The organism is Jannaschia faecimaris (genome assembly GCF_900107415.1).
GTDB classification, from domain to species: domain Bacteria; phylum Pseudomonadota; class Alphaproteobacteria; order Rhodobacterales; family Rhodobacteraceae; genus Jannaschia; species Jannaschia faecimaris.
The window spans coordinates 55999-113430 of record NZ_FNPX01000009.1 but is presented as its reverse complement, the minus strand read 5'-3'; the positions used below and the strand labels follow the sequence as shown (position 1 = coordinate 113430).

The following is a 57432-nucleotide window of genomic DNA, read 5'->3' as shown; positions in this document are numbered from 1 at the left end:
ATCGCCGTGGCCAGGTTCGTCTCGACGGCGGGCTGGGGTTCGCTTCGGGCGAAGGCAGACAGGTTCCGAATGATCCGCCCCATGCGACCCGCCAGGTCATTGATCCGGGTCAAGTTCGCGCCCGCCGCGTTGGTGTTGCCCCGGTTCAGAAACGTCGCCGCGTTTTGCGCAAAGCTTCGGATTGCCATCAGGGGCTGGTTCAGTTCGTGACTGATGCCCGCGGACAATTGGCCCAGAGCCGACAGCTTGCTGGCCTGCACCAACTCGGCCTGAGCACGCGTCAATGCGGCCTCGGCCTCGCGCCGTTCGCGAATTTCGTCGGTTAGGGCGGCCGTCCTTTCGGCGACGCGCACCTCCAGCAATTGGTTCGCACGGGCCAGCACACGCCGACGTTCCCAAAGGAACACCAACAATCCGCCCAGCACCAGAAGCGCGGCCCCCGCCGCCAACCCCCGCGCCTGCGCCAACTGCCGCGCAGGAGCGGTATCGAGCAGGATCTCGGCGGTCAGACCCAGCGTCGGCTGCGGCAGTTCGAGGTGCAGCGCATCGCGGGGGATGTAGCGGCCCGATTCCGTGCGCCGGATGTCCAACCCCCGGATCGGCGTGCGGATCTGCGGCGGTGGCCCACCCAAGAGTTCCTCCCGGTTCGAGACAACGACGTGGCCCGCGGTATCGGTAAAGTAGATGGCCTGCGGATCGCCCCGCCAGCCCCGCTCGAGGATGGCCAGATCACGCGTGACGGCCACCGCGCCCGACACCTTGCCCTGTGCATCGAAGGTCGGGGCCGCATGGGCGAAGACGCGCCCGCCGAACACCGGGCCCTGCGGCATCGGTCCCACGCCCAACGCGCCTTGCCGGGCCCGGTCCATCCAGACCGCGTCGGACAGATCCCCCCGTCGGCCCGAAGCGGAACCGATTACGGTGCCGGCCCCCTTGAGCAACAAGACGTCCGACGCACCTGATCGATCGGCAAACCCCTGCAATCGCGTAGCCGGGTAATCGAAAATGCCGGGCTGAGAGACGGCAGCCGCAATACCTGGGTCGGCGGCCAGCAGGACCGCCAGATCGCGGGAGCGTTGCAGTTCCAAACGCAGGCGATCCGCAGCCAGGCTCAGGTCGGAGCCGCCCTTGGCCTGAAGCGCGGTCAGCGCCGTGCCCAGTGTCGTCCACCAGACCCCCCCCGCCATGGCGAGGGCGGCGAAAAGCGTCAACAAGATCAGAAGTGCGCGATGCATATGGATCAGACTAAGCCCCAAGGGTCGCGGGGCCAAGCCTTGACGATGCCCCGATGCCACGCCACCGATGCGCGATGGAGCATTTCACCCAATCACCGACCGACGCGGCCTTCGTCCAAGACCCCTATGCGTTCTATGACCGCCTTCGCGCCGCTGGGCCCTTGGTGGTATGGGCAGACTACGACATGCCAGTAGCAGCATCGCACACTGTCGTCTCGGCCCTGCTCCGCGACCGGCGGTTCGGGCGAGAGGATCCGTTTCCACCGCCGCGCCCGGCGCATCAGGCGGGGTTTTGGGCGATCGAAGATCACTCCATGTTGGAGCTGGAGCCGCCGCGCCATACCACGCTGCGCGCGCAGGTAATGCGCGCCTTCACTTCGCGCCGTGTCACCGCTCTGGCCCCCGAAATCGAAGCCTTGTCGCATCAACTGATCGATGAATTTCCAGCAGGCGAATTCGACCTGCTGGACGCCTTCGCGCGCCCGCTGCCGGTGCGTGTCATCGCGCGCCTTCTGGGCGTACCTGAGGAAGACGCGCCATTGCTGCTCGCCTGGTCGAACGCGATGGTCGGAATGTACCAGGCCCGGCGTACTCGGGCCGACGAATTCGCCGCCGCGACGGCCGCGACCGAATTCACCACCTACCTGCACGACATCTTCAAACACCCCCAACCAGAAAGCCTGATCGAGCAACTCCTGATCGTCGCACAAGAGGGGAAGTTATCGCGAGCGGAGGTAACTGCGACCTGCGTGCTGCTTCTGAACGCAGGGCACGAGGCGACGGTGCATACTTTGGGCAACGGAATTGCGGGGCTGATCGGCATGGGACTTTGGGGCGCGCCGGTGACGCCCGACCTGGTGGAGGAAGTGCTTCGCCACGACCCTCCGCTGCACATGTTCACACGATACGCTTTGGCGGATGTGACGGTTCAGGGACACGATTTCCGGCGCGGTGACCGGGTCGGTTTATTGCTGGGTGCAGCGAATCGCGACCCCGCCGTCTATGCCGCGCCCGATCGTTTCGATCCGGCGCGCTTTCCCGACGCGCCGACATCCACGAGTTTCGGCGCGGGTCTGCATTTCTGCCTCGGCGCGCCGCTGGCACGGTTGGAACTGCTGCACGGGTTACGCGCCCTTGCCACCCGCTACCCGACCCTCAGGATGACCGTGCCGCCGCGATATGCCGCCATCTACCACTTTCACGGGCTGGAGCGATTGCACGTTCGCGCCGACTGAGGCGGAGACCTGCCGACGCGCGCCGCGTTACTGGACCCCGATGCGCTTTCGCGTGTTTGGATAGCAATGAAGGAGACACCGATGAAAACGCCCCTTGGGATCATCATGCTTGCGACGGCCGCCCTGACCCTCGCCCCCCTGCCCGCGCTGGCCGACGGCACGCGGGGCAATGGCAATAGTCAGAACCGCGTCGCCAATCCGTCGAACGGACATTGCCCACCCGGATTGGCCAAGAAAAACCCACCGTGCGTCCCGCCGGGGCAGGCCCGCCAGGCCGGATACCGTGTGGGCGACCGGCTCGACCGCGATTACGTGATCCTGTCGCGCGACCGTTACCGTCTGCCGCCCCTGCGCGATGGGGAAGCCTATGTACGCGTCGGCAATCAGGTCCTGCGCCTGGATCGGGACGAACGGATCATCTTGGATATCGTGGATCTGATTTTGAACTGAATGCACATCTGCGTTCAGCGTCCCTCCAGAAAATCGCGCGCCATGTCGGTCCAGCCGCGGGGCAACCCGTGGCCGCCGTCGTGCACCGCCAGCCGGACCGGTGCCCCGTCGCAAGATGCGGCCCAGTCGCGGATACGGTAGATATCCGTCATGGATATCTGATCGGGGTTGGACCGGCAGCCGTTTGCCACCTGCGCGCGATCCAGCGTTTCCCAGACCGAGCCTTGGTGCCAATCGCGGATTGCGCGCCCCTCGAACGGAACCTGACCGTCGGCGAAGCCGTGCACCTGCATCACCGGCAGGCCCCTCAGGCCCGCGCAATCCGTGGGATTGGGACGCCTGAGCGCCCCCGCGACCGAGACCATGCCCGCCAGATGCTCCCCCGCTTCGCAGGCCAGCAGCCATGCCATCGACCCGCCCGCCGAAAATCCGCTGGCGAACACACGGCTCCGATCCAACGGCAGGCGCGCGGCCACGTCATCCAGCACGGCCAGCGTAAAAGCCACGTCGTCGCGCCCCGCCCCGTCGCGCGCAGGATAGGAGCGGATATTCGATCCCTCGCGCAGCGCGCCGTTGGGCGCGATCAACAGATAACCGCTGTCTCCGAACGTGCCCTTCAACCCGCCCGACCGGAAAATCTGTGCCCCCGATCCGCGGTGCCCGTGGAAGAATATCAGCGCAGATAGCGGGCTTTCGCCGTCCCAACCCGTGGGCGGAACCAGATAATATGACCCGCCCGCAATCTCGCAGGCCGCATCGGGACCGCAGGGGATAGGCTGCGCGGCGACCGGGGCGGCCAGCAACAGGGCAAGGATCGTTAGTATCCGTCGCATGTGGGTCTCCATGTTTGGCGGGACGCTAGACTGCACGGACCAACCGGTCCAATGAAGATCGGGTCACTTTCGCGTGCGCAGAGCAACAGGCACAAGAGTGCCGCGTGTCAAGGTTCGCCGGGAAAGGTGCCCAGCCGTTCGATGAGGTAGCCGCCCGGATAGGTGGGCCTGGGTACGCTGGTAATCAGATGGGGACGCCGACGACGCGGCAACCAGCCCGCGATCCGGCCCCGCAGGCGCAATGCGAAGGGGACAAAACGCTGCATCCACTTTGGTGCTGGCTCCAATCCCATCGCCGCCAGCAAAGCAGGGTGCATCAGCGCACGCATCACGGGTCGGCCCAACGGCCAGAGCCTCCTTGGCAGATACATGCCCAGCATCAGGTCCATCGTGGCCCCCGCCACCTGCGCATTACTGTCGGCGTACCGGAAGTTCGCAGCCTCGTAGGCACGGTTGAACCGGTCGAACCCCCCGAAATCCTCGGGGATATCTGCAATCCCCATGCGCCCGCCCAGGTCGCGGTAATAGGCAACGATGGCGGCGCGCTCATCCTTCGTGACCTTGCGCCGACCAAAGCGGTCGATCCAGCGGACCGGTTCCAACACGAAGGTCGACAGAACATAGCGCATGTCGTCGTTCGAGATGCGATAGTTGGCGTGCATCGCGTTCATGCGAGCGAGCGCTGCCTGCCCGCGCGGACTGTCGAGACCGTTCTCAACCATCTCCGAGAGGATCAATTCGGTGTCATCGTACCGTTTGCGCGGCGCGCGTTCGAATTCGCCCGTCTTCGCCAGAAGCCCCGAAATCGACGGCACGGCATAGGTGCGGAACAGCGCAAATTCCAACGACCGCTCGATATCCCAGGCAAAATCCAGGGACGCGAGCCGGAATACCGTCTCCTCGTAGGTCGGGCGCACCGACCGGGTGCTCACTCCGCTGCGACCCTGCGCGCCGACAGAAGCGGCTTGAGGTAACGCCCCGTGTGGCTGCCTTCGATCTCGGCAATCTCCTCGGGGGTACCCACACCCACCAGCGTGCCACCACCGTCCCCCCCCTCGGGACCGATGTCGATCACGTGGTCGGCGGTTTTGACCACGTCGAGGTTATGTTCAATCACCACGACCGAATTTCCCTGATCCACCAATTCGTGCAACACTTCCAGCAACTTGCGTACGTCCTCGAAATGCAGGCCCGTCGTCGGCTCGTCCAGAATGTAGAGCGTGCGTCCCGTGCTGCGTTTTGACAGTTCTTTCGACAGCTTGACGCGCTGCGCCTCGCCGCCCGACAGGGTCGTCGCCTGCTGGCCCACCTTGATATAGCCCAGCCCCACCCGCATAAGCGCGTCCATCTTTTCGCGGATCGACGGGACCGCCTTGAAAAACTCCTGCGCGTCCTCGACCGTCATGTCGAGGACGTCGGCAATGCTCTTGCCCTTGAAGTGGATTTCCAGCGTCTCGCGATTGTAGCGCTTGCCCTTGCAAGTCTCGCATTCGACGTAGACGTCCGGCAGGAAGTGCATCTCGATCTTGATGACTCCGTCGCCCTGACAGGCTTCGCAGCGCCCACCCTTTACGTTGAAGCTGAAGCGGCCGGGCTTGTAGCCGCGGGTCTTGGACTCCGGCAGACCCGCGAACCAGTCGCGGATCGGCGTGAACGCCCCAACATAGGTCGCGGGGTTTGACCGCGGGGTACGCCCGATGGGCCGTTGGTCGATGTCGATCACCTTGTCGAGGTGCTCCAACCCCTTGACCGTCTCGCAGGGCGCAGGCGTCTGGCGCGCGCCGTTCAATTTCATCGAGGCCGTCTTGAACAGGGTCTCGATCGTCAGGGTCGACTTGCCGCCGCCCGACACACCCGTAATGGCGACGAATTTGCCCAGCGGATAATCGACCGTCAGCCCCTTGAGGTTGTTGCCAGTCGCCTTGACCACGGTGACCTTCTTCTTCGTGCCCTTGCGCCGCGTTGCGGGCACATCAATCATGCGACGTCCAGCCAGGTAGTCGCCGGTGATTGACGCGGGGTTCGCCTCCAACTCGGCGGGCGTGCCGTGGGCAACAACCGTGCCACCGTGGACGCCAGCGCCTGGCCCGATATCGTAGACGTAGTCGGCCTCCCGAATGGCTTCCTCGTCATGTTCGACCACGATGACGGTGTTGCCCTGATCGCGCAGGTTCTTGAGCGTGGTCAGCAAGCGGTCGTTGTCGCGCTGATGCAAACCGATGCTGGGCTCGTCCAGGACATAAAGCACGCCGGTCAGGCCGCTGCCGATCTGCGACGCGAGACGGATACGCTGACTCTCCCCGCCCGAAAGCGTACCCGCGTTCCGGCTCAGCGTCAGATATTGCAGGCCAACGTTGTTGAGGAACCCCAACCGTTCGCGGATTTCCTTGAGGATGGCGCGCGCGATTTCGTTGTTCTGCTTGCTAAGCGCCTTGGGCACATCGTCACACCACGCCAGCGCCTCGGCAATAGACATTTCAACGACTTGGCCGACGTGCTTCATGTCGATCTTGACGGCAAGAGCTTCGGGCCGAAGGCGGTATCCGCCGCAGGCCCCGCAGGGACGATTGTTCTGGTAACGCTCGAACTCCTCGCGCACCCAAGCGCTGTCGGTCTCGCGGTAACGGCGCTCCATGTTCGGAATGACGCCTTCGAAGACGCGGGAGACTTCGTAGATGCGCCCGCCCTCGTCATAGCGGAACTTGATCTTTTCGTCGCCCGAGCCGCGCAGGAACACCTGCTGGATCTTCTCGGGGAGATCCTTCCACGCCGCCTTCTGGTCAAAGCCATAGTGCTTGGCGATCGACTGAATCGTCTGGATGAAATACGGGCTCTTGCCTTTGCTCCAGGGGGAAATCGCCCCTTTCACCAGCGACAGAGTGACGTCAGGTACGACCAGCCGGTCGTCGAAGAAAAGCTCGTGCCCCAAACCGTCGCACTTGGGACAGGCCCCGAAGGGCGCGTTGAACGAAAACAGGCGCGGCTCGATCTCGGGGATGGTGAACCCGCTGACGGGACAGGCGAATTTCTCGGAGAACGTATGCCGCTCCGGGTCGCCTTCCTTGGGCGCGGTTTCAAGAATGGCGATGCCGTCGGCCAGATCCAGCGCGGTACGGAACGAATCCGCCAGCCGCGTCTCCAGCCCCTCGCGCACGACGATGCGGTCGACCACGACGTCGATGTCGTGGCGGAATTTCTTGTCCAGCTCGGGCGGGGTGTCCAGATCGTAGAATTCCCCATCGATCTTGACCCGCTGGAAACCCTGCTTGCGCAGTTCCAGCATTTCCTTGCGATATTCGCCTTTCCGGTCACGCACGATCGGGGCCAGCAGGTAACCGCGCGTCCCCTCCTCCATCGTCATGACACGGTCGACCATGTCCTGCACCTGCTGTGCGGTGATCGGTTTGCCGGTGGCGGGGGAATAGGGGGTACCCGCGCGTGCGAAAAGCAGGCGCATATAGTCGTAGATTTCCGTAACAGTGCCGACGGTCGAACGGGGGTTCTTCGACGTCGTCTTTTGTTCGATGGAAATCGCCGGTGACAGGCCCGAGATGTGATCCACGTCCGGCTTTTGCATCATGTCGAGGAATTGCCGCGCGTAAGCCGACAGCGATTCGACATAGCGGCGCTGCCCCTCGGCATAGATCGTATCGAAGGCCAGCGACGACTTGCCCGACCCCGACAAGCCCGTGATCACCACCAGTTGGTCGCGCGGGATGTCGACATCCACGCCCTTTAGATTGTGTTCCCGCGCGCCGCGGACTTCGATGTATTTCTGATCGGCCATATCGCCCCCGGACGGCTGCTCGGACTGGTGCAATGCCAAGACATAGGGAGGGGTCGCGGCGTTGCAATCGTTCACGTGGTCACGATGAACGATTCCGTGAAGAACATTTATGGAACGTCTAACACCTCGACTGCAGCGCGACCAGAGGCACGACGCCCGGACCAGAGCGACAATGCCAGCCCCAGAAGTGCGACCAGACCCATCAGCAAGGTCAGTCCCGGCATGCCGCCCGACGCAAAGACCAAAGCGAAGATCGGCGTGCCCGTAACGGTGCCAAGGTTGCCTAGCTGCGCAATCGCCCCCGTCGCGCGCGCCCGGTCGCCCGGTGCGATGTTCCATGCGGGGATCGCGGCGAAGCTGGCGCCGGGGATCAAGCCCATGAACACGAAGGACAGCTCCACCGTCAGCGGCAGGCCCAGCCCCGCGCCCAAGGCACCAATCGCCGTTCCCGCGTATCCGATCGCTACAACGTGGTGGGGTTCGAACCGGCGGCACAGCGCGCCCCCGGCGAGCGTCGAGGCGAGAGTGACCAGCGGCAAGACGGTGGCCAATATCGGGCGGCCCAACGCGTCTGGCAGAAAGGCAATCGCGGCAATGAACAGGAAGGTATAGCAAACAAAGCCCAAACCGGGTGCCATGTAGCGGATGGACCCGTAAATGGCACGATGGACAGCCACCGGGTCCAGCGAAACCCGTGCCCGCGGCAAGCGTGGCACCACGCGCCACATCACCGCGCCCAGCCCCAGCAGAAGCCCGCCATGCAGCGTGAACAAAAGTGGCAGCCCCCCGCGCCCCAGAATGCCCGGAAACACCTGCGCCGAAATTGCCAGAGATGCGCCGAAAAACACGGCCCAAAGGCCCATGACCAACGGGCGATCCCGGTCGCTGGCCGCGCCTGCCATCAGCGGCGGTCCGGCCACAACAAGTGCCAGATGCGCTACCCCCTCGACCGCACGGGACACCCCGAACAGCCAAAGCGGCGGCAACAACGCCTGCACCAAAGACATCGCGCCACCCAGAAACAGACCCACCAGAAACGTTCGCCCGATGCCGAACCCCGCGGCGATACCACCCGCCATCGGCCCCAACGTCAGCCCGATCAGACCGACCAGCGACACAAGGAAGGCCACCGCCGTCAGCGGCCGATCGAACGCCGTGGCGACCTGCGGCAGGGTAAGGGTGATCTTGCCGAACTGCGCGGCGGCCAGAAGACCCCCGCAGAAGATCAAGATCACGAGGAGCCAGTCGGTTCGTTTCGACATGCTAGTCCTTCAAATTGATCGGCATCCTGAATGTATCCCGACAATTATAGAAAAAATTATGCGCCCGTAACGCCTTAATGGCATTTTATTATAGTTTTTCTGGTTGCATCGGATCCGCGACTGCATGAACGAGTGCCCACGTTTAAATAATGAAATTACAATCAACTTTCGGTCGCTGTCGCTTCGTGGTCGCGGGTCCTGCAGCTGCACAAGATACTTTAGGCACAGCGAACATTGATTGGTCTGGAGCCTATATTTCCGGAACCATTGGCCGGGCAAATTACGGTGTCGAAACCGACATTTCTGGCCCAACATTAACTCTCTCTGAAAATGACCTCGGATATTCCATTTCTTTAGGTCATCAAGTCCAGACCGGCCGTGTGGTTGTAGGCGGAGAACTATCAATCTGGGATGTCGCCGGTGAAATCGAAGTAGCAGGCGTTGGATCGACCGAAATCGACCGCGGCCTCAGTGCTGCGGTCAAGCTCGGCTACGAGATGGGTGAATCCTTGATCTACGGAACAGCTGGCTATTCAAATGTTAAATTCAGCCTTAGCCGCCTCGGATCGGAAACCGAAGATGGCTACAATTTCGGTCTTGGCATAGACTTCAAAGCGACCGACCGGGTGACATATGGTGTCAATTATACCAGCCACAACTTCAGCCTCGAGTCGGGGGGTGGACCGAACGTAAGCGTCTTTTCCGATGTGGTTGGGTTCAGGATGTCCTATAGCTTTTGAGCCGCGAGGGGGCGGCGGTCACCGCCGCCCCTTTTTCGCGCTCAAAAGTGGATCGCGCGACCGTCGGCATCCAGAACGGACTCGTGCATCATCTCGGACAGGGTGGGATGCGGGAAGACGGTGTGGGCAAGGTCTTCCTCGGTCGTCTCCAACTGCCGGCCGATGATGTAGCCCTGGATCAGTTCAGTCACTTCCGCGCCGATCATGTGCGCGCCCAGAAGTTCCCCGGTCTTCTTGTCGAAGATCGTTTTAACAATGCCTTCCGGCTCTCCCAAGGCGATGGCCTTGCCGTTGCCGATGAAAGGGAAGCGTCCGACCTTGATGTCGTGGCCCGCCGCCTTTGCCTTCGCTTCGGTCAGGCCGACGCTCGCCACTTGGGGGTGGCAATAGGTGCAGCCGGCGATGCTCTCGGGCTTTACCGGGTGCGGGTGCATCCCCGCGATCAATTCGGCGACCATGACACCTTCGTGGCTGGCCTTGTGCGCCAGCCATGGCGCACCAGCGATGTCACCGATAGCGTACAGACCCTCGACCCCGGTCCGGCAATATTCGTCGGTCAACACATGGGTGCGATCGATCTTCACGCCCAACTCTTCCAAGCCCAGGCCCTCGACGTTGCCGACGATGCCCACGGCCGAGATCACGGTATCAAACTCGTGCTTCTCGGCCTTGCCGCCCACTTCGATAGTGGCGATGACCTTGGCCTTCTGGCGGTCCAGCGATTTGACGACCGCCTTCTCCATGATCTTCATCTTCTGCTTTTCGAACTGCTTCTTGGCGAACTTGGAAATCTCCTCGTCCTCTACTGGCAGGATGCGATCCATCACCTCGACCACGGTCGTCTCGGCCCCCAGAGTGTTGTAGAAGCTGGCGAATTCGATGCCGATGGCGCCCGACCCGATGACCAGCAGCTTTTTAGGCATGTGGGGCGGGACCAGCGCATGCTTGTAGCTCCAGACACGCTCCCCGTCGGCTTCGAGCCCCGGGAGATTACGGGCGCGGGCTCCGGTGGCAAGGACGATGTTCTTCGCCGTCAGCTCCTCGGTGCCCTTGTCGGTCTTGACGGAGACTTTGCCTTTCGCCGTGACCTTGGCCTCACCCATGATGGTCGTAACCTTGTTCTTCTTGAACAGGTGGCCGATCCCGCCAGCCAATTGTTTAGCCACCCCACGCGAGCGTTTGACCACCGCGTCGAGGTCGTAGTCGATGCCCGTTGCCGACAGGCCGAACTCCTTGGCGCGGTGCATCAGGTGGAACACCTCGGAGGATCGCAGCATCGCCTTGGTCGGCAGGCAGCCCCAGTTCAGGCAGATCCCGCCAAGGTGTTCGCGTTCGACGCAGGCGACCTTCAGCCCAAGTTGCGCGGCACGGATGGCAGCCACATAGCCGCCAGGGCCGGCACCGATCACGATCAGGTCGAAGTTCTGGGCCATGATGGGATACCTTTCGAGAGTCTCGGTCAGTTGTTCAACGTTGAACTATTCCATCCGAAGCTGCCTGAAAAGCGCAGGCCCTGCAATGCCGCCTTGCGACTGTTGCAGGACCCCGGCGTCAGCCACCCGCCGTGCCCAGTCGTGCGACTTGTGCCGACCACCGCTCAACCAGTCCGGGTTCGGGGTGACTGGCACCGGCGATCCACGTAAAACGGGTCGGCTTGATTCCAACGAAGGCGAAGACTTGGCCGCGCAGCTGTCGCAGCAAAGCGTTGCCATAGACGAAGCGCATGAACCACGACGGCGTATCCGACGTCACGATGACACGTGCGGTGCGCCCGACCAGAAGTGGGGCCGGCATTCCGATTTTCGATGTCACGCGCGGGTTGAAGGCCCGTCCCGGCACGAACGCACGGTCAATCAGCGCCTTCAGTCGCGACGGCATCCCGCCCCACCACATTGGCAGCGACAGGACGACATGCTCGGACCATTCGATATTGCCCATGACGGCCTCCAGATCGGGCTCCAACGGCTTCGACATGGGGTCATTCCCCTGCCCGAAGTCGGCCGAAAAGCTCAATTCGCTCAGGTGGGCGACCCGCACCTCATGCCCGGCGGCGCAGGCCTTTTCGGCATAGGTTTCGACGAAGCTGCGCGACAGGGATTTTTCCGCGGGATTTCCGTTGAGGATGAAGATGCGTTTGAGTGTCATTGTGTGCTCCATAAACTGACCACGGTCATATTATTTATTAATTGACCGTGGTCAATATATTAATTTGACCTGGGTCAATTTATGTGGCACCTCAGCCGAATGGCTCGGATGATGCAAAAACGGACGCTCGAAACACGGGCGCGCCTCGTCTCGGTGGCCGAGGATATGGTCGCTTCAAAGGCGTTCGAAGCCCTTCGGGTCGAAGACGTCGTGCAGGCGGCGGGCGTCGCCAAGGGCACCTTCTTCGCGCATTTTAAAGACAAGGACGCGCTGATGGATCGGCTTATCGGCGACCGTATGAATGCAGAACTGGACCGGGTTGATACCGACACAGCGCCGTCGGGTGTGACGGACATCGTGGACCGGATGTTGCCATTACTGACCTTCATGACCAGCGAGCGCTATGTCTTCGACGTGATCCTGCGCTATTCCGGTGCCGCCGCGCGCGAGGAGATCGGCGTGATCGCCGGCACCTTCGCCCGACAGATCGAGATCTTCGAGCGTTGGATCGCCGCCGGACCGTTTCGCCAAGACGTTTCGCCCGCCCTTCTGGCCGAGGGGGTGCAGGCCTTCGCCGTTCAGGTCATGGCGCTGAGGTTCTGCGCGCTGCACAGCGAAAACGGTCTTCGTGATCCGCTGATCGCTTATCTGAAGGCGTGGTTGCGCCCGTCGGTTCAGACCTCTGCCTGAAGCTTCCGCAGGACCGCACCATAGGCCCCCGCGTCAAGAAACGCGCGCTCCGCCGCCGAAGTCTTCCGCCCCAGAACCTCGTTTCGAAACGGAAAACGACCGAACTGACGGATAATTTCCCGGTGCGCCCGCGCATGGAGCAGCATCAGAGGAGCATCCATGCGCATCATGATCAGGCGAACGGCCTGTTCCTGGTCCTGCATGACCTCCGAATGCTCCAGCGGCAGATAGAAGAACTGCCGCGCCGAGCCTTCGATCTTCAGATCGAAACCCCGCCGGATTGCCGATTTCGTGACTGCCCGCGCCAGCCAGTCGGTCGAAAAGGCGCGCGCATGCCCCCGCATCATGTTGCGCGACATCTGGTCTGTCAGGATCAGCAGCGCCAACGACCCGCGGGCCGTCGCCCCCCAAGATCCATGCAGATGCTCAGCGGCCTCCCAGGTTTCGAAGAACCGGTCGCGCATCTGGTCGTCCAGCGCGTCATCCTTTTTGTACCAGTCGGCGGGCGTCAGCTCGGAGAACCAGAATCGGTTGACCTCATCCGCGGTGCGCAACGTCATGCGGCTTCCCCTTTTGCATCTGTGGTGCCCTCGACAGCTTGTTCCTCCCAGCCCTCGATTACCGAGTCCATGGTGACCGAAGTCGTCGCCATGGGAGAAAGCACGACATAGCTGCTTTGATCTTCGTCCATCGGCAGAACGCCACGCCGCATCATCCGCCACACGGCGTACACGGCCAACGCGACCATCAGCACGCCAAGAAAGATGAAGAACCCGGCCGGTCCCGCAAAGCCCATCAGCCAACCTGTGACCAGCGGGCCACCGACGGCACCTACCCCATTGACGAATAACAGCTGAGCCGAGGCCGAGGCCATATCCTCGGGTTGGAGGTAGTCGTTCGTGTAGGCCAGCAGGATCGCATAGAGTGGATTGGCCATCCCGCCGATGATGAACGCCGAGACATATAAGCCGTTCACACCACCTAACCCCGTCGCACCCAACGCGCAGGCCACTGCCCCCACGATGGCCCCGATCACCACCATCAGGCGGCGATCAAGCCGGTCCGACGCCCAACCGATCGGATATTGCAGCACCAGCCCGCCCAGATAGATGGCCGAGACGAACAGGGCGATCTGCACCGTGCTCAGGCTGGCCGCCGCGCCGAAAACACCCGCCATTCCGAACAGCGCCGAGAACACCGCCCCCAGAAGGAAAACACCAACAAAGCCCAGGGGCGACACGTGGTAGAGGTCCTTGAAGGACATCGGCTTCGCGCTCTCGAACGGTGGAACCGGCGTGGCCGAAAGCAGGATCGGCGCGAATGCCAGCGACACCAGCACCGAAACGATGATGAACAGCGTAAAATCGCTGGCATCGCCCAACGCGAACAGCGCTTGGGCCGCGACGATCCCGATCATCTGCGCAATGATGTAGAGCGACAGCGCCCGACCGCGTGTCGCGTTCGTCGTAGTGTTGTTCAGCCAGCTTTCGGAAACGATGTAGACGCCGCAGAAACAGAACCCCAACACCAGGCGCAGCGCGACCCAGGCAATCTCGTTGGTCAGCAGCGGATACAGAATCAGACCCGCCGAGGCGAGCGAGCCCAGGAAGGCAAAGACTCGCACGTGACCGACCTTGCGGATCAGCCGCGGCACCAACTGCGAGCCCAGCAGGAACCCCGCAAAATAGCTCGACATGATGATCGACATGGATCCGGTCGAGAATCCTTCGATACTCCCCCGTACGCCCAGCAGCGTACCCTGCATCCCGTTGCCGAGCATAAGCAGCATGATTCCGACCAGCAGGGCCCAGGAATTGCGAATGACAGAAAGCATATCGGGGGCCCTTCGGTCCGGGAGAATTTCGAATCGCGCCTACGCCCGATGGAACGATGCGTCCACCCCATTTGCGACACGGTCGATTCTGCCCGGAGGATCCTTGCGCACCACTAAGCGGCCACGGTCGATTTCGCGATTGGTGCCCCCTCACTCCGGCAGGAGTAAGGACGCGTCTCCATAGCTGAAGAAGCGGTATTTCCCGGCGATTGCATGCGCGTACATCCGCAGCATTCGGTCGCGTCCCATCATAGCGGAGACCAGCATCAGCAACGTCGATTGTGGGAGGTGGAAATTGGTAATCAGGCCGTCAGCGACACGGAATTCATAGCCCGGATAAATAAAGATTTCCGTATTTCCCCTGAATGGCGCGATCTGCCCGGCGACCGCGGCGCTTTCAATCAGGCGCAGGGCCGTCGTTCCAACCGGGATGACGCGCCCGCCGTTGGCCTGCGTTTGTGCGATGGCTGCGGCGGCCTCTGGCGTCACTTCGCCCCATTCGGCGTGCATCTTGTGCGTCGTCACGTCTTCCACTTTCACCGGCAGGAAGGTGCCGGCACCCACGTGCAGGGTCACTTCGGTGAAATCGACGCCCTGTGCGCGCAACTCCTCCAAGAGGGGTGCATCAAAATGCAGACTTGCGGTGGGTGCGGCAACGGCCCCGGAATGACGCGCCCAGACCGTTTGGTAGTCGTCGCGGTCTTGGGCATCGGGCGCGCGCTTGGCGGCGATATATGGCGGAAGAGGCATCTGCCCCGCCGCATCCAACAGCGCATGAACGTCTTCTGGCGCGCAGTCGAAGCGCAGGGCCACGTCCGTCGCGGTCCGGTCCACGATGATGGCACGATGACCTGCGTCCAGTTCGATCGTGTCCCCGATTTTAAGTTTGCGAAGCGGTTTGACCAGTGCCCGCCAGCTGCCGTCGGGCTGCGCGGCGGTCAGCGTGAACTCCACCTTGGCGCGCCCGGACCCGTCCGTCGTGTCCCGCACACGCGTGCCGTTCAGCCGCGCGGGAATCACCTTGGTATCGTTCAGGATCAACCGGTCACCCGGTCGGAGCCAGCGCGGCAGGTCGGTGAACACGGCGTCGGTGATCGCATCCCCCTGTCCCACCATCAACCGGGAGGAGGAGCGGGGCGACGCAGGCCGCGTCGCAATCAGGTCGTCCGGCAGATCGAAATCGAAATCAGAGAGTTTCATGCCGCCCCCCTATCAGGATGGCGGTGGCCTGCGGAAGATGTCGCGAAAGATGCCGGGCGTCAGGATCGACAACGGGTTGACGTCGACGTCCGGGTCCTCGGCTTGGCCCGTCAGGCGATAGCTAAAGCCGAACAGCCCCTCGTCCGGACGCGAGAACAGGGCCCCGAACAGCCCGTTCACCAGGTAGATCGGCGAGATCACCCCTTGCAGATCCATCATCTTGGTCCCGATATCGAAAGTGCCATCGGCTGTGATCGACATTGACGGACCAACGGCACTGGCCCGACGGACGACAATATCTTCGGGCCGCAGGGTGAAGTCGGATTCGACCGTCTCGAAAAACAGCCCCTCGCCGGTCAGTTGCTCCAGGATTCCGACAACCGACAGGGCCTGCAACAGCGATGCCAACGCAGGCGCTTCGCGCACACGCAAATCCCCCATTCGAAGTTGCCCGGCATATGCTCCCGTTGCCCCGGTGGGGCGCAGCGTCAGGGAGATCGAACCGCCACGCGCATCCTCGAACAACCCCGCCGACCGCAGAACCCCGCCGCCGTCGTTGCCCCGGATCTGCACCGCCGAGCCTCCGGCCTGCGGGACCAATACGCCCTCGACCGCCGCACCGCCGTTAATCCGCCCGGTGAATTCACCGGACCCGCCGCGCAGGCTCGCGCGCAGATCCGTCATCACGATGCCCTCCGTGATGGTCAGCCGCTCCAGCGCGATGTCCAGCGGTGCACCTTCGCCGCCGTCGCCGCCGCCCTCTCCGACTAACAGGGCACGGCGCAGGTCGGCACGCCCGCCCCGAATACCGATCGCGGGCGCGACGCCGGCCCCTCGCCCCGTCAAGACCAGCGGCCCCCGGAACCAGCCCGTGTCCACCGCGTCGAACGTTGCTTGCAGCAACCCGTCGTTGCCCGGACGCAGGCTGACGCGGCCGCTGGCCGTAAGGCCGGGCGCATCGATGGCGATCCGAGTGATGTCGGCCGTCTCGGACAAGGTAGCCTCTACCTCCAGCTGGGCAGTCCCATCGCGGGGTTTGCGCCAACTGATGGCCGGCAGTGCTGCCGTCATACCCCGCAGATCGCTGGTCACCGTCAGGCGCGGCGGCGCACCCGGCGGCAGGCTCACCGCAATGTCGGCAAGCGCCGACCCCGATAGCTCCAGAGCATCGAGCGTGATACCCAGCCGGGTCAGCCCTTCTGCCGACACGCGCGCTGTCCCGGCAACGCTCCCCGGCTCGGGCAGGGGTTCGTCCGGGCCGGGCGGGGCATCGGGGTCGATCGCTTCGGTCGAGGGCGGCGGCAACGTCTGGCTCCAGCGACCCGAGAACGGCACGCCTTCCAACGTCATATCACCTTCGATCTGCACTTGTCCGGGCACCACCGTCAGGATCAGCGCGTCGGCGGCCAGCACCTTGCCGGGGACGATGTCCCGACTGGTGACATCCGTCAGCCGTGCACCGACTTCGTAGGCAATATCCACTGGCGCATTTCCACGGCGCAGCGGCAGGCGCACCGAGACGCGTGCCTCCGCCTGCCCCGCAACGAAGTCTCGGGACTTGCGCAATCGCTCCAGCAGGCGAAAGGGGCGGTTGTCCAGAAGCTCCAGCATGTCCCCTATCTCCCCCCGCGCCAGCAACGACAGATCACCCGTCGATGGTCGCTCTGTCGTGTCCAGGATGCTAAAGACGGTTCCTGCGATATCGATGTCACCGCCCGTGCCCTCCTGTTCGGCGGTGGCCACACGGCCCCGGTCCACACGCAGGGTCAGGCGGTTGTCGGAAAGCTGCGCGGCCCCGTCCGTATCCAGCGCGGGAGGCATGAAGCGCATGTACCGGAACGAGCTGTCCTGGAAGTCGAAGCTCGCGGCGACGTCTGGCGGTCGCCCCGGCGCGATTCGCAGCAGCGCAGTCGCCCCTGTCGCCGTTCCCAACAGCATGTTGTTGGTAAACCATGTGCGCGCCTGCACCTGCAACGTTGGCGGCCAGAGCGCGACAAGATCGGACACGCTCATCCGCGGCACGGCAAGACGCAGCGCACCGTCCGGCCCCGACGCGCCGAAAACCAGGTTCCCCGACAGGCGCGCCGTGCCCGAAGGACCGGTGACCATGGCCTGACCGATGCGCAGCGCCAGCGGCTGCTGCGTCAGGCGCGCCTCGAACACGCCTTGGTCAAACTCTACCCGCCGATCCAGCAGCCCCTCTGGGTCGAGGATCGTCCGGCCCATGCGCAACTGCATCTGGATCGGCCCGGTCAGCCCGTCATCCAGCAGAATCTGACCTTCGGCGGTGATATCGACATCGTCCGAGGCGGCAGCGATTTCGCTCAGACCGATGCGCCCCGATCCGGGCAGCCAGTCGAACGCCAGGATTGCCCGATCCATCGCGAGTGCAGGCCGATCGACCATCCGCGCGCCGCGCCCCACGACTCGCCCGCGAAGGGGGCCCGGTGTGCCATCCTCGGCCAAGGACATGGACGCGGTGGCCGAAACCTCCCCGGTGACCAAGGTCAGCGCAGGCACGTTCGGCAGGACTTCGGCTAACCCGCCCATGGACAATCCGGTCAGAACCACCCGCGCCTCGGCCCCCTGTCCGCTGTCGGCGCGGCGGGCCAGGCTTACGGCAATCTGCGCCGTCTCGGGTCCCAGCCGCAGGTCGGATGTCAGCGACAGGCGCAGGCCGTCCTCCTCGCGCCGCCAGATGACCGTGCCATCCTCCGTCTGCTGCGCCAAGCCGGTTATCGCATCGTCGAACCGGACAGCGACGCCTGCGACAGTCACCTCGTCCAGGGCTGCGATGGCGGGCGTGGCCAGAAGCGCATCGACGGTTTCCAGCGCCTCGGCCCAGGTGCTGGGCAGCGTTCCGCCGCCCGAGCCGAAGGCGAGCGAGAGCCGGCCCTCGGCGTCGCGCGACACATCCAGCACCAGACCGTCCACATCGATCGTCCGGGGCCGCAGCTTGCCGCGCAGCAGGGCCTTGCCGTCCAGAGCGACCCGCGCGCTTGGCAGGCTGACGATCGGCACATCCTCCTCGCTCAGCTCCGCACCGGACAATGCAAGTCGTAACGCCTGGTCTTCCAGATCATAAAATAGCGCCACCTGCCCCAGCGATACGTCGCGCGGGGCCATGTCTCGGGCGATCCGCTGCTCAATCCGCTCAATCGTCCAATCGGGCAAGGCGATCGGCCCCTCGGTCAGACGCCAGGCAGCCCCGCCAAGCAGGCTTACCACCACAAGCAGCACCAGCGTCAAAGCGCGCGGCACGCGTCGGGAACGTCGGGGGCTTGGGTCGGTCATGAACAACAGGTTCCAGATGCAGGGATCGGGGCTTTACCTTGACCCGCCGCCCCTCGGGTTCCAAGTCCCTTGCAGGACGACCCGCCACCAAACCGACGCCAACCCCATTTTCGGAGACCCCGCATGACCGATCAGATCACCCCCGGCGCACAGGCACCCGACTTTACCCTGCCCCGCGACGGCGGCAGCGACGTCACCCTGTCCGACATGCACGGCAAGCAGGTCGTGCTGTATTTCTATCCCAAGGACGACACGCCCGGCTGCACCAAGGAAGGCATCGCCTTTTCCGAAGCCATCGACGATTTCAGCGCCGCCGGGGCCGTCGTGATCGGTGTCAGCAAGGACACCGCAGCCAAGCACGACAAGTTCATCGCCAAGCACAACCTTAAGATCATTCTGGTGTCGGATGCTGAAGGCACCACCTGCGAGGATTACGGGACCTGGGTCGAGAAGAACATGTACGGCAAGACCTATATGGGCATCGAACGCGCGACCTTTCTTATCGACGCCGAGGGAATCGTGAAACAGGTTTGGCGCAAAGTGAAGGTGCCCGGCCACAGCGAAGAGGTTCTGGCGGCCGTGAAGGCATGAGCCTGACGCTTGCCGAAATGGCGGTAGAGGTTCTGACCACTGCGGACGGTCGGGCCAAGACGGCACTGTCGCGCAGACACGCAGCCGCGTGGCGGGCCGCGCGCAGGGGCGACACCCCGATCGCCGTCGGCACCGCCAACCCGCCGATGCAACCCGCACGCCCCGCCCGGCCGGAACTGGCAAACCCACGCGACGTGCCACGACGCAAGCCAGGCACAACGGAAGGCCGAATCGCCCTGCTGCATGCCGTGGCCCATATCGAACTGAACGCGGTCGACCTGCATTGGGACATCATCGCACGGTTCAGCCACGTGCCCTTGCCGATGGGCTTCTTCGACGACTGGGTTTCAGCCGCTGACGACGAATCGAAGCATTTCAATCTGATGGCTGACTGCCTCGAAGCAGCGGGAAGCCACTACGGTGCGCTTGCAGCGCACGCAGGCATGTGGCGCGCAGCCGAGGAAACGGCCACCGACCTGATGGCGCGGCTGGCCGTGGTGCCGATGGTGCTGGAAGCGCGGGGCCTCGATGTGACCCCCGGCATGATCGACGTCTTCAAGCGCGCCAAGGAGGCCGAAGCGGTCGCCGCACTGGAAACCATCTATGGCGAGGAGGTGAGCCACGTGGCCTATGGCAGCAAATGGTTCAATTTCCTTTGCGGACGCAATGACCTGGACCCGAAAGATGCATTTCACGCCCTTGTGCGAAAACACTTCCACGGCGTCCTCAAGCCCCCCTTCAACGAGGAGAAGCGCGCCGACGCTGGCCTGCCGCCCGATTTTTACTGGCCCCTGACCGAGGAAGTCTGACCTCCGGGGCAATTTCCAGCCGCATCAACAACAAGCGAGATTCTGCCACCGCCCGGCCTTGATAAATGCTGCATGGTTGCCGGATCGCCACAGTCACTCTAGAACCCGCCCAACGGTAAACCCTTCGTGAACGAAAGGGTGACCTGGGGACAGACAGGGGTGCGTGTTGCGGGCCCCTCACTCACAGACGGGGGATGGTTCGTGAATCAACGGCTATCGGACAAACTGAACGCGCGACTTGAACGCCACCTGCCTGAGCAGCGGTTGTTCCTGAAATCCGAAGAGGGCACGCGTTTTGTCCGTATGCGACCAGTCACGCAGGCCGGGGTTCTGGTCGGTGGTGCCCTGTTGGTCGGCTGGACGGTCGTCGTCACGTCCTTCTTCCTGATCGGGGCAATCACCTCGGGGTCGAACCGCGATCAGGCGGCCCGCGCGCAGATCGCCTACGAGTCACGCCTCGCCGTCCTCTCGCAAGAGCGCGACACACGCGCCGAGGAGGCAGAACAGGCGCTGGATCGCTTCTATTCTGCGCTTGAAGAAGTCTCCAAGATGCAGGGGACGGTCCTTTCCAGCGAACAGCGCGTACGAGAGTTGGAAACCGGCATCGAAGTCATTCAGCGGACCCTGCGCCGCACCGTGGCCGAGCGAAACGCCGCTCGCGACGAGGCCGAGACGCTGCTGGCCAGACTGGAAAATGCGCCCGAAGCCGCAGCCCGCGCCGAGCGTCTGGCCGCTGATAACGCGGCCACCTCCGAAGCCCTCACCGAAGCTCTTGATGCGACCGCGCTGGAACGTGACGAGGCGGTCATCGTGGCCTCCAGCGCCGATGCGGAGATCGCCCGAATGGAAGCGATGGCCGCGGTTGTCGCGGACCGAAACGACCGCATCTTCCAGCGCTTGGAGACCGCCCTCGAGACGTCCCTTTCCCCGTTGGAGCGGGTGTTTGCCCGCGCCGGCATATCTTCCGACGCCCTCCTGAGCACGGTGCGGAGCGGTTACAACGGCCAGGGTGGCCCTTTGGAGCCGGTCGTCGTCTCAACGCGCAGCGGTAACGAACTACCGGATCAGGATACTCCCCGCGCCAACCGCATCCTCGATAAGCTGGAAGACGTCGACATGTACCGCCTGGCCGCCGAGAGCCTGCCGCTGGCGCATCCCGTCAGCGCTCCGCACCGCCGCACCTCGGGCTTCGGGCCTCGGTGGGGCCGGATGCACTCCGGCATGGATTTTGCCGCAGGCCGCGGCACGCCAATCCTTGCCACCGCCGAAGGAACCGTGATCCACGCGGGCTGGCAGTCCGGATATGGCAAGCTCGTGAAGATCCGGCACCCCCTCGGCTTCGAAACGCGATATGCCCATCTCAACTCCATTGACGTGCGGCAGGGCCAAAGGGTCTCGCGCGGACAGAACATCGGTGGTATGGGGACAACCGGACGGTCGACCGGCGTGCACCTTCATTATGAAATAAGGCGCAATGGCGAGGCCCTGAACCCAGTAACCTTCATAAACGCAGGTCAGGATGTTTTCTAAATCGAAGTTGAACCAGCCCGGCGGCGACGCCGACAAGCCCACCGCTCCCGGCTCTGCCCCGGCGTCATCGACGCCGCCGCCGAAGCCCGCCAGCCTTGAACTTGGGGCCGGTCAGTCGGCGATGAAGCCCAAGGTGGCCCCATCTACGCTGTCTACGGACCTTGTCATCAAGGGCGATATCAAGACGTCCGGTGACATCCAGATCGAAGGCGAAGTCGAGGGCAACATCCAGGCACACCTTCTGACCGTTGGCGAAACCGCCGTCGTGCGCGGCGAAGTGATCGCCGACGACATCGTGGTCAACGGCCGCGTTATCGGCCGGGTTCGTGGTCTGAAGGTACGCCTGACGTCCACCGCGCGCGTGGAAGGCGACATCATACACAAGACAATCGCCATCGAATCGGGTGCCCATTTTGAGGGCGCGGTTCAACGGCAGGACGATCCGCTTGGCGGAAACAGCAAGCCGATGCCGCAGCAGAAGCCCTCCGAGACCGCCAAGACCAACTGATCGGTCTTAAATGACAGACAAACGACGCACCCCGCTTCCTCGAAGGAGCGGGGTTTCGCGTTTTCCGGGGCCGGACGAACGAAACCAGCGAGCCCGCCGCGGGGCCATCGTACTCACCACGGTTGGCTCCTTGGGCGACCTCTACCCAATTCTGTCGATCGCGGCCTCGCTGGAGGAAATGGGGGTCGAGACGCGCCTTCTTCTTTCACCAGACGATTGCGAAGTGGCGCGGTCCTGGGGCCTTCTTGCCACACCGGTCGGTCCAAGTCGGGCGCAGGTTTGCGCCGCCATGGGACAGACCGAGGACGAGATGGCCGCGGCGTTCTTTCGGAACCCCCTGCCCTTCCTGCGCCGCGTGGCGATCCCGTCGATGACCGATGTGATGCCTGAAATCGAACTGGCCTGCGTCGGGGCCGCCTGCGTCGCCGGTACGTTTCTCGCCTTTGGTGGGGCGTTCGCCGCCGAGAAAGCGCGCCTACCGTATGTTCCGCTTCAGTTGCAGCCCTTGTTGACCTACTCGGCGTTACAGCCTGCCCGCGGCCCGGGCTTCGATCTTATGGCGCGTACACCCGACAACTGGATCAAGCGCGGATGGAACCGTGCAATTCTGAGCGGGCTGAGGTGTGTTATCGGGCTGGGCCTGCGGGCCCCGGTCAATCGTCTGCGCACCGACCTGGGTCTGCCACCCTTTGCAGGGACACCGCTTGTCGATGTCGGCGGCGCAGCCGTGCCGCTTCGGCTGGGCCTTTGGTCAGGCACCTTCGCAACTGTCCCCTCGGATGCCCCGCCGGGCCTGCGGGCCGTCGGCTTTCCGCGCAGTCCGCTCGGCGATCTGCCCCGGGAGGTGCAGGACTGGCTGGACGCTGGCTCTCCTCCTCTCGTGATCACGTTGGGCAGCGTCGCGCAGGGCCTCGCGGGAAGCGACTTTTATGGTCGCGCAATTGCGCTGGCGCGGGCAATGGGCCTGCGCGCGGTCGTATTGCACGGCAAGACCCCGCCGCCGGCATCTGCGCCCGATATTCTAGCGCTGCGGGGCCTGTCACACGCCCCACTGTTCCCGCAGGCCGCTGCCATCCTGCACCATGGCGGCATCGGGACCACGGGCGAGGCATTGCGCGCCGGGCGACCACAGTTCGTCGTTCCCATCGGGGGGGATCAACCGGACAATGCCGCGCGGTTGTCAGATCTGGGCCTCGCCGTCTCGCTATCGCCCAAGCGGTTCAAGCCCGCGCGCGCCGTGCCGCTGATGCGTAACCTGCTGGACCGCTTCGACTACGCCGCCGCCAGCGAACTAGCTGAGCATATCGGGGCGGAGGACGGCGCGCGCGCCGCCGCCCTGCAATTGGCGCAGGTGGCGTCGCTGCGCGATTAACCCTCGTCCATGTCGGCGCGGCTCTTGCCGCTGGCGTTGGATGCAAGGACGCTGGCCATCAGGCCGTCGATGTTGCCGTCCAGGATGCCCTGCGTGTCCGAGGTTTCGAACCCCGTCCGCAAATCCTTAACCATCTGGTAGGGTTGCAAAACGTAGGACCGGATCTGGTTGCCCCATCCGGCATCGCCCTTGGCCTCGTGGGCGGCGTTGATCTCGGCGTTCCGGCGGTCCAGCTCCATTTGGTAGAGCCGCGATTTAAGGGCCTTCATCGCGATATCGCGGTTCTGGTGCTGTGACTTTTCCGAGGACGTGACGACAATGCCGGTCGGCTCGTGCGTAATCCGCACGGCCGAGTCGGTGGTGTTCACGTGCTGCCCGCCCGCGCCGGACGACCGATAGGTGTCGATGCGGATGTCCGATGGGTTCACTTCGATCTCGATGTTGTCGTCAACCACCGGATAGACCCAAACAGAACTGAACGACGTGTGACGGCGGGCCGCGGAATCATACGGGCTGATGCGGACCAGGCGATGCACGCCCGATTCCGACTTCAGCCAACCATAGGCATTCTTACCGCTGATTTTGTAGCTGGCCGACTTGATTCCAACTTCTTCGCCCGGCGTGCGGGATTGTAACTCAACGGTATAGCCGCGCTTCTCCGCCCAGCGGACGTACATCCGCGCCAACATGTTCGCCCAGTCGCAGCTCTCCGTGCCGCCGGCACCGGAATTTATCTCAAGGAAGGTGTCGTTGCCATCTGCTTCCCCGTCAAGCAGCGCCTCCAGCTCCTTTTCCGCTGCGGTCTCGACCAGCTTGGCAATGCCGCGCTCAGCCTCGGTGACGATCTCGGCGTCGTCCTCCATCTCGCCCATTTCGATCATCTCGACATTGTCGGAGGTGTCGCGCTCCAACGCCTCGATCCCCTCGATCCCGTCCATCAAAGCCTGACGGTCGCGCATCAATTGCTGTGCCCGCTCAGGATCATCCCAGAGGGTTGGATCCTCTATCATGGCGTTGAACTCTTCCAGCCGGTGCGGTGCCGTCTCCCAGTCGATCCGACGCTTGAGAAGTGCAACCGACTTGGCGATGGCATCGACATTGTTCTGAACTTCTGCGCGCATCTTCGCCTCCGGGAAACTGTTGCGCCGTGGGTATCGCGCGGGCGCGCGGGCGGCAAGACGCACCGCAGTCCCGGCGCGGCCCGTCACAACAGGGGTGTCAGTAAAGACCACCCGTCGACAGCGACCCGAAACTGGCGCGCCCCGGCACGACAACCGTTTGCCCGGTAGATGTCTGCACCTCGGAATCGAGGGGGGCTTCGCTCTCATCACCCTGCCCGCGCCCGAACAGCGGCAGATCGCCGGCCATGGCAAAGCCGCCGTCGATGATCGTGCCGCCAAGTCCCAGGAACGGATCGTCCCCGTCGCGGAAGTATTCGGATACGACGTAATCTCCGGTCGCATCGTCCGGTAGCCGCGCACCGGTAAAGCGGTCGATTTTCACGAAATACCCACCCGGTGGAACCTCGAACGGGCCCCCGCCATATTCCTTGATCGCTTCGCTCATGAATTCATTAAAGACCGGGCCGCACATGCCGCCACCCGAAGCCCCGCGCCCCATGCTGCGGGGCCGGTCGTATCCGATATAGCAGCCAGCCACGATGGTCGAAGAAAAGCCGACGAACCACACGTCCTTGGCATCGTTGGTGGTACCCGTCTTGCCAGCGATCGGCACCGGCAGGTTCACCGTGCCCGATGCCGTGCCGCGATCCACGACACCCTTCATCATTGACGTCAGTTGATAGGCGGTGATCGGGTCCATGACGCGCTCGCGGTTCGACACGATTCGGGGTCCGTACCCCTCGGACAGCGTAGCGAATTGCTCGCAATCGAGGCAGCTGCGCTGATCGTGCTTGAACACAGTCCGGCCATAGCGGTCCTGTATCCGATCGACGAGCGTCGGCTCCACCCTCTCACCACCATTGGCAAACATCGCGTAGGCTGACACCATTTTGTAGAGCGTCGACTCCTGCGACCCGAGGGAGTTGGCCAGAAGCTCGTCCATCTCATCATAGACGCCAAACCGCTCCGCATAGCTGGCGACGACATTCATGCCCACGTCCTGGGCCAGGCGCACAGTCATCAGGTTGCGCGACCGCTCGATGCCGGTGCGCAAAGGGGCCGGGCCATAGAAGCGATTTGACGCGTTCTTGGGCCGCCATATCTCGCCACCCGAGACGATCTCGATGGGCGCGTCCACGATAATGGTGTTCGGCTGGTACCCGGAATCGAGCGCCGCCGCATAAACGAAAGGCTTGAAGCTGGAGCCAGGCTGGCGCGTGGCCTGCGTGGCGCGGTTGAACACCGAATGCTGGTAGCTGAAGCCACCCTGCATCGCGATCACGCGGCCGGTATTGACGTCCATCGCCATGAATCCACCCTGTACCTCGGGCACCTGGCGCAGAGACCAGCGGATGAGTGAATTATCGCTGTCGTCGGTCATGCGGCGGACATGCACGACGTCCCCCGGTTCAAAGTTATCGAAAAAATCGCCGCGCAGCCATTGGATATCCTCGCGCGGGACGCTCACCTGCCCGTCGATGTCCTCGACGCCCAATGTCAGCGTTTGATCGGCAACCTCCATCACAACGGCCGGGAACCAACGATTGCCCAAGTCGATATCGCGCGCAACCGACACACCGGCCAGCGCGTCGCGCCACGCCATGTCATCGGTCAACGTTTCGACGGGAACTGTCTTACCCGTACCGCGCCAAACGCCAGCATTACGGTCGTAGCTTTCCAGCGCGCGGCGCAGAGCTGTGGCCGCCACGTTCTGCATGTTCGCATCGACCGTCGCGCGCACCGTAAAGCCTTGGGTAAAGAACTCTTCCTCGCCGAAATCACGGGTCAACTGACGGCGAATCTCGTCGGTGAAATAGTCGCGGTCAGGCAGGGCGGCACGGAACGGCTGGTAATGGCCCGACTGCACGGTCAGCAGGGGTTTCTGCTGCTCGTCAAGCATTTCAGCGCGGGTGATATAACCGTTCTGAAACATCTCTCGCAGAACGTAATTCCGCCGTTCGATGGCGTATTCCATGTTGCGCACGGGGTGCAGTGTCGACGGACGCTTAGGAAGGGTGGCCAGATATGCGGCCTCGCCCAGGGTCAGTTCGTCCAAGATCTTGTTGAAATAGGTCTGCGCGGCGGCGGCGACGCCGTAGGAGTTCTGACCGAGAAAGATCTCATTCAGGTACAGCTCCAGAATGTCCTCCTTGCCCAGCGTCTCCTCGATCCGGGAGGCGAGGATGATCTCCTTCACCTTGCGCTCCGCGCTGCGGTCGGAGGTCAGAAGGAAGTTCTTCATCACCTGCTGCGTGATGGTCGAGGCCCCGCGAACCTCGCGCCCGCCCGAGGCCACCGCATCGACGGCAGCGGACACGATCGCGCGCGGGTCATAGCCCGCGTGCTGATAGAAGTTCTTGTCCTCGGCCGAGATGAAGGCCTGCTTGACCAAGTCGGGGATTTCCTCCGCCGGGGCGAACAGGCGACGCTCGCGTGCGAATTCGTCCATCAGGCGACCTTCGCCGGAATAAATTCGGCTGATCGTCGGCGGAGTGTACTGGGCGAGCTGCTCGTGGTTCGGTAAGTCGCGGCCATACATCCACAGGACGCCACCAACACTGATCGCCATGGCGATAATCCCCAGCGTCAGCGCCGAGAATATCCCACCGATAGTCGAAAGCACTAACATGCCCGTGCCATGAATCGTCCGGCCGATGGCGGAGATTACAGCCTTTATCTTCGTTGCGATGGTCATGCGCGACCCCTGCCTGTCCAGCCACCCGTCTGGTCACGGTGCGGCGAAATTCTGCGTTCATGCCACTACGGACAAGGTCATATGCTTACGCCCTTGGCCCGGTCCCGTCAAAGCGGCTCCGGCGGTCATACGCCCATTCGCCCTGACGTATCAGGCATTGATGGTAAAGATATCTTGACCACGACTGGCGCAATTTTCCGAATGTCGTTCGGTGCAAACCACTCAACACCAAAAGCGCACCCGTCCCCGCCTTCAAAACCGCGCCCAACGGTCCCATCCGTCTGCCGAAATCGGCCTTTGGCGGCAATTCGCAAGCAGGCCCACCGAGCACGAACGCGACCGCTTGATCCGACTATTGGCGCAGCAGCAAAGCCTCCGCAGCGTCCTGCTCGGCCCAAGCCGCGACACCATTCGCAATCGCCACGGCCATCCGCGACCGCCAGTCCGGGTTCCCGAGATTTGCAAGGTCCTGTGTATTCGACATGAACCCCAGTTCCAGCAAGACCGAGGGGATATCGGGGGCCTTGAGCACGGTGAACTTGCCACCCAGACGGGGCCGCTTATGCAGCCGGATTCCCGCCGCGTTCAACCCCGCAACCAATGCGTCGGCCAGCTTGACCGACCGCGGGGCGGTTTCAGCTCGGGCAAGTTCAACCAGAATGCGCGCGATCTCGTCCCCCTGCTCAACATCGCCCACGCCGAGCAGAAGATCATCGCGTCCATGTCGCTGCGCGATTTCGGCGGCGAGCTGAGTCTCGTTGCCGGGGGCGAGAGTATATACGGTCGCACCCTCGGCCCCGCCGCCCTCCACCGCGTCGGCGTGCAGCGAGAGCATCAGGTCCGCCTGGCCGGCGCGCGCAATGGTGGACCGGCCCCGCAGGCCGACGAATTCATCACCATCGCGCGTGAGTACCACCTCGTGCCCCCGGCGTTTCAACACATCCGACAACTCCCGCGCGAACCGCAACATCAGCGCGGCCTCGGTCAGGCCGCCCGCCTCAGCCCCCGGATCGACGCCGCCGTGGCCCGGATCCAATGCGATGACCAGCGGGCGATCACCAGTCTGGCGTCGGCGCTGCACCGTGGGCACCGTGGTCGAGGGGCGCACATCCCATGCCTGCGGGTTCAGCGGGCCAACCGAACCCGCTCCCTCGGTCAGAACCACGTTGATCGTGGTGCCCACGTCGGTGTCCATCCACGCCCGCTCGATCCGCATGGGACCGGGCAGTTCGAACATCAGGCGCGACCAGCCCGCGCGGATTCGCCCGGCCCGCCACTCGGCGTCCACGGCGATCGCCGCCGGATCAGCTGAACTCCAATCAACCTCCGACGTATCCAGGACCAAGCGCCAGGAGTCCGCTTCCACGAAGACGCGCCAACGCACCGGTTGGCTGATCGCGACCGCGACCTCCTCCCCGTCCATGCGGATCGCCTCGACCGTGGCGCGCGCGTTGAATTCCTGCGCAGCGGCGGGGCCGACCAGACAGATCAGAAGGGCGAGAAGCCGGATCATCGCGCGTCCATGAAGGTCTTCAGGCGCGCAAGACCCTCCTCGATATCCGCCGTCGCCCGCGCGTAGCTGAACCGTAGGAAACCGCGCCCCCGCTCCGGGTCGAAATCAAGGCCGGGCGTCACCGCCACCCCTGACTTTTCAAGGACTTCCGAGGCAAACTTCAGGCTGTCATCCGTTAGGTGGCTGACATCGGCATAGATGTAGAACGCCCCGTCCGGCGGCGCGATGCGGTCGAACCCGGCGCGCGGCAAACCCTCCAGCATCAGTTCGCGATTGCGGGCATAGACGGCGCGGTTGGCCTCCAGTTCCTCCGTGGCCTCCATCGCGTGCAACGCGGCGATCTGACTGGCATGGGGGGCGCATATGAACATGTTCTGCGCCAGCCTCTCGATCGTGCGAATGTGATCCTCGGGCACGACCATCCAGCCGATCCGCCATCCCGTCATCGAGAAATACTTGCTGAAGGAATTGATGACATAGACGTCGTCCGACACCTCAAGCGCCGAGACGGCGGGCGCGTCGTAGTGCAGACCATGATAGATTTCGTCCGAGATGAACGCAGCCCCCTGCGCATGGCAAGCCTCGATCAACGCCGCCATCGATGACCGGTCGAGCATTGTGCCTGTCGGGTTCGCGGGCGAAGCGACGATCAGCCCGGCCAAGTCCGGCAGGTCGCTCGCCATGGGCTGAAACCGGTTCTCGGCCTTGGTCTGAATGCCGACGACCTCTAGCGACAGCGCCTTGAGAATCTGACGGTAGGACGGGTAGCACGGCAGGCCCAGCCCCACCCGGTCTCCGGCGTCAAACAGCGCGGTGAACGCCAACAGGAAGGCCGCCGACGACCCGGCGGTCACAACTACGCGATCCGGGTTCAGGTCGATCCCGTACCAGTCGTGATAAAGCCGCGCGATCCTCGCCCGCAGCTCCGGCAAGCCAAGCGCCACGGTATAACCCAGCGGCCCCTGCGCCATCGCCGCCGTCAGACCATCACGCGCCGCCTGCGGGGCGGCGGTGCCGGGCTGGCCCACTTCCATGTGAATGATGCTGCGGCCCGCGTCTTCCAAACGCCGCGCCTGCTCCATCACGTCCATCACGATGAACGGATCGACCTGACTGCGGTTCGAGACCTGCCTTGCACCTGCCATCCGTGCCTCCGATACTGCTCGGCACGTGATGACCCGGACGCCCGGGGCCGTCAATGACACCCCTGCCCCAAACGGGAGAGACGCGATGTTCCGCAAGCTGACCACCGCCGCCTTCGCGCTGATGCTCAGTGCCGTTCAGGCGCTTTCGCAAGGTCTGATCCGGGACGCGGAAATCGAATACGCCCTGCGGCAGGTGGCGCAGCCGATCCTGCAACAGGCTGGACTGCCGGGGTCGGTGAAAATCTACATCATCAACGACGACAAGATGAACGCCTTTGTCGGCAATGCGCGCGCCATCTTCATTCACTCGGGCTTGTTGCTGCGCATGGAGAGCGCGGATCAGTTGCAGGCCGTCCTGGCACATGAGGCCGCCCATATCGCCAATGGCCACCTGACCCGTCGCCCCGCCGCCGCGCGGCAGGCGGCGACTGCGGCCAAGCTCGGCCTGATCCTGTCGGTCGCGGCGGCGGCGGCAGGTGGATCACGGGCGGGAATGGGCGTGGCGGCCGGGACGGCATCGGCAGCACAGAGAACCCTGTTTGCCCACACCCGCGCCGAGGAGGCCAGCGCCGACCAGTCCTCCCTGCGTTACATGGCCGCAGCGGGCACCGACCCGAAGGCCGCGCGTGAGGTTCTGGAGCTCTTTCGCGGACAGGAGTTGCTGACCATCGGAAGGCAGGATCCCTACGCCCAGACCCACCCCCTGACGCGTGACCGCATCCGCGCGGTCGAGGGATTCGCCGCCGCCGTCACGCCGCGCAGCGTGGATCGGCGCGCGGTCGATTACTGGTATGCGCGGGCTACCGGCAAGCTCTCGGCCTTCCTGCGCGCGCCCCGCTGGACCCTGCGGCGCGTAGGGCGGGATATGGACGAAATTTCCGTACTGCGGCGCGCCATCGCCGAGCACAGACAGGCCGATCTGCGCGGGGCGCTTTCGGCGATCGACAGCCTGATCGCGGCGCGCCCCGGCGATGCCTATTACCATGAGTTGCGCGGCCAGTTCCTGTTGGAATCGGGTCAGGCAGCGCCCGCCGCCGCCAGCTATGGCCGTGCCGCGCAGATTGCCCCGCGCGAGCCGTTGATCCAAGCCGGTCTGGGCCGTGCGATGATGGCCGCCGGACAGACCGCGAAGGCGCTGCAAGTGCTGGAACGCGCCCGCGCCAATGACCCTTATGATCCCGCCATGCTTCGCGATCTTGCGACGGCTCATGCAAGGCAGGGCAACACGGGCCTTGCATCAGTCGCTACGGCGGAGCGTTATGCCGTGCTGGGACGCCTGGACGATGCGGCAATCCATGCAAAACGCGCCGAGGGCCTGCTGCCAAGTGGCTCCTCCGGCTGGCTCCGCGCGCAAGATATCCTGGCGACCGCGCCCCGCCGCTGAACGGGCGACAGTACGAAAAAAGGGCGCGCCCGAAGACACGCCCTTTCTACTGTCTGACATCGGCGATCAGTTGCCGAACGACCACCAACCCTTGCGCTTCGGCTTGGCCGGAGCTTCCTTTTCCGGAGCGTCAGAGGCCGGTGCTTCCTGCGCAGGCTGCGGCGTCACTGCCTCCTGTACCGGCTCGGGGGCAGTCTCAACCTCCGCCGTGTCGGCAACCTCAGCCACCGGTTCCGAGGGCGCGGCACTCGGTGCCGGGGCCTTGGCGCGAGCGCGTGACCTGGACTTCGGCTTGGCCGGAGCGGTCGCAGTCTTGGGTTCCTCCGACTGGGCTTCGGGGACCTGCTCCGAAACCGGCGGCGGCGCCTCGGCGGCGGGTTCCGGAGTCGGTTCGGCCGGTTGTGCCGCCGATTCCGCAGGGGTCTCGACGATCTCAGCGGCAGGTTTCTTGGACCGTGACCGGCTGCGCGACCTCGGCTTGGGTTTCGGGGCGTCCTCAGTCTGATCCGGAGCCGCTACGTCACTCGTTTCGGCCCCAGTATCCTGTGGCGGCAGGTCAGCGACCGCAGTGTCAGCAGCATCAGTTTTCGGTGCGGGCGACACGTCAGCCTGCCCTTCGCCCGAGGCATCGGACGCGCCATTCTGGCCATTCTCACCGTTCTGGCCATCGCCATTGCCGGACTTCTTGCGGCGCGACCGGCGGCGGCGCTTCTTTCTTGGCGCGCCATCGCCGTTCTCGTTGCCGCCCTCGTCGTCCGCGCGGGCCATCTGCGCCGGAGTTGCGTCAACCTGTTGGGCTTCTGCGTCCTCGACTTCCTCGGCCTCAGACTCGACAACATCGTCCTCTTCCTCGGGGGACCAGGAGGTGTCCATCTGAACCACGTTCCTGGCTTTCGGGATGACGCGGGTGGCCGTCTTGAACTTCTCGATCGAGTAGTCGGGAGCAATCATATGCGGGTCTGCGACGACGCGCACGGCCATGTCGAAGCGCGCTTCGATCGTGGCCAGATGCTCCCGCTTTTCGTTCATCAGATAATTGCAGACATCGACGGGGACCGTCAGTTTCACCTCGCGGCTGCGTTTCTTGACGCCTTCCTCTTCCAGCGCGCGCAGGATCGACAGCGCGACCGAGTCGTCGGACCGTATCAGGCCCGTTCCCTGACAATGCGGGCAGGCCTGCGTGGTCGCCTCCAACATGCCGGGGCGCAAACGTTGACGCGACATCTCCAGAAGGCCGAAGCCGGAGATGCGGCCCACCTGAATACGGGCGCGGTCGTGCTTGAGCGCGTCCTTGAGGCATTTCTCCACGGCAGCGTTGTTCTTGCGCTCATCCATGTCAATGAAGTCGATCACGATCAGACCGGCAAGGTCGCGCAACTTGGCCTGACGCGCCACCTCGGCGGCGGCCTCCAGGTTGGTCTTTACGGCCGTGTCCTCGATCGAGCCTTCCTTCGTGGACTTGCCGGAGTTGACGTCGACTGCAACCAGCGCCTCGGTCACATCGATGACGATGTAGCCGCCGGATTTGAGCTGCACGGTCGGGTTGAACATGCCCGCCAGATACGACTCCACACCATGCTTGGCGAAGAGCGGCTGACCGCCCTCAGCATGGAGTTTCACGTTCTTTGCATGGGACGGCATGATCAGCTTCATGTAGTCCTTGGCGTCCCGATACCCGGCCTCGCCCTCCACGATCACCTCGTCGATGTCGCGGTTGTACAGGTCACGGATCGAGCGGTGGATCAGGTTGCCCTCTTCATAGATGGGCGCGGGCGCAATCGACTTGAGCGTCAGCTCGCGCACCTGTTCCCACATCCGTTGAAGGTATTCGTAATCGCGCTTGATCTCGGTCTTGGTGCGCTTGGCCCCGGCCGTGCGCACGATCAGGCCTGCGCCCTGCGGCACATCGATCTCCTGCGCGATCTCCTTGAGTTTCTTGCGGTCCACCGCGTTGGTGATCTTGCGGCTGATACCACCGCCACGGGCAGTATTCGGCATGAGGACACAATACCGACCGGCCAGCGACAGGTAGGTCGTCAGTGCAGCACCCTTGTTGCCCCGCTCCTCCTTGACGACCTGAACCAGCATGATCTGGCGAACCTTCACGACTTCCTGGATCTTGTACTTGCGGGCCTTGGGGCGTTGAACGCGAGGGGGACGGATGTCCTCCTCGGTGTCGTCGTCGGCCACGGTCTCGACGGTCTCATCCTTCTCGGCAGGCTCGGCCTTCTTGGACCGGCTGCGCGAGCGGGAACGCGAACGTTTGGGCTTCTCTCCCGCCGGTGCCTGGGCCTGATCGGTGTCGGCTTCACCTTCCGAGTCCTTGTCACCAAAGTCTACGGTCTCCATGCCGGAAGGTTCCGCCGGGGCGGTCGCCTCGGGTTGCGCGTCCGACGGGGCCGCTTCCGCAACGTCGGCTTCCTCGCCTCCTGAGGTTACGGTCTCATCTTCAAGACCGGCACTTTCCGCGATCGTGGTGACAGGACCGTCGTCATCCTGATCGTCCTGGTCTTTGCTGCCGTCCGCGCGCGCGGCAGTCTCGTCGTCCTTGACGGCACCCTGACCGGCAGTTTCGGTCGCGGCTTCCGACACCTCTGCGGGTGTGCCGGACACGACGGCGTCGGTGGCCGCTTCGATGGCCTCGATCTCGGCCTTCGCGGTGGTCGCCCCGTCAGTTTCTTCTGCGGCGGGTTCTTCTGCGGCGGGCGCGCCGGCGTCCTGCGCATCGCCCTCGGTCGCCTTCTTCGAACGGCTACGCGTGCGGGAACGGGAGCGCGAGCGGCTCTTCTTCGGGGCTTCCTCGCCGATGTCCTCGGCCTCGTTTTCGTCGGCCTCGTCAAGCCGCTTCGCCGACTTGGCGTCGGCGGCTTCATCGGCCGCGGCCTGCGCTTCGGCAAAAGCACGTTCTTCGGCCAGAATCGCATCGCGATCGGCCTTGGGGATCTGGTAATAGTCGGGGTGGATTTCCGAAAAGGCCAAGAATCCATGACGGTTGCCGCCATAATCCACGAATGCGGCCTGAAGTGACGGTTCGACCCGCGTCACCTTCGCCAAGTAGATATTGCCTGCAAGCTGCCGCTTGTTCAGGCTTTCGAAATCAAACTCCTCGACTTTGTTTCCGTCTGCCACCACGACCCGGGTCTCTTCCGGGTGGGTGGCGTCGATCAGCATTTTCTTCGCCATTATACTTTCCGCGACAGCGAGTTGGCACCACGGGGGGCATCAACCTGGCCTGTCTTTGTGATGGGGCGCGAGCAGTCAAAACGGCGGCGGGGCGGTCAAGCCGCATCCCGTCGTTCGCTGTTGTGTCCTGCGTCATCGCGCGTTTACTCCGGCCCGCGACGCCGGAAGTCCGGCGCATTGGGTCCAAACAATGCCCGGGGATTTGATCCGGGCGTCTCGCCGAAGACAGTATCTGCCTTCGTAAACTTCCCCCGATGCGCGGACCTCATGCGGGACCGGACGTGCACGGGGAAGAATCTCACCGGTTCCGACCGCCGACCAATCCGCAGCACAACCGTACTTCGTTAGTGTTACAAATTTGACGCCTTCGCAACGAAAAAGACGGCCTGCAAGACCGCTTTACACAATAGGAGCATCAACGCGAGCGTCTGCGCCAAGTGTCACGTCAGAGGTAGTTCGACCGGCTCAATCCGTATTTCGCCATCTTCTCGTTCAGAGTCCGCCGGGGCAGCGACAATTCTTCCATGACGCCTGCGATCGATCCGCGATGGCGGCGCATGGTGTTGTCGATCAGCATCCGTTCGAACGCCTCGACATATTCCTTGAGCGGCTTGCCCTCGGTCGTGACCTGAACGGTTTCGCCCTGCTCCTGCGTGTCCGACATCAAAAGGCTGGAGATGGACCCCGTCCCGCGCCGCTGCTGCAGCACCGCGCGTTCCGCCAGGTTGATTAGCTGACGCACGTTGCCCGGCCACGGTGCCTGAAGCAGTTGCGCGGCTTCCTGTGCCGAAAGCTGCGGCGGCGTCGCCCCGTATTCATCACCAAAGGTTTCGGCAAAATGGGTGAACAGGGTCAGCACGTCCTCGCCGCGATTGCGCAAGGGGGGCAGCACCAGCTTCATTGCGGCAAGCCGGAAGAAGAGGTCGGGGCGCAGCGAATCCTCCAACGTCTTTTCCGGATCGGACCCGTTGTGGATCGCCACGATGCGCGTTTCCGCCGGCGTGCCCTGATCGTTGATGAATGTCAGCAGACGCGCCTGAAGCGCCATGGGCAGCGCCTCGATATCTTCCAGCACCAGCGTGCCGCCGCGCGCCTCCTCGACCAATGGCAGGCCACCTTCGGTCACCGGACCGAACAGCTTGGCCCCCAACGCCTCCTCGCCAAGAGCGGCGCAGGAGGTAAGCGCGAACGTCTTGCCTTGCCGAGGCCCGACCGCGTGCAGTGCGTGCGCGACCAGCGTCTTGCCCGTGCCCGTCTCTCCGTCGATCAAGACATGCGTATCGGCCTGCCCCAGATCAAGAATGTCCTCCCGCAGACGCTCCATTGCCGGTGACGTGCCGATCAGCTTGCGCATCAGAACGGTGCCATCCGACAGCTCCCGGCGCAGCGCCCGGTTGTCGAGCGTCAGCTTGCGTGCCTGCGCCGCCCGCCGCGCCAAATCTGTCAACCGGTCAGGGTTGAATGGCTTTTCCATGAAGTCATAGGCACCCAATTGCATCGCTTCGACCGCCATGGGCACATCACCGTGACCTGTGATCATGATCACGGGCAGGCTGCTGTCCTGGCTCATCAGCTTTTTCAGGAACTGCATCCCGTCCATGCCGGGCATGCGGATATCGCTGATAACGACGCCGGGGAACTCCGGGGTAATCTTCTTCAACGCCTCCTCGGCGCTTGCATAGGTTTCGGTGGCGAAACCCGACAAGGCCAGCCACTGGCTGATCGACTGACGCATGTCCTGTTCGTCGTCGACGATCGCGATCCGGGTCTGCTCGGCCATGGGAATTCCTATTCGGCTGCGTCCAACGCCATATCTATCGCGGGAAGGCGAACTTCAAACACGGCACCGCCCCGCGCGGCGTTTCGCGCGGTCAACCGCCCACCCAAGTCATTGATGATACCCGAACTGATGGCCAAGCCAAGCCCTACCCCCTCGCCCGGCTTCTTGGTTGTGTAGAACGGCTCGAACAACTTTTCCGGGTCCTGCAACCCATGCCCGGTATCGTGGACCGCCAAAACGACCTCCTCCCCAGAGGTCAGCAGGATGTCCAGCTCTCGCTCATCGGCCCCATGCATCGCGTCCAGCGCGTTGCGGACCAGGTTGATGATGACCTGCTCCAGCCGCAACCGGTCGCACAGCGCCATGACCGGCGTATCGGGCACTGTCTGCACCAGTTGAATTCTCTCTTGTCGCAGCTGCGGCTCCATCAGGGTCAACGCGGAAGACAAAGCATCGCGCACGTCGACAGGCTCGAACGCCTCGCCACCCTTACGGGCATAGGACTTCAATTGTCGGGTGATCGCGCCCATCCGATCAATCAAATCGTCGATCCGCTGGAAGGACGACAATGCCTCATCGGCGCGCCGACGCTGCAACAGCAGGCGGGCACCGGCCAGATACGTCTTCATCGCCGCAAGCGGCTGGTTCAGCTCGTGGCTGACGGCCGCCGACATTTCTCCCAGCGCAGCCAGCTTCGACGACTGTGCAAGGCTCTGCTCGGTTTCCTTAAGCTCTTCCTGCACGCGCTTGCGCTCCGCAATCTCGCTCGACAGCCGGTTGTTCAGCTGGCGCAATTTCAGCGATTCCCGCTGGAACAGGACCGACCGCAGGGTTGAGCGTCGATTGAGCAGGTAGAACCCCAGCGTCAACAGCAGGGCAAAGCCAGTGATGATCAGCGCCAAAACCCCGTTCACCCGCTCGCGCACCGACTCGTAGGAGGTGAAACTGACCAGCCGCCATCCCCGGAAGGGCACACGGGTTTCCAGCTGGATCAGGGCATTACCCGAGAAATAGCCTTCGTTCACGTTCGCACCAAAGGCCCCGGACGTAACCAGCGCACGCTCCAGCGCCGATGGCACCGAGTTTGCGTCAATCGCTGCGTCCAACTGTTGCCCGCGCCAGCGCGGTTCGGTCGTCAGGATCACCGTGCCCGTGGCATCCGTCACCGCGACGGCCGCGGTTGTTCCGCGCCAGCGGCTTTCGAACTGCGACAGGTTCACCTGCACCTGAAGCACACCCAACTGGGTCGCCCCGTCGCGCACAACGCGGCTGAACGATGCTTCGTAGGCACCTGTATTCGAGGGGAAGATAGTAAAGACCGTGTCCGTGGTCGCCACGGCCTCGGTGAAGAACGGGCTTTCTGGATAAAGGCTTCCCAGTTGTTCGCGGTCGGTCGCGGCAACGGTCCGACCCTCCATGTCCATCAATCGAATCGAAGCGGCACCGATCTCGTCGACGTAGGAAATCAGACGCTGGCTGGAGGTTGAGAAATCCTGCGCCTTGAGCGCCGCAATCAGCGTCGGATCCCGCGCCAGTAGCAATGGCACGACCGAATTCCGCTGCAACTCCGACAGGATCGCACCACCATAAAGCGATTGACGCAGCTCCGCCCTTTGCCGTGTTGCGTCGACCAGCCGTTCGGTCAGCAGGATGTTCACGATCCAGATCGCGGCACCTGCCGCGATGATGGTCAGCACGATAAGGATACGCACGGCCCAAGGCAGGCGCAGCTTCACCCGCTCGGGCGACGCGGTGCCTCCGACTTTGGGCTTTTCCGCAGCCTTGTCCTTTGGGGTGCGCCAGAACATCAGGTTTTGTAGCCGCAGGACGGATTCGTCTCAAGCATGGCTCGTCCCGCAGGCGGGATCACGCGGAGACGAGTGCCCCGGCTACGCTGCGAAATAGAACCGCGCCGTCGGTGCCGCCCTGGAGCGGATCGGCGGCACGCTCGGGGTGGGGCATCATTCCCAGAACCCGGCGGTTGGGCGACAGGATTCCCGCAATGCCATCGGTTGCCCCGTTCGGCGTCGCGACATAGCGAAATGCCACCAGGTTCTCGGCGTTTAGACGATCAATGGTATCCTCGTCGGCGGTATAATTGCCCTCATGGTGGGCGATCGGAATATCGATCACCTGCCCGACGTCGTAGCCCGAAGTGAACGCGCTCTCGGTCTCTTCGACGCGCAGGCCGACGGTCTGGCAGATGTACTTCATCCCCGCATTTCGCAGCAGCGCCCCCGGCAGCATCCCGGCTTCCGTCAGGATCTGGAAGCCGTTGCAGGGGGCGAATACAAAGCCGCCCCGGTCGGCGTGGGCCCTGAGCGCCGCCGCGATGGGCGACCGCGCCGCAATCGCCCCGCATCTCAGGTAGTCGCCATAGGAAAATCCGCCCGGTACGCCCACCAGATCCACGCCCGAAGGCAGCACCGTCTCCTTGTGCCAGACCATCGTTGTGTCGAACCCGGCGGCACGAAACGCCACGGCAAGATCGCGGTCGCAATTGGATCCGGGGAAGACGAGGACGGCGGCTTTCATGGGAGAACCTTCACAAAGCAGGGAACCTGCGGAGCGTTTTTCACATTTCCCCGGCGAGTTCCAGCGTCGCCGACGATCCTTTCACGGGGCGACGATCATTCCCACCGCGATCCTTGCGCGGGTGCCTAGCGGCATCAATTGGGGAAGCGCCATCCGATCTTGTCGGCGCGAACCGCCCATGCACGCGCGGGAAGAACGATTGGACCGCCGGTCTCGACCAGGGCGGCAAGGTGTTCCTTCACATGATACCTCTGATCCGGCGGAAGGCTCATGCAATAGCTTGGGGCCGGACCCGAACCAAGCGTGAAGGGGTACCAGAACGATTCGAAATCGGGGAATACGGCGTCCATCTCAATGGCCGCGATCTCCGCGTTGGGAATGCCTGCCCCCTCGCAAAGGGTATTCAGCCGGTCCTTCGTGCAGAACGGAAACCGCGCGTTTTCCCTCAACTCGGCGGCGTCCGGATCGACCTCGGCGGCCGCCGTCCAGAAGGCATCGATGATGCCCATTCCACCGCCGGGATAATCCCAGACATAAAATGACAGGACACCTCCGGGCCGAAGAACCCGGCGCATTTCCGCAAGTGCGGCCAGCCTGTCTTCGACGAAGTTCAGCACAAGCGCGGAGGTTACGATATCCGTGGATGCGTCAGGCCCCGGAAGATCCAGCGCATCCGCGATGGCGAAGCGCACGCGGGAATCGTCAATCAGTTGTTCGGCATAGCTGACAAAATCGGCGGATCGGTCGGTCGCGATGATCGACCGGGGATCCGCGTCTGCCAGTATTTCTTCCGTAAGCGCTCCGGTCCCGCAGCCGACCTCCAACCAGTCCGCCTGCGCAGGCGGGGCCAGCCAATCAAGGAAAAGCGCCGCGATGCCGCGGCTCCAGCGACCCATGTAGTGTTCGTAGTTTTGCCCCGCGCTCCACGCGTCGAATTCTGCTGCTGCGGACATATTCCCCTCTCCAGTCTTTCCGATGCTGAATCATGCTATGCTCCGGGCACTAAAAAGGAGCATAGCATGAATTACGACAGAACGCTCATTTCCAACGGCAACCCGATGGAGGCTATCGTCGGGTTCTCGCGCGCCGTCCGGGTCGGCCCCTTCATCTCGGTCGGAGGTACGGCACCGGTCGATGCCGATGGCAAGACCGTCGGGATAGGCGATGCCGCCGCGCAGACGCGGCAATGCCTGCACCTGATAGAAAGCGCGCTGCGTCAGGCGGGCTCGGGATTGCATCACGTGGTGCGGACCCGCGTCATTCTGACTGACATCGAAAACTGGAAGGCTGCGATCGACGTCCGCAAGACGTACTTCCGGGATATCCGGCCCGTGGACACTATCATGGCGATCGACCGCTTCGTTAACCCAGAATGGCTGGTGGAACTGGAGGTCGACGCAATTATCAGCGACTGATCGACCGGAAGATCGAGACCTACGCCTAGCGCGTAAAATCCGTAATTACCGCCACGCCAGGTGGCATCGGTCCATTGAATGCGGCCAATTCCGCCGACGTGTCGGACAGCGCCACTTCGCGCGCGATCAGGGGCGACATGTCGACTTTGCCGCTGGTGATCATGCCCAGCAGCGATGGATACCGCCAGGACGGCATTCCCCGTGTTCCGTAAAGAGCCAGATTGCCTTGATAGACTGCGCTCATGTCGACATCCATTTGTGCGGTATGACCAACCGGCATCCCCACCTGCACGTGCCGGCCCAGCACCCGCAGACAACGGATCGAGGCATTCACGGTGACGGGGATGCCCAGAGCCTCCACGCTGACATGCGCACCACCACCGGTAATTTCCTTGATCTGCGCAGCCGTGTCATCAGACGCGAGCACCGCCGCATCGATGCCCAAGCTAAGCGCATGGTCCAGCTTTTCCTGTACCACGTCGACGACGACAACATTCGCCCCCAGTGCCCGGCCCAGCAGGGCCGCTGACAACCCGATGCCCCCGGTGCCGTGAACGGCCAGCCACTCGCCCGCTTGCAACGCCGCCCGCCCGGTCAGCGCATGCCAACTGGTCGTCACGCGACACCCAAGCCCGGCGGCGACGGTCGCCGACAAACCTTCAGGCAGGCGCGCCAGATTGTGATCCCGCGGTACGGCGACGTATTCGGCAAAGGCCCCCGGTTCGATGAACCCCGGCAGGCGCTGATCGAAACAGGTGTTTTGCTGCCCCGCGCGGCATTGAGGGCAGGTTCCACAAGCAAGGATAAAGGGCGCGACCAATGTGTCGCCCACCGCGAATTGCGCATTGGGTCCAGCAGCCACCACTTCCCCGCAGTATTCGTGCCCGCCGATCTGACCCGGCTTCACGCGCGGATGCTCACCGACCCAGCCGTGCCAGTCCGACCGGCATATACCGCAGGCGATCGTTCGCAACACGACGCCGTCTGAAGGGCAGTCCGGCTCAGGCAGGTCTTCAATGGATAGCGGGGCGTTGTATTCGCGTAGGACGGCGGCGCGCATGGTGATCTCTCCCTCGTTTCGGGGAAACAGCCAGCATTTGCACCCGACTGGCAACACCTAATCTGGCGCGGCGTCCGATGGATCGGGGATGGCAAAACGCCCGAACCGATGGGTCCCGGCGTCGTCGTCGATGTCAGAGGCTCTCGATCCAGTTATCGACCTTGTGCTTGGCCGTCTCCTTGCTATCGCCGTACCGCTCTTGAATCTTGCCTTCCAGAACCTCGCGGTCACCGGCGGCCTGTTGCAGGTCATCATCTGTCAGTTCGGCCCACTGCTGTTTAGCCTTTCCGATGAATTGCTTCCAGTTTCCTTGGATTTGATCCCAGTTCATTGTGTCACTCCTCGCAGGTTGTACATAAAGTTCAACGCGTTCAGGCTGGCAATGTTCCATCGCGTGAGGGAGACTGGCCAAAGATGGTGGACACCTTCACCAAGGCATCAACCAAGCCGCGCGACAATCTCCCCACGTTGCCCAAGGACCGAAATTGGAGAGTAGAGCAAGATCCAGCGCGCGGTGTTCAGCGTGAGAGACAACGACACCCGTCCCCTCAGGTGACTGCCTGATGTCCTTATGGTCCGGATCTGGTTCGCCGGAATATGCGGACCGTTCGGCCGGACGGATATTCCATCCGCGTTTACCACGATTTCCGTAAACCTTGCCCCCACCAGCAGTCGCTGGCCGGACAGGACCAACAAGGGAAGGAGAACGAACCAGGCCGGTTCCGGCGGGTCCGACCGCCAGCTTATCAGAAGAAGAAGCACGGAAAGGCCCGCAAGGGCAAAACATCCCAAACCCAATGACATCAGAAGATGGCGATAAGGACGAAGGACAAGAGGCCCGTTCTCAGCAACAAAGTTGGAAAACCCTTGGCCCACGATCACATCTCGATCGAATAGCTTTCGATCACGGTGTTCGCCAAAAGCTTCTCACACATGGCGGTGACGTCGGCCTCGGCGGTGCCCTCGACCACGTCAAGCTCGATCAGCTTGCCTTGGCGCACGCCTTCGACGCCGTCGAAACCCAGCGCGCCCAGCGCATGGCGCACGGCCTCGCCCTGGGGGTCAAGGACGCCGGTTTTGAGCATGACGGTGACTTTAACCTTCATGGGATCGCTTTCAGTTGATCAGGGTCGGACGGGTCACGGGACCCGAGTTCGTAGGCAGCACGCCAAGCCGGCGCGCCACTTCGGTATAGGCATCGGTGAGTGAGCCCAAGTCACGGCGGAACACATCCTTATCGAGCTTCTTGCCCGTCTCGATGTCCCACAGACGGCAACTGTCGGGGCTGATCTCATCGGCCAAGATCAGGCTATGCATATCGTTGTCCCAAATACGACCGACCTCGATCTTGAAGTCGACCAGCTTGATTCCAACTGCCATCATGCAACCCGACATGAAGTCGTTCACCCGAAGCGCCAGCGCGACGATATCGTCCAGATCCTGCTGGTTGGCCCAACCGAAGGCGATGATATGCTCCTCGGCCACCAGTGGGTCACCCAGCTTGTCATCCTTGTAGCAAAACTCGATTATCGGGCGCGGCAGCGGCGTCCCCTCCTCGATCCCAAGACGCGTCGAAAGCGTTCCAGCGGCGACGTTGCGAACGATGATTTCGAGCGGAACGATCTCGCATGCGCGGATCAGTTGTTCCCGCATATTCAGACGCTTGATGAAATGCGTGGGCACACCGATGTTGCCCAGCCCCACCATGAAGAATTCCGAAAGGCGATTGTTCAGAACACCCTTGCCGTCGATGATGTCCTTCTTCTGCGCGTTGAAGGCGGTGGCATCGTCCTTGAAATACTGGACCAGGGTTCCCGGTTCCGGGCCTTCATAAAGGATCTTGGCTTTGCCTTCGTAGACCTTTTTGCGTCTGGCCATGATACCCTCGGACGTTGCTTGTTTGCGCGCCTCTTAGGCCTTTCGTACCGCTTTGCCAAGCGACGCGACTTGCACGCGCGCGCCGCGCGGCACATATCGGAAGAAAGCACACCACACGTAGGGAGACACGCATGTCCAACAGTTTCACCGACCGCGAGAAGAGCTTCGAAAACAAGTTTGCCCATGATGCCGAACTTCAGTTCAAGGTCGAGGCGCGGCGCAACCGCCTTCTGGGCGAGTGGGCTGGCGAGCTTCTGGGCAAGGAAGGTGACGCTTTGAAGGCCTACGCCGTCGAAGTCGTCAAATCCGATTTCGAAGAAGCAGGCGACGACGACGTGTTGCGAAAGGTCGCCGGCGATCTGGGCGAGAAGGTCCCCACAGCCGAGATCCGGGCGAAGATGGACGCCCTGATGGCCATAGCCAAGCAGCAGATCATGACCGAACTGAGCTGACCCGCCCCTCCAGATGACCAAGAGGGGGCCGCACTTGCGCGCCCCCTCATCATTTTCATGCATTTTATGAATTTGATTAAACTACGCCCGCGCGCCACACGGGGCGTGAATGCAAAGCGCTCCGGAGGCTGCCCCATGTCCGACGCCCTGACCGAACTTCTCAAATCCCGCGACTGGTTGCTAACCGACGGCGCGACCGGAACCACTCTGTTCAACATGGGCTTGTCATCGGGCGATGCGCCCGAATTCTGGAATGAGACCGAGACTGACAAGATCCGCGCGCTCTACCGGGGCGCGGTCGAGGCCGGATCGGACATCTTCCTGACCAATACCTTCGGCGGGAACGCGTCGCGCTTGAAATTGCATGATGCACAGGACCGCGCCGGCGAGTTGTCGCGCATGGGAGCCGAGATCGGACGCGAGATCGCGGACACCGCGGGCCGCCCGGTGATCGTCGCGGGGTCCATGGGCCCCACGGGAGAGATCATGGCCCCCATGGGCCCGCTGACGCACGAATTGGCTGTCGAGATCTTCCATCAGCAGGCCGAGGGCCTGAAGGAGGGTGGCGTGGACGTCCTCTGGGTCGAGACGATCTCCGCCCCCGAGGAGATGATGGCCGCCGCCGAAGCCGCGCGCCTTGTCGACATGCCGTGGTGCATCACCATGAGCTTCGACACCGCCGGCCGCACGATGATGGGCACGACCTCCGCCGAAATGACCCGTCTGATCAATAAGCTTGAGCATAAGCCGCTCGCCTATGGCGCGAACTGTGGCGTCGGGTCGTCGGACCTGATCCGCACCGTAATGGGCTTCGGCGAGGCCGATCGCCCCTTGATCGCCAAGGGCAACGCCGGCATCCCGAAATACCATGACGGGCATATCCACTACGACGGCACGCCCGAACTCATGGCAGAATACGCGGTCATGGTGCGCAACGCCGGGGCCACGATCATCGGCGGATGTTGCGGCACCACACCTGATCATCTGCGGGCCATGCGCGCCACCCTGGAGGCGTCCACCAAGGGCCCCGCGCCGACCTTGGAAGAGATCGCCGAGAAGCTTGGCGGGTTTTCCTCGGACAGCGATGGAACCGACGGCAAAGGGCCGGTGCGCGACCGCTCGGCCAGTCGCCGACGCCGCACCAAAGCCTGATGAAGCGTCCTTCTCGGATTGGATATCCTGGTCTGGCTGTCCCTGCGCCTCCGTCCGACTGGACGATGTTGGTGCCTACGGTCTCCCCGACGCTTGGTGCTCTCGGGGCCAACTCGGAAAGTGGCGCAATGGCGGATCCATCCGGGTTGCCGCAGTACTCCGTCTCTGCCTTTGTCGGACAGGGGGCCTGCGCGTGATGGACGTGTCTCCGTTTTTGCAAAAACTCTCGGGGGGCAGCCCGAAACCGCCCCTAGAAGAGCGACATCTGGCTGCCCGGTACTCGGAACAGATCGCTGCGCAGCGCCGGCAGATGTGTCGCCAGACCGACCTCCCGGCAGGCGCGCAGGAACCTGCTCTGCAACAGGTCCGCATGAACGCCCCGGCCCCGCATCCGGTGACCGTAGCCCGCGTCGTAGAGTTTGCCGCCATGGAACTCCCGAATTCGGTTCAACACCTTGCGGGCGCGGTCGGGAACGTGGGCGCGCAGCCAATCCTCGAACAGGGGGGCGACCTCCAGCGGCAGGCGCAGGGGGATCATGCTTGCAGCGGCGGCCCCCGCGTCCGCGGCCGCGCGAAGAATCGCCTCCACTTCGTGATCGGTCAGGCCAGGAATGACAGGAGAGACCATGACGCGCACCTGGATGCCCGCTGTGGCCAACCGCTCGATCGTCTTCAGTCGCCGCGTCGGTACCGGAACGCGCGGCTCCAGCCGCCGGGCCAGTGCGTCGTCCAGTGTTGTGACCGACAGCCCCACGCGGGTCAGCTCGGTCCCCATGCCGGACAGGATGTCGATATCTCGCTCGACCATTGTGCCCTTGGTCGTCACGCCCACGGGATGCCCATGGTCGCGCAGAACCTCCAGCAATCCGCGCATCAGGCCACGGTCGCGCTCGATGGGCTGGTAAGGGTCTGTGTTCGTCCCGATGGCGATCATCGCCGGCTTGTATCCGGCGGCAGACAGTTCCTTGCGCAGGGCCGCCGCCACGTTCGGACGGGCAATCAGCCGCGTCTCGAAGTCCAGACCCGGCGACAGACCGAGATAGGCGTGCGTCGGCCGCGCGAAGCAATAGATGCAGCCATGTTCGCACCCCCGATACGGGTTGATCGAGCGATCGAAACATACGTCGGGCGACTTGTTGGTGGTGATCGCCCGTCCAATCACCTCATCGCGCACCTCGGTGTCGATGCGGTCCGGAAGCGGCGCGTCATAGCTATAGGGTTCGAACCGTCCGGTTGCGTTGGACAGGGCTCCGCGCCCGGCAAGTCCGGGGTAGTTGTGTATGTAATGTCCCATGACCGAGGCCTCCCGCTCGTCCGCTTAATTAGAACAAAGATAGAACATTTGCCGCCCTGCGACAAGACGGGTCGCACCGCACCCGCCCAATGTCGCTTTTCGCGCTGACCCCACCTCGCCGAACGCACAAACCATGCATCACGTGTCCCCCGGAGGCCCCATGTCCGACGAAGATGAAATTATCCTGAGCGAGCTGAACGACGAAGAGCTTGTCGCCCAGATGTTCGACGACCTCTACGACGGCATGAAGGAAGAGATAGAGGAAGGCGTGACCATCCTGCTCGACCGGGGATGGCCGCCCTACCGCGTCCTGACCGAGGCGCTGGTTGGCGGCATGACGATTGTCGGCATCGACTTCCGCGACGGGATCCTGTTCGTGCCCGAAGTTCTTCTGGCGGCCAACGCGATGAAGGGCGGGATGGCCATCCTGAAACCCCTGCTGGCCGAAACCGGCGCGCCGACCATCGGCAAGATGGTCATTGGTACGGTCAAGGGCGACATCCATGACATCGGCAAGAACCTGGTCGGCATGATGATGGAGGGGGCCGGTTTCGAAGTTGTCGACCTGGGTATCAATAACGCGGCCGACGCCTATATCGACTCCGCCAAGGCCGAAAAGGCGGATATCATCGGGATGTCCGCCCTGCTGACGACGACGATGCCCTACATGAAGGTGGTGATTGACACGCTGGTCGCGGAAGGAATTCGCGACGATTACATCGTGCTGGTGGGTGGTGCCCCCCTGAACGAAGAATTCGGCAAGGCAATCGGGGCAGATGCCTATTGCCGGGACGCCGCCGTGGCGGTCGAGACCGCCAAGGAATGGATGACGCGCAAGCACAATCGGATGTCGGCATAATCGGCACCGGACAGGGGCCAGCCCGCGCACCCCCGAAGTATTTATAGAGCGAAGAACCGCGGTGCCTTGCCGGGCACGTCCGTTCGTGCAGGGTGTCGGTGACTTTCAAAGGAACCGTTATGACCCTGACGCTGCACCTTGCCCCCGGCACGATCTCGATGTGCGTCCACGCCGCGCTGGAAGAAACCGGATTGCCCTATGAATTGGCATGGGTCGATTTCAAGACAAGCGCGCAGCGGCAGGCCCCCTACCTCGCCGTGAACCCGAAGGGACGTGTACCCTCCCTGGTGGTTGACGGCACCGTCCTGACCGAGGCCCCGGCCCTGATGGACTGGATCGCGGCGGCAACCGGGCACCTTATGCCCGATGATCCCCTGACCGCCGCGCGTGTGCGCGAGACGATGTGCTACCTGTCGTCGACCGCGCATGTGGCCCATGCCCACAAGTTCCGCGCGCAAAGGTGGGCGGATGACCCCGCTGCACAGGCTGCAATGGCTGCCAAGGTCGCAAAAAACATGACGGAATGCGCATATTACCTGGAACAACGCCTGACCGGAAATTGGGTCGTGGATGACTTTTCGGCGGCCGATCTTTATCTGTGGAATGTAACGCGTTGGATGCCCGGCGACGGTGTGGAAATGGCTGATGTTCCGAAGCTGGCCGCGCATCACGACCGCGTGGCGGCGCGCCCCGCGGTTGCACGGGTCATTGAACTGCACACCGGAGGCTGAGGGCCGCTCAGGCCCCGTGCCCGACCTGCATGGACTGGTCAATTGCACCCGGATGCGGGCTGCGAGACAAGGATTCCTTCTGGCGCGGGAAACCCGCCAGAATTTCGTCGATCGCCTGCCGTTGGGGTAGCCCCATGTCGATCGAGATCACACCCTCATCCGGCGTCGGCTCCTCCAGGATGCTCAGCTGGTGATCAATTTGCCTTTGCCCCTCATCCGGTGACCCGCCCGAGGCGATCATGCGGGCCTCGATCAATTCGCGCGGCCCGTACAGGTAGACGAAGGTGACATGCCCCAGCACCGCAAACCGTATGCGGTCCCGCTGCTCGCGCCTCAAGGCCGGGCAGGCAACGACCGTACCGCTGCCCCGCATGGCCAATTTGAAACCGATGGCGTCGAACCATGCGTCATAGTCGGCCTGCGTCAGAACCTCTCGTCGGGCCAGTTTGGCGCGGTTGGCAGGCGGATGCAGATCACAGCCGGGGATGAACCGCCCGTCCATGCTATTGGCCAGCGCGGCACCGATACTTGAACGACCTGTCCACGCGACGCCCATAACCACGATATTCATCGAACCGTCCTTTCATTCATGCGCGCGGCGGCGCTTTCGGCCAACCGCTCACGACAGTCAACCATGGCCTTTGCAGACGGACCTATCCCGCCCATATAGGAAGGACATCAAAAGGAGCGCCCATGCCCCTCGACCGTCTTGTCCTAATCGTCTTCATCGTTCTCATCGCCGCGGGGGCCACGATCTGGCTTGGTGCGATCATCACCGCAAGTTTTGCGCTGCCCTTCGGTGCGGTGGCCCTGTTGCCGGCGGCGCTGGTTGCCTATGTCGTTTTCCGGGTCGTAGCGGAACGTTTGGGAAATTCCGACGACGATCATTACGACAATTTGAAATAAATGGGGCGACCATGGACATTATCCTGACGACGACGGACATCGTTCCTGGCCGCGAAATTGCGCATTGCCTGGGCCTTGTGAGGGGATCGACCGTGCGCTCCAAGCATATCGGGTCGGACATCGTGGCAAGCCTGCGCAATATCGTCGGCGGGGAGGTCAAGGAATACGCCTCCCTCCTGACCGGTGCGCGCGAACAGGCGATCGACCGGATGAAGTCGGAGGCCCGCCTGCTGGGCGCGGATGCGATCGTGGCGGTGCGACTGGAGACATCGACCATTACGCAGGCCGCTTCGGAAGTGATGGCCTATGGCACGGCGGTCAAACTGCGGTGATCACGGATTCGGACCTGACCCGGACCGGGTTGGCCGCACAGGGGACCGGGCGCGTACTTGTGCTGGCCTGCGGGGCTCTGGCGTACGAAATACTGGCAATCCGCGCGGCAAACGGCCTGACCCATCTGGACCTGCATTGCCTGCCCGCGATCCTACACAACCATCCAAGGCGTATTGCCCCGGCAGTGGAGGCCGAAGTGATGGCACGGCAGGAAGATTACGACAGCATTTTCGTGGCCTACGCCGATTGCGGCACCGGCGGTCAATTGCAGGCCACCTGCGACCGACTCGGGGTGGAAATGATCGCGGGCCCACATTGCTATGCCTTCTTCGACGGGCTGGACCGGTTTGCGGCACGCGACGAGATCGACGCTTTCTACCTGACCGACTTTTTGGCGCGGCAGTTTGATGCCTTCGTAACCAAGCCCCTCGGCCTCGATCGGCACCCGGACCTGCGAGATATGTATTTCCAACATTATTCCAAGCTGGTTTACCTGTCGCAGACCGAGGACGCCGCGCTGATGACCAAGGCGCGCGCAGCGGCCGATGCGCTTGGGCTGAAGTTCGAGCATCGGCCCACCGGCTATGGCGACCTTGAAAAGGCGCTGACTTCGATCTGAAGCTCGGGCACCTCCTCTTGCCTGCGTACCTGCACCTTAGGTGCCGCTGCCCCTTCACCCTGCCCTGTCGGTGCCGTATGACGCCTGCGAGACACGTCCCGGAGAGCGCAATGACCGATCCCGCCATCACACCTGACCTGATCGCGGCCCATGGCCTCAAGGATGACGAATACGCACGTATTCTTGAAATCATGGGGCGGGAGCCAACGTTTACCGAGTTGGGCATCTTCTCGGCCATGTGGAACGAGCATTGCTCCTACAAGTCGTCCAAGCTGCACCTGCGCAAGCTGCCCACCGCAGGCCCGCAGGTCATCTGTGGCCCCGGCGAAAATGCGGGCGTGGTTGATATTGGTGATGGTCAGGCGGTGGTCTTCAAGATGGAGAGCCACAACCACCCTTCCTATATCGAGCCATACCAAGGGGCCGCGACCGGCGTGGGCGGCATCCTGCGCGATGTCTTCACGATGGGCGCGCGGCCCGTCGCAGCGATGAACGCGCTGTCCTTTGGCGAGCCCTCGCACCCCAAGACGCGGCAGCTTGTGCATGGCGTTGTCGAAGGCGTGGGCGGCTATGGCAATTGCTTCGGCGTGCCGACGGTGGGCGGCGAAGTGCGCTTCAATCCCAGTTACAACGGCAACTGCCTGGTGAACGCCTTTGCCGCCGGTATCGCGGATGCGGACAAGATCTTCTATTCCGCCGCGTCGGGCGTCGGTCGCCCGGTGGTGTACCTCGGGGCCAAGACAGGCCGCGATGGGGTCGGTGGCGCGACCATGGCCTCGGCGGAATTTGACGATACCATCGAGGAAAAGCGCCCAACCGTGCAGGTCGGCGACCCCTTCACCGAAAAGCGCCTGATGGAGGCCACGCTGGAGTTGATGCAGACCGGCGCGGTTGTCTCAATTCAGGACATGGGGGCTGCTGGCCTGACCTGTTCTGCGGTCGAGATGGGCGACAAGGGCGGCCTCGGCATCCGGCTGGACCTGGACCGGGTGCCCGTGCGCGAAGAGGCGATGACCGCCTACGAGATGATGCTGTCGGAAAGCCAGGAGCGGATGCTCATGGTGCTGGACGCGGAAAAGGAAGACGTGGCCCGCGCCGTGTTCGAGAAGTGGGACCTGGACTTCGCGATCGTAGGTGAGACGATCGCCGAAGACCGCTTCCTGATTGTCCACAACGGCGAGACGAAGGCAGACCTGCCGCTGTCCACCCTGGCCTCCTCCGCACCGGAATACGACCGCCCCTGGATTCCGACGCCAGCCGCGCCGCCCTTGGGCGAAGTCGAGGAAGTCGATGCCATCGAAGGATTGCGGTCCCTGATCGGCAGTGTGAACTACTGTGCCCGCGATTGGGTTATCCGCCAGTACGATACACAAGTGATGGGCGACACTACCGTCGTGCCGGGCCTGGATGCAGGCGTGATCCGGGTGCACGGCACCCCCAAGGGGCTGGCCTTCACCTCGGACGTGACTCCACGCTACGTCAAGACAAACCCGGTCGAGGGCGGCAAGCAGGCCGTTGCCGAGGCCTATCGCAACCTCGTTTCCAAGGGCGCACGCCCCTTGGCCACAACGGACAACCTGAACTTCGGCAACCCCGAAAAGCCTGAGATCATGGGGCAGTTCGTTGGCGCACTGGACGGTATCGGTCAAGCCTGCCTGGCGCTCGACATGCCGATCGTATCGGGCAACGTGTCGCTATACAACGAAACCGACGGCACAGGCATCGACCCCACGCCAACGATCGGTGCCGTGGGTCTGATCGACGAAATCGAATCGCGCATTGCGGGACCGGTACATGAAGGCATGATTGCCCTCCTGCTGGGCGGCGAAGGCACGCACTTGGGCTGCTCGGCCCTGCTTGCAGAACATTTCGCGCGCGGTGACGGGAACGCACCGACGGTCGATCTGGAGTTAGAGCGTCGGAATGGGGAGTTCATCCTCGACAACCGCGCCTATATTACCGCCTGCACCGACCTGTCCGACGGCGGACTGGCACTGGCGGCCTTCACGCTGGCCGAAGCTGCGGGCATGGGCGTCACGCTCGATGTCGCCGGCACGGCGGCGCTGTTCGGTGAGGATCAAGGCCGCTACCTGATGGCCACGACCTTCGACTGCGCCGAGGCCCTTATGGTCGCCGCGGGACAGGCAGGCGTATCGCTGACGATGGTCGGTCAATTCGGCGGCGAAGTCGTCAAGCTGGGCAAGGCCGAGGCCCCGCTTACCAGCCTTTCGTCGCTCTACCGCTCTGCGTTTGAGACCGCCTTCACCTGATCTTCACAGGCTCTGCAACGGCTTCTTGTCGCGCAATATCTGGTTGCCCCCGGTTGCCGGCCCGGACTTTGCTTTGCCAAGCATTTCCGCAGCAAGTTTCCGGTCGCTGATCAGGCCACTTCGCCTTGCCCTGCGCCGTCCCGCCCCCTAGCTAGAGGGTACGACGAAGGAGTGTGCCGATGGCCATGCAAGCCCACGAAATCGAGGCCCTGATCCGGGAAACGTTCCCGGACGCCAAGATCACCATCACCGACCTTGCAGGCGACGGAAATCATTACGCCGCCGAAGTCGTCGATGCCGCCTTCACCGGGCAATCCCGCGTGGCGCAGCAGCGGGCGGTCAATACCGCCCTCAAGGGCCGTATTGGCAACAATGCCGATCAGGTGCACGCTCTGGCGCTCACGACTCGCGCGCCCGCCTGACGCCATGTTCACCTCGCTGAGCGCATATATAGGCGGATTCATTGTGTTGATCCTTGTGGCCCGAGCCATCTGGATCATGCGGACGGAAGCGCGGCGCGACGATCGCGGGACACCCCGTGGCATTGCGCCCGGGACAGGATATACCGAGATTCAAAGCGACTATTCCTCGGGCGTGGGGGGCGGCAATCAGCTGACCACCCGCGTACCGCAGGACCCACAGGAATATGCCCGCGCCTTCGTTCCGAAGCGCGCAGGCAAACACAAGGAGTGACCCTTATGGCCGACGCCAAGACCCAGATCGACGAAATAGTGAAATCGCAGGACGTTGTCCTGTTCATGAAGGGCACGAAGTCCATGCCCCAGTGCGGATTTTCCAGCAAAGTCGCCGGTGTGCTGAACTACATGGGCGTGGAATTTGCGGACGTGAACGTTCTGGCCGATGACGGCATCCGCCAGGGCATCAAGGAGTATTCCGACTGGCCGACGATCCCCCAGCTTTACGTGAAGGGCGAGTTCGTCGGCGGCTGCGACATCATCACCGAGATGACGCTGTCGGGCGAACTGGACACGATGCTGGAGCAGAAAGGTGTCGGCTTCGACAAAGACGCCGCGGAGAAGATCCGCGAAGCAAACGCCTGAAGCGCATCACAAGGCTTGAAACAGGCGCGCGCCCCGGACCGGGGCGCGCGCCTTTGTTTTGGATCCAAGTGCCTGATTTCCGGTGGTGTCGTTAGCGTTTAGAACCCATCGCACCGAACCGTTGTGCCAGGTGCCAAGGGACCGCGACGCCCCCCGGCAGATCAGTCCTTGCGCCGCCCCAGGGTGTGCTTGCGAAGCCGGGACGGTTCCGCGCGCTTTTTCCCCTTGTACGGATTCGAGTCGCCCTGCCCACGCATATGCAACCGGATGGGTGTGCCGGGCATGTCGAAGTCCACGCGCAACCCATTGACCAGATAGCGGGAATAACTGTCCGGCATAAGCTCGGGATGCGAACACATGACCACGAACCCCGGCGGCCGCGTCTTGACCTGCGTGGCATAGCGCAGGCGGATGCGTTTGCCCTGCGGTGCGGGGGGCGGATGCTGCTCCAACATGCCCGCCAGCCAGCGGTTCAACGCAGCGGTGGGCACCCGGCGGTTCCAGGTGGCATGTGCGCGCAGGATTGCCTCTTGCAACCGGTCCATGCCGCGCCCCGTCTTGGCCGACACAGTGATCAGGGGCGCGCCACGCAGCTGCGGCAACAGGCGTTCAAAGGCTTCCTTGAGTTCGGCCAGCTTCTCCTGTCGGTTTTCCTCAAGATCCCACTTGTTAACAGCGATGACGACCGCCCGGCCTTCGCGCTCGGCCAGGTCTGCAATCCGCAGGTCCTGCGCCTCGAACGGGATATCCGCGTCCAGCAGGACGACGACCACCTCCGCAAATTTAACGGCGCGCAAGCCGTCGGACACCGACAGCTTCTCAAGCTTCTCGACCACCTTGGCGCGCTTGCGCATCCCGGCCGTGTCAAACAGACGCGTCGGCACCCCATCCCAGTCGAAGTTGACCGATATGGAATCGCGCGTGATCCCTGCCTCGGGTCCGGTCAACAGGCGTTCCTGTCCGATGATCTGATTGATCAAGGTGGACTTTCCGGCGTTCGGACGCCCTACGACCGCGATCTTCAGCGGGCGTTTGGTGGTGGGGGCCCAATCGGCCTCCTCCTCCATGTCGCCCTCTTCGATTTCGATATCCGTGTCGGCCTCTTCCTCGATGTCTGCCGGTTTGGCGTCGATCAGGGGGCGCAAGGCGGCGGCCAGGTCCGCCATGCCTTCCCCATGCTCAGCCGAAAGACCGATGACCTCGCCCAGACCCAGCGAGAACGCCTCGAACATGCCCGCTTCGCCCAAACGCCCCTCGGCCTTGTTGGCGGCCAGCAGAACCGGGTGCCCCTTGCGGCGAAGAATGTCCGCGAAAATCTGGTCGACCGGGGTTACACCGACGCGCGCGTCAATGACGAACAATGCGGCATCGGCCATGTCCACGGCCCGCTCGGTCAAGCGACGCATCCGGCCCTGAAGGCTGTCGTCCGTGGCGTCTTCCAGACCGGCGGTGTCGATCACGGTAAATTTCAGGTCACCCAGGCGGGCGGCCCCTTCGCGCAAGTCACGCGTGACGCCCGGCTGGTCATCGACCAGCGCGAGCTTCTTGCCGACCAAACGGTTGAACAGGGTGGACTTGCCCACATTGGGCCGCCCGACGATGGCGAGGGTAAACATCGCGCTCTCCGAAGTGTAAGACGCGCGCCTAACGCAACCCGCGCCCCATGGCCAGAGGCATCGCGCCCGTCTAGCGGAAGGCGTGCAGCGTGCCCTTGCGGCTGACCACGTAAAGCACATCGCCAAAGGCGATGGGCCGCGATGCCGCCCCGCCGGGAATGTCGACGCTGGCCGTCAGCGCGCCATTCTGCGGGTCAAACCCGCGCAACACCCCATCTGACGATCCGACCCAGAGTCGTCCACCCGCCAGAATGGGGCCGTAATGCGCATAGACGCCCTGCCGCCGCTTAAGTCGCTGATTGCGATAGAATGGCAGATCGGACCGCCAGAGCACGTCGCCCGTCGCCGCGTCCAGCCGCAACAGCTGCGCCCTGTCGGACACGGCAAAGACCGATCCGCCCGCAACCGCCAGGGGCGATACCGCCCCCTCGTCCGCAGTCCAGATCCGATCACCGGAGGATGACGACATCGCGACGATCCGCCCGGCGGACGTGCCTGCGTAGACCGTGCCGCCCGTCACGACCGGGTCGCCCGTGATGTCGCCGACGTCGTTGTATGCCACGCCGCGCCGCTTGCCCGAAACCGAGCTGCCCCAGACACGAATGCCCGACTGGCGCAGCACCGCGAGGATTTCGCTGGAGGCGAAGGGAAACAGGACCGCGCGCTCCGTGATGGCAGGCGACGGCGCGGTGGCCATCACACTGCCGGATGCGGTTGCGGGAATGTCCCACTGGATCCGCCCATTTTCGGCATTGATGGCCCAGGCGCGGTTGTCACGGCTTACCAGGTAAACCAGGCCGCCATCGACTTTGGGCGTGGTGATCGGGGCATCCAGCCGCTGTACCCAGCGTTCGGCCCCTGTCGCCGCGTCCAACGCGTGCAATTCACCGTAGCCCGTGGTCGCGAAGACCGTGCCGCCACTGACGGAGAGGCCCCCGCCCGAGGCATCGCTCGCCCGCTCGGAACCGGGGACGAGGCTGCGCGACCAGAGCGTTGCACCATTCAGACCAGTCGCGGTAACACCCGATTGCGCATCGAGTGTGTACAGCCGATTGCCGTCTGAAACAGGATCCGCCGTGATGCGCTGGCGACGTGAGTCGCCCGCACCGATATCAGCCGACCACAAAAGTGTCGGAGCTGAAGACAGGGTCGCATGATCCGGGTCATTCGTGATATTTCCGACCCGCATCGGCCAGTCCGCCAGACGGCGTGCGGCAGGCAAGGAGAATGCCGGGGCCTCGACCGGGGGCGTCGCGTCGGCAATCACGCCCACGCCACCGCTGTCGCGCACCGGAAGACGTTCGCCCGGCAAAAAGACTTCCTCATCTCCGCAACCGCCCAGCACGAGTGTCGCGCATACCAGGATGCCAGCAAATGATTTCATGATCCTGCCCCCAAATTCCGTCCGTCGCGTCGTACCCGGCTCAAGCCGGTTCAATGGCCGCACCCAGCGCGACAATCAACTGCTGCGCCCGTTGACGCAAGGGCTCCGTGGATTCGGCATCTTCCAGCAGCGCGCGCAACAGTGTCGCTGCCGTGGCCGTATCGCCCACATCGATCGCGCGCAGGGCCTGTTGCTCCACGGCCAGCGTCCGGAACGGTGCCCCCGGCGCAGCCAATTCTTCAAGGATCAGACCGTCGCGGGCCGCATCCCCCACGCCCCCGGCCAAAATCGCCTTGAGCAGTGCGAGGTGGCGATAGGTCGCCGGTAATTCCGTGCCGTCGGCGAGGGCCAGAAGCTCTGCCCGCGCGGCCTGCGCATCGCTGCCTTCACCATTAAGCGCTGCAGTCGCCCGAAGCAGCGACAGGATCGCCACCTGGTCAGGCTCCGATGCCTCGATCCCGGCCAGCCCGGCGCGCCGGGTTTCCATATCCTCCCCCTGAAGGGCGGCCATCAGGGCGTCACCGAAGGCCTGCGCGTTGGCGGCGTCTCGGGCTTTGGTCCATTCGCTCCAGGCAGCCCCACCAACGATCAGGAAGACAGCCAGGATCGCGACCCAGCCCCAGCGGCGCATGACCCCGTAAAGACGGTCGCGACGAACTTCCTCGCTGACTTCATCGATAAAGCTTTCCGGGTTGGACATCGACGCCTCCTCAGGGTTTCGCGCGTTCTAGCGCAGGCACCCGCAGGGGCCAACCGGAAACATAGTCAAAGCACAGGTGCGTTTGCGTTCATGCAAAGCACCTTTCAGCCCGAGCAGCCTTGCCGATGCCGCACTGCCGCACTAAAACTGAACTAAGTGGTTCACTCGCACGTAAGAGTGAGTCGAATACTCTCAAGTCTTTAATTAAAGGGCAAGCCATGCGCCTCTTTCCCATCGTGACCGCCCTCTTGGTGGCCGTAGCGCTTTTTTTCGTGGTTCTGAGACGCGACGACCTGTTTCGCTTCGCGAATGACGTGACCACGGATGGCGAAGCCCTGCCAGTCATTGATAACGCAGCCGCACCCGCGCCCGCGCCGGTTGCGATCAACACCCCCGAAGGTACCCTTGCCGCGCAGGCGGTGCACGTGGTGGCCCAGCACTCTCAGGCGCAGGATGTGCCGAACGCGGTGCGCGTCCGCGGCGAATCCGAAGCGGCACGACAAGTCACCGTCATGGCCGAGACGACCGGTACAGTGATCTCCGCTCCGATCCGCAAAGGCGCTTTCGTCGAAGTGGGCCAGACCCTTTGCGAACTGTCCCCCGGGACACGTCGCGCCACGCTGGCCGAAGCTCAGGCCCGCCTGGCCGAAGCGCGCGCCCGCGTTCCCGAGGCCGAGGCACGCGTCCCCGAAGCGCAGGCCCGCGTGGCCGAGGCCGAGGCACGCCTTGTGGAAGCGCGACTGAACCAGACGGCGGCGGCGCGCCTTTCGGAGGGTGGCTTTGCCTCAGAAATCCGTCTGGCCGGCTCAGACGCGGCGCTCAGCGCGGGCG

Annotated in this window: 53 protein-coding genes (2 of these 53 cut by a window edge); 23 read left to right on the top strand and 30 right to left on the bottom strand. The window is 63.4% G+C overall.

The window, feature by feature from the left end:
- Positions 1–1235, bottom strand: the 5' portion of a protein-coding gene (locus tag BLV27_RS11380; RefSeq protein ID WP_092646017.1) for a sensor histidine kinase. Its footprint begins 427 nt before the window's first position; 1235 of the gene's 1662 nt are visible here — the first part of the coding sequence; it begins with the start codon at positions 1233–1235; its stop codon lies beyond the left edge, outside the window.
- Between the two features lie 74 nt (positions 1236–1309).
- Here BLV27_RS11380 and BLV27_RS11375 point away from each other — a divergent pair, with 74 nt between their 5' ends.
- Complete coding sequence (locus tag BLV27_RS11375) at positions 1310–2470, top strand: cytochrome P450 (RefSeq protein WP_092646015.1); 1161 nt, start codon at positions 1310–1312, stop codon at positions 2468–2470.
- An 81-nt stretch (positions 2471–2551) separates the two neighbouring features.
- Positions 2552–2920, top strand: a complete 369-nt coding sequence (locus tag BLV27_RS19755; protein WP_244504628.1) for an RcnB family protein — start codon at positions 2552–2554, stop codon at positions 2918–2920.
- Positions 2921–2934: 14 nt separating this feature from the next.
- Here BLV27_RS19755 and BLV27_RS11365 read toward each other — a convergent pair whose 3' ends face one another.
- The 4 genes from BLV27_RS11365 to BLV27_RS11350 all read right to left on the bottom strand — a co-directional run bounded on the left by BLV27_RS11365 (position 2935) and on the right by BLV27_RS11350 (position 8802).
- On the bottom strand, positions 2935–3753 hold the full coding sequence (locus BLV27_RS11365) for a CE1 family esterase (protein ID WP_092646012.1): 819 nt from the start codon (positions 3751–3753) through the stop codon (positions 2935–2937).
- Between the two features lie 107 nt (positions 3754–3860).
- Complete coding sequence (locus tag BLV27_RS11360) at positions 3861–4685, bottom strand: oxygenase MpaB family protein (protein WP_211605504.1); 825 nt, start codon at positions 4683–4685, stop codon at positions 3861–3863.
- A complete protein-coding gene (gene uvrA, locus BLV27_RS11355) occupies positions 4682–7540 on the bottom strand; it encodes an excinuclease ABC subunit UvrA (protein ID WP_092646071.1) in 2859 nt (952 codons plus the stop codon). The genes BLV27_RS11360 and uvrA overlap by 4 nt, the downstream gene beginning before the upstream one ends.
- A gap of 107 nt (positions 7541–7647) precedes the next feature.
- Positions 7648–8802, bottom strand: coding sequence for an MFS transporter (locus tag BLV27_RS11350; RefSeq protein WP_092646010.1), 1155 nt, complete (start codon positions 8800–8802; stop codon positions 7648–7650).
- A 149-nt stretch (positions 8803–8951) separates the two neighbouring features.
- On the opposite strand from BLV27_RS11350, the gene BLV27_RS11345 reads away from it, so the two are divergent.
- The gene (locus BLV27_RS11345; RefSeq protein ID WP_092646008.1) at positions 8952–9542 is read left to right on the top strand and encodes an outer membrane protein; all 591 of its coding nucleotides are present in this window, start codon (positions 8952–8954) and stop codon (positions 9540–9542) included.
- A gap of 41 nt (positions 9543–9583) precedes the next feature.
- On the opposite strand, the gene lpdA is transcribed toward BLV27_RS11345, so the two are convergent.
- Together lpdA and BLV27_RS11335 are read right to left on the bottom strand one after the other, a co-directional pair.
- A complete protein-coding gene (gene lpdA, locus BLV27_RS11340; protein ID WP_092646006.1) occupies positions 9584–10978 on the bottom strand; it encodes a dihydrolipoyl dehydrogenase in 1395 nt (464 codons plus the stop codon).
- Positions 10979–11093: 115 nt separating this feature from the next.
- Positions 11094–11687: an NAD(P)H-dependent oxidoreductase gene (locus BLV27_RS11335; RefSeq protein ID WP_092646004.1), complete on the bottom strand. Its 594-nt coding sequence runs from the start codon at positions 11685–11687 to the stop codon at positions 11094–11096.
- Positions 11688–11786: 99 nt separating this feature from the next.
- On the opposite strand from BLV27_RS11335, the gene BLV27_RS11330 reads away from it, so the two are divergent.
- Entirely contained in the window at positions 11787–12377 is a 591-nt protein-coding gene (locus BLV27_RS11330) for a TetR/AcrR family transcriptional regulator (RefSeq protein WP_092646069.1), read from the top strand.
- Here BLV27_RS11330 and BLV27_RS11325 read toward each other — a convergent pair.
- The 4 genes from BLV27_RS11325 to BLV27_RS11310 form a co-directional block, all read right to left on the bottom strand.
- A complete protein-coding gene (locus BLV27_RS11325; protein WP_342024714.1) occupies positions 12362–12937 on the bottom strand; it encodes a DUF924 family protein in 576 nt (191 codons plus the stop codon). The two genes, BLV27_RS11330 and BLV27_RS11325, sit on opposite strands and share 16 nt — an antisense overlap.
- On the bottom strand, positions 12934–14211 hold the full coding sequence (locus BLV27_RS11320) for an MFS transporter (protein WP_092646002.1): 1278 nt from the start codon (positions 14209–14211) through the stop codon (positions 12934–12936). Before BLV27_RS11320 ends, BLV27_RS11325 begins: the two co-directional genes overlap by 4 nt.
- 150 nt (positions 14212–14361) lie before the next feature.
- Positions 14362–15411: a tRNA preQ1(34) S-adenosylmethionine ribosyltransferase-isomerase QueA gene (gene queA / locus BLV27_RS11315; RefSeq protein ID WP_092646000.1), complete on the bottom strand. Its 1050-nt coding sequence runs from the start codon at positions 15409–15411 to the stop codon at positions 14362–14364.
- A 12-nt stretch (positions 15412–15423) separates the two neighbouring features.
- Positions 15424–18705: an AsmA-like C-terminal region-containing protein gene (locus BLV27_RS11310; protein WP_092645998.1), complete on the bottom strand. Its 3282-nt coding sequence runs from the start codon at positions 18703–18705 to the stop codon at positions 15424–15426.
- Positions 18706–18828: 123 nt separating this feature from the next.
- Here BLV27_RS11310 and bcp point away from each other — a divergent pair, with 123 nt between their 5' ends.
- The 5 genes from bcp to BLV27_RS11285 all read left to right on the top strand — a co-directional run bounded on the left by bcp (position 18829) and on the right by BLV27_RS11285 (position 23515).
- A complete protein-coding gene (gene bcp, locus BLV27_RS11305; protein ID WP_092645996.1) occupies positions 18829–19296 on the top strand; it encodes a thioredoxin-dependent thiol peroxidase in 468 nt (155 codons plus the stop codon).
- Complete coding sequence (locus BLV27_RS11300) at positions 19293–20105, top strand: ferritin-like domain-containing protein (RefSeq protein ID WP_092645994.1); 813 nt, start codon at positions 19293–19295, stop codon at positions 20103–20105. The genes bcp and BLV27_RS11300 overlap by 4 nt, the downstream gene beginning before the upstream one ends.
- A gap of 201 nt (positions 20106–20306) precedes the next feature.
- Complete coding sequence (locus BLV27_RS11295) at positions 20307–21635, top strand: M23 family metallopeptidase (RefSeq protein WP_092645992.1); 1329 nt, start codon at positions 20307–20309, stop codon at positions 21633–21635.
- The gene (locus BLV27_RS11290) at positions 21625–22143 is read left to right on the top strand and encodes a bactofilin family protein (RefSeq protein ID WP_092645990.1); all 519 of its coding nucleotides are present in this window, start codon (positions 21625–21627) and stop codon (positions 22141–22143) included. The genes BLV27_RS11295 and BLV27_RS11290 overlap by 11 nt, the downstream gene beginning before the upstream one ends.
- Positions 22144–22273: 130 nt before the next feature.
- A complete protein-coding gene (locus BLV27_RS11285) occupies positions 22274–23515 on the top strand; it encodes a nucleotide disphospho-sugar-binding domain-containing protein (RefSeq protein ID WP_092645987.1) in 1242 nt (413 codons plus the stop codon).
- Here BLV27_RS11285 and prfB read toward each other — a convergent pair.
- The 4 genes from prfB to BLV27_RS11265 form a co-directional block, all read right to left on the bottom strand.
- On the bottom strand, positions 23512–24636 hold the full coding sequence (prfB, locus tag BLV27_RS11280; protein WP_092645986.1) for a peptide chain release factor 2: 1125 nt from the start codon (positions 24634–24636) through the stop codon (positions 23512–23514). The genes BLV27_RS11285 and prfB overlap by 4 nt on opposite strands.
- A gap of 97 nt (positions 24637–24733) precedes the next feature.
- The gene (locus BLV27_RS11275; protein ID WP_092646065.1) at positions 24734–27265 is read right to left on the bottom strand and encodes a penicillin-binding protein 1A; all 2532 of its coding nucleotides are present in this window, start codon (positions 27263–27265) and stop codon (positions 24734–24736) included.
- Positions 27266–27683: 418 nt separating this feature from the next.
- The gene (locus BLV27_RS11270) at positions 27684–28844 is read right to left on the bottom strand and encodes an N-acetylmuramoyl-L-alanine amidase family protein (RefSeq protein ID WP_092645984.1); all 1161 of its coding nucleotides are present in this window, start codon (positions 28842–28844) and stop codon (positions 27684–27686) included.
- Entirely contained in the window at positions 28841–29989 is a 1149-nt protein-coding gene (locus BLV27_RS11265; RefSeq protein ID WP_092645982.1) for a pyridoxal phosphate-dependent aminotransferase, read from the bottom strand. The genes BLV27_RS11270 and BLV27_RS11265 overlap by 4 nt, the downstream gene beginning before the upstream one ends.
- Positions 29990–30017: 28 nt before the next feature.
- On the opposite strand from BLV27_RS11265, the gene BLV27_RS11260 reads away from it, so the two are divergent.
- Positions 30018–31373 carry a M48 family metalloprotease gene (locus BLV27_RS11260; protein WP_244504627.1) on the top strand — a complete coding sequence of 452 codons (1356 nt, stop codon included), beginning with the start codon at positions 30018–30020 and terminating at the stop codon, positions 31371–31373.
- A 66-nt stretch (positions 31374–31439) separates the two neighbouring features.
- Here BLV27_RS11260 and BLV27_RS11255 read toward each other — a convergent pair whose 3' ends face one another.
- From BLV27_RS11255 to BLV27_RS11235, 5 genes are all read right to left on the bottom strand, one after another.
- Positions 31440–34556 (bottom strand): Rne/Rng family ribonuclease, encoded by a 3117-nt coding sequence (locus BLV27_RS11255; RefSeq protein WP_092645978.1) that lies wholly within the window; start codon positions 34554–34556, stop codon positions 31440–31442.
- 445 nt (positions 34557–35001) lie between these two features.
- A complete protein-coding gene (locus BLV27_RS11250) occupies positions 35002–36336 on the bottom strand; it encodes a sigma-54-dependent transcriptional regulator (protein ID WP_092645976.1) in 1335 nt (444 codons plus the stop codon).
- 8 nt (positions 36337–36344) lie between these two features.
- Positions 36345–38144, bottom strand: a complete 1800-nt coding sequence (locus tag BLV27_RS11245; protein ID WP_092645974.1) for a sensor histidine kinase — start codon at positions 38142–38144, stop codon at positions 36345–36347.
- A gap of 58 nt (positions 38145–38202) precedes the next feature.
- Entirely contained in the window at positions 38203–38871 is a 669-nt protein-coding gene (gene purQ / locus BLV27_RS11240) for a phosphoribosylformylglycinamidine synthase subunit PurQ (protein WP_092645972.1), read from the bottom strand.
- Positions 38872–39005: 134 nt separating this feature from the next.
- Positions 39006–39824: a class I SAM-dependent methyltransferase gene (locus BLV27_RS11235; RefSeq protein ID WP_092645970.1), complete on the bottom strand. Its 819-nt coding sequence runs from the start codon at positions 39822–39824 to the stop codon at positions 39006–39008.
- A 66-nt stretch (positions 39825–39890) separates the two neighbouring features.
- Here BLV27_RS11235 and BLV27_RS11230 point away from each other — a divergent pair, with 66 nt between their 5' ends.
- On the top strand, positions 39891–40286 hold the full coding sequence (locus BLV27_RS11230) for a RidA family protein (RefSeq protein ID WP_092645968.1): 396 nt from the start codon (positions 39891–39893) through the stop codon (positions 40284–40286).
- Positions 40287–40311: 25 nt separating this feature from the next.
- Here the strand turns inward: BLV27_RS11230 and BLV27_RS11225 are convergent, their stop codons facing one another.
- From BLV27_RS11225 to purC, 5 genes are all read right to left on the bottom strand, one after another.
- Positions 40312–41346: an alcohol dehydrogenase catalytic domain-containing protein gene (locus tag BLV27_RS11225; protein ID WP_092645966.1), complete on the bottom strand. Its 1035-nt coding sequence runs from the start codon at positions 41344–41346 to the stop codon at positions 40312–40314.
- A 133-nt stretch (positions 41347–41479) separates the two neighbouring features.
- Positions 41480–41677, bottom strand: a complete 198-nt coding sequence (locus BLV27_RS11220; protein WP_092645964.1) for a CsbD family protein — start codon at positions 41675–41677, stop codon at positions 41480–41482.
- Between the two features lie 107 nt (positions 41678–41784).
- Positions 41785–42108 carry a hypothetical protein gene (locus BLV27_RS11215; RefSeq protein ID WP_139176606.1) on the bottom strand — a complete coding sequence of 108 codons (324 nt, stop codon included), beginning with the start codon at positions 42106–42108 and terminating at the stop codon, positions 41785–41787.
- A 116-nt stretch (positions 42109–42224) separates the two neighbouring features.
- On the bottom strand, positions 42225–42452 hold the full coding sequence (gene purS, locus BLV27_RS11210; protein WP_092645960.1) for a phosphoribosylformylglycinamidine synthase subunit PurS: 228 nt from the start codon (positions 42450–42452) through the stop codon (positions 42225–42227).
- A gap of 10 nt (positions 42453–42462) precedes the next feature.
- Complete coding sequence (gene purC / locus BLV27_RS11205) at positions 42463–43224, bottom strand: phosphoribosylaminoimidazolesuccinocarboxamide synthase (protein WP_092645958.1); 762 nt, start codon at positions 43222–43224, stop codon at positions 42463–42465.
- A 131-nt stretch (positions 43225–43355) separates the two neighbouring features.
- Between purC and BLV27_RS11200 the strand changes: the two genes are divergently transcribed.
- Together BLV27_RS11200 and bmt are read left to right on the top strand one after the other, a co-directional pair.
- Positions 43356–43676, top strand: a complete 321-nt coding sequence (locus BLV27_RS11200; RefSeq protein ID WP_092645956.1) for a DUF1476 domain-containing protein — start codon at positions 43356–43358, stop codon at positions 43674–43676.
- 135 nt (positions 43677–43811) lie between these two features.
- Entirely contained in the window at positions 43812–44828 is a 1017-nt protein-coding gene (gene bmt / locus BLV27_RS11195) for a betaine--homocysteine S-methyltransferase (RefSeq protein WP_092645954.1), read from the top strand.
- Between the two features lie 250 nt (positions 44829–45078).
- Here bmt and BLV27_RS11190 read toward each other — a convergent pair whose 3' ends face one another.
- Positions 45079–46122, bottom strand: a complete 1044-nt coding sequence (locus BLV27_RS11190) for a PA0069 family radical SAM protein (protein ID WP_092645951.1) — start codon at positions 46120–46122, stop codon at positions 45079–45081.
- Between the two features lie 160 nt (positions 46123–46282).
- Between BLV27_RS11190 and BLV27_RS11185 the strand changes: the two genes are divergently transcribed.
- Together BLV27_RS11185 and BLV27_RS11180 are read left to right on the top strand one after the other, a co-directional pair.
- Entirely contained in the window at positions 46283–46981 is a 699-nt protein-coding gene (locus BLV27_RS11185; protein WP_092645949.1) for a corrinoid protein, read from the top strand.
- Between the two features lie 119 nt (positions 46982–47100).
- Positions 47101–47712 carry a glutathione S-transferase family protein gene (locus tag BLV27_RS11180; RefSeq protein WP_092645947.1) on the top strand — a complete coding sequence of 204 codons (612 nt, stop codon included), beginning with the start codon at positions 47101–47103 and terminating at the stop codon, positions 47710–47712.
- Between the two features lie 7 nt (positions 47713–47719).
- Here BLV27_RS11180 and BLV27_RS11175 read toward each other — a convergent pair whose 3' ends face one another.
- The gene (locus BLV27_RS11175) at positions 47720–48283 is read right to left on the bottom strand and encodes a gluconokinase (RefSeq protein WP_092645945.1); all 564 of its coding nucleotides are present in this window, start codon (positions 48281–48283) and stop codon (positions 47720–47722) included.
- Positions 48284–48405: 122 nt separating this feature from the next.
- On the opposite strand from BLV27_RS11175, the gene BLV27_RS11170 reads away from it, so the two are divergent.
- The 7 genes from BLV27_RS11170 (at position 48406) to grxD (ending at position 52901) form a co-directional block, all read left to right on the top strand.
- The gene (locus BLV27_RS11170) at positions 48406–48618 is read left to right on the top strand and encodes a hypothetical protein (RefSeq protein ID WP_092645943.1); all 213 of its coding nucleotides are present in this window, start codon (positions 48406–48408) and stop codon (positions 48616–48618) included.
- Positions 48619–48629: 11 nt separating this feature from the next.
- Entirely contained in the window at positions 48630–48950 is a 321-nt protein-coding gene (locus tag BLV27_RS11165; protein WP_342024678.1) for a YbjQ family protein, read from the top strand.
- Positions 48947–49570 (top strand): DUF1638 domain-containing protein, encoded by a 624-nt coding sequence (locus BLV27_RS11160; RefSeq protein WP_092645941.1) that lies wholly within the window; start codon positions 48947–48949, stop codon positions 49568–49570. Before BLV27_RS11165 ends, BLV27_RS11160 begins: the two co-directional genes overlap by 4 nt.
- A gap of 110 nt (positions 49571–49680) precedes the next feature.
- A complete protein-coding gene (gene purL, locus BLV27_RS11155) occupies positions 49681–51840 on the top strand; it encodes a phosphoribosylformylglycinamidine synthase subunit PurL (RefSeq protein ID WP_092645939.1) in 2160 nt (719 codons plus the stop codon).
- A 179-nt stretch (positions 51841–52019) separates the two neighbouring features.
- Positions 52020–52262, top strand: coding sequence for a BolA/IbaG family iron-sulfur metabolism protein (locus BLV27_RS11150; RefSeq protein WP_092645937.1), 243 nt, complete (start codon positions 52020–52022; stop codon positions 52260–52262).
- 4 nt (positions 52263–52266) lie between these two features.
- Positions 52267–52533 carry a hypothetical protein gene (locus tag BLV27_RS11145; protein ID WP_092645935.1) on the top strand — a complete coding sequence of 89 codons (267 nt, stop codon included), beginning with the start codon at positions 52267–52269 and terminating at the stop codon, positions 52531–52533.
- Positions 52534–52538: 5 nt separating this feature from the next.
- Positions 52539–52901 (top strand): Grx4 family monothiol glutaredoxin, encoded by a 363-nt coding sequence (gene grxD / locus BLV27_RS11140; RefSeq protein WP_092645933.1) that lies wholly within the window; start codon positions 52539–52541, stop codon positions 52899–52901.
- Positions 52902–53062: 161 nt separating this feature from the next.
- Here the strand turns inward: grxD and der are convergent, their stop codons facing one another.
- From der to BLV27_RS11125, 3 genes are all read right to left on the bottom strand, one after another.
- Positions 53063–54517 carry a ribosome biogenesis GTPase Der gene (gene der / locus BLV27_RS11135; RefSeq protein WP_092645931.1) on the bottom strand — a complete coding sequence of 485 codons (1455 nt, stop codon included), beginning with the start codon at positions 54515–54517 and terminating at the stop codon, positions 53063–53065.
- A 70-nt stretch (positions 54518–54587) separates the two neighbouring features.
- Entirely contained in the window at positions 54588–55901 is a 1314-nt protein-coding gene (locus BLV27_RS11130; RefSeq protein WP_092645929.1) for an outer membrane protein assembly factor BamB family protein, read from the bottom strand.
- A 40-nt stretch (positions 55902–55941) separates the two neighbouring features.
- Positions 55942–56601: a hypothetical protein gene (locus BLV27_RS11125; protein ID WP_092645927.1), complete on the bottom strand. Its 660-nt coding sequence runs from the start codon at positions 56599–56601 to the stop codon at positions 55942–55944.
- Between the two features lie 218 nt (positions 56602–56819).
- On the opposite strand from BLV27_RS11125, the gene BLV27_RS11120 reads away from it, so the two are divergent.
- Positions 56820–57432 carry the start of an efflux RND transporter periplasmic adaptor subunit gene (locus tag BLV27_RS11120; protein ID WP_092645925.1) on the top strand. It continues 728 nt past the right edge of the window, so the window shows 613 of its 1341 coding nt (coding positions 1–613); its start codon is at positions 56820–56822; its stop codon lies beyond the right edge, outside the window.

Bases quoted from the DNA above. Each gene is read 5' to 3' on its own strand.
- BLV27_RS11375 (WP_092646015.1), top strand. From the start codon at position 1,310: ATGGAGCATTTCACCCAATCACCGACCGACGCGGCCTTCGTCCAAGAC.
- BLV27_RS19755 (WP_244504628.1), top strand. From the start codon at position 2,552: ATGAAAACGCCCCTTGGGATCATCATGCTTGCGACGGCCGCCCTGACC.
- BLV27_RS11365 (WP_092646012.1), bottom strand. From the start codon at position 3,753: ATGCGACGGATACTAACGATCCTTGCCCTGTTGCTGGCCGCCCCGGTC.
- uvrA (WP_092646071.1), bottom strand. From the start codon at position 7,540: ATGGCCGATCAGAAATACATCGAAGTCCGCGGCGCGCGGGAACACAAT.
- BLV27_RS11350 (WP_092646010.1), bottom strand. From the start codon at position 8,802: ATGTCGAAACGAACCGACTGGCTCCTCGTGATCTTGATCTTCTGCGGG.
- BLV27_RS11345 (WP_092646008.1), top strand. From the start codon at position 8,952: ATGAAATTACAATCAACTTTCGGTCGCTGTCGCTTCGTGGTCGCGGGT.
- BLV27_RS11335 (WP_092646004.1), bottom strand. From the start codon at position 11,687: ATGACACTCAAACGCATCTTCATCCTCAACGGAAATCCCGCGGAAAAA.
- BLV27_RS11330 (WP_092646069.1), top strand. From the start codon at position 11,787: ATGGCTCGGATGATGCAAAAACGGACGCTCGAAACACGGGCGCGCCTC.
- BLV27_RS11325 (WP_342024714.1), bottom strand. From the start codon at position 12,937: ATGACGTTGCGCACCGCGGATGAGGTCAACCGATTCTGGTTCTCCGAG.
- BLV27_RS11320 (WP_092646002.1), bottom strand. From the start codon at position 14,211: ATGCTTTCTGTCATTCGCAATTCCTGGGCCCTGCTGGTCGGAATCATG.
- queA (WP_092646000.1), bottom strand. From the start codon at position 15,411: ATGAAACTCTCTGATTTCGATTTCGATCTGCCGGACGACCTGATTGCG.
- BLV27_RS11310 (WP_092645998.1), bottom strand. From the start codon at position 18,705: ATGACCGACCCAAGCCCCCGACGTTCCCGACGCGTGCCGCGCGCTTTG.
- bcp (WP_092645996.1), top strand. From the start codon at position 18,829: ATGACCGATCAGATCACCCCCGGCGCACAGGCACCCGACTTTACCCTG.
- BLV27_RS11300 (WP_092645994.1), top strand. From the start codon at position 19,293: ATGAGCCTGACGCTTGCCGAAATGGCGGTAGAGGTTCTGACCACTGCG.
- BLV27_RS11290 (WP_092645990.1), top strand. From the start codon at position 21,625: ATGTTTTCTAAATCGAAGTTGAACCAGCCCGGCGGCGACGCCGACAAG.
- prfB (WP_092645986.1), bottom strand. From the start codon at position 24,636: ATGCGCGCAGAAGTTCAGAACAATGTCGATGCCATCGCCAAGTCGGTT.
- BLV27_RS11275 (WP_092646065.1), bottom strand. From the start codon at position 27,265: ATGTTAGTGCTTTCGACTATCGGTGGGATATTCTCGGCGCTGACGCTG.
- BLV27_RS11270 (WP_092645984.1), bottom strand. From the start codon at position 28,844: ATGATCCGGCTTCTCGCCCTTCTGATCTGTCTGGTCGGCCCCGCCGCT.
- BLV27_RS11265 (WP_092645982.1), bottom strand. From the start codon at position 29,989: ATGGCAGGTGCAAGGCAGGTCTCGAACCGCAGTCAGGTCGATCCGTTC.
- BLV27_RS11260 (WP_244504627.1), top strand. From the start codon at position 30,018: ATGACCCGGACGCCCGGGGCCGTCAATGACACCCCTGCCCCAAACGGG.
- BLV27_RS11255 (WP_092645978.1), bottom strand. From the start codon at position 34,556: ATGGCGAAGAAAATGCTGATCGACGCCACCCACCCGGAAGAGACCCGG.
- BLV27_RS11250 (WP_092645976.1), bottom strand. From the start codon at position 36,336: ATGGCCGAGCAGACCCGGATCGCGATCGTCGACGACGAACAGGACATG.
- BLV27_RS11245 (WP_092645974.1), bottom strand. From the start codon at position 38,144: ATGTTCTGGCGCACCCCAAAGGACAAGGCTGCGGAAAAGCCCAAAGTC.
- purQ (WP_092645972.1), bottom strand. From the start codon at position 38,871: ATGAAAGCCGCCGTCCTCGTCTTCCCCGGATCCAATTGCGACCGCGAT.
- BLV27_RS11235 (WP_092645970.1), bottom strand. From the start codon at position 39,824: ATGTCCGCAGCAGCAGAATTCGACGCGTGGAGCGCGGGGCAAAACTAC.
- BLV27_RS11230 (WP_092645968.1), top strand. From the start codon at position 39,891: ATGAATTACGACAGAACGCTCATTTCCAACGGCAACCCGATGGAGGCT.
- BLV27_RS11225 (WP_092645966.1), bottom strand. From the start codon at position 41,346: ATGCGCGCCGCCGTCCTACGCGAATACAACGCCCCGCTATCCATTGAA.
- BLV27_RS11220 (WP_092645964.1), bottom strand. From the start codon at position 41,677: ATGAACTGGGATCAAATCCAAGGAAACTGGAAGCAATTCATCGGAAAG.
- purS (WP_092645960.1), bottom strand. From the start codon at position 42,452: ATGAAGGTTAAAGTCACCGTCATGCTCAAAACCGGCGTCCTTGACCCC.
- purC (WP_092645958.1), bottom strand. From the start codon at position 43,224: ATGGCCAGACGCAAAAAGGTCTACGAAGGCAAAGCCAAGATCCTTTAT.
- BLV27_RS11200 (WP_092645956.1), top strand. From the start codon at position 43,356: ATGTCCAACAGTTTCACCGACCGCGAGAAGAGCTTCGAAAACAAGTTT.
- bmt (WP_092645954.1), top strand. From the start codon at position 43,812: ATGTCCGACGCCCTGACCGAACTTCTCAAATCCCGCGACTGGTTGCTA.
- BLV27_RS11190 (WP_092645951.1), bottom strand. From the start codon at position 46,122: ATGGGACATTACATACACAACTACCCCGGACTTGCCGGGCGCGGAGCC.
- BLV27_RS11185 (WP_092645949.1), top strand. From the start codon at position 46,283: ATGTCCGACGAAGATGAAATTATCCTGAGCGAGCTGAACGACGAAGAG.
- BLV27_RS11180 (WP_092645947.1), top strand. From the start codon at position 47,101: ATGACCCTGACGCTGCACCTTGCCCCCGGCACGATCTCGATGTGCGTC.
- BLV27_RS11175 (WP_092645945.1), bottom strand. From the start codon at position 48,283: ATGAATATCGTGGTTATGGGCGTCGCGTGGACAGGTCGTTCAAGTATC.
- BLV27_RS11170 (WP_092645943.1), top strand. From the start codon at position 48,406: ATGCCCCTCGACCGTCTTGTCCTAATCGTCTTCATCGTTCTCATCGCC.
- BLV27_RS11165 (WP_342024678.1), top strand. From the start codon at position 48,630: ATGGACATTATCCTGACGACGACGGACATCGTTCCTGGCCGCGAAATT.
- purL (WP_092645939.1), top strand. From the start codon at position 49,681: ATGACCGATCCCGCCATCACACCTGACCTGATCGCGGCCCATGGCCTC.
- BLV27_RS11150 (WP_092645937.1), top strand. From the start codon at position 52,020: ATGGCCATGCAAGCCCACGAAATCGAGGCCCTGATCCGGGAAACGTTC.
- BLV27_RS11145 (WP_092645935.1), top strand. From the start codon at position 52,267: ATGTTCACCTCGCTGAGCGCATATATAGGCGGATTCATTGTGTTGATC.
- grxD (WP_092645933.1), top strand. From the start codon at position 52,539: ATGGCCGACGCCAAGACCCAGATCGACGAAATAGTGAAATCGCAGGAC.
- der (WP_092645931.1), bottom strand. From the start codon at position 54,517: ATGTTTACCCTCGCCATCGTCGGGCGGCCCAATGTGGGCAAGTCCACC.
- BLV27_RS11130 (WP_092645929.1), bottom strand. From the start codon at position 55,901: ATGAAATCATTTGCTGGCATCCTGGTATGCGCGACACTCGTGCTGGGC.
- BLV27_RS11125 (WP_092645927.1), bottom strand. From the start codon at position 56,601: ATGTCCAACCCGGAAAGCTTTATCGATGAAGTCAGCGAGGAAGTTCGT.